Raw genomic sequence first — 57671 nt, forward strand, 5'->3', positions numbered from 1 at the left:
CGCCGATCCCGACCGGTCGGCCGGCTCGCGCCACCGGCTGGCCGACCGGGTCTTGTTCGACCGGGACAGCGGACCGCTGGCCGCCGGTCCCGCCGGTTCGCCGAACGGCCGCTACACCCGCCGCAGGCTGCGTACCCCGGCCCCGCACGGCACCCACCAGCTGACCCTGACCATCGCCTCCGAGTCCGACGGCCCCAGCTGGGTCCGGCTGGAGGCCGAGCACCAGTCCGCCCCGGGCGTCCGCACTCCCGGCCGGGTGCCGGTGCCCGAACTCGTCGCCACCCTGCTGCCGCTGCTGGACGCCTCGGACGGCGACGCCGAGGTCCGCCTGCTGCCGCGGATCATCACCGCCGCCGAGGTCGACACCGTCATCGACGAGCTCTGCGACCCCGCGCGCCGGCTGCCCATCGTGGTCGCCAGCGTGCCCGCCGACCTCAGTCCGCAGGTCTGGTCCACCCAGGTGCTGGACCCGCTGCTGCGCAACGTCGCCGGCCTGGCCGTCGGCTATGTGCTCGCGCCGGAGGCCCGGGTGCTCTTCAACACAGCCCTGGAGTTCCACACCGTCTACGGCGGTGCCGTCCGCACCTACCTGCCCGAAGTCGACCCGGCCTCCCGGCGGGACGCGGGCCGGCATCTGGTGCTGCCCCGGCACCGGATCGAGAGCGAACCGCGCCGGGCCGCCGCCCTGCTGGCCCGCGAGCCGCGTCGGCTGGCAGATCTCGCCCCGCTGCCCGGGCCGCTCGCCCGGGTGCCGGCGCCGCAGGTCCGGCTCGTCGAGCCGTGCCCGTCGCAGTCCCCGTTGGACGAACTGGCCGGCGAACTGGCCGAGTCGCGGAAGGCCGGCGCGGACGAGCTGCAACGCGTCCGGATCAGTCTGCACCGGTCCCGCCGCCGTGAGTTCCACCTGCGCACCGAGAACGAGGTGCAGAGCAACGCCCTGCGCCGGGTCAGCGGCCAGTTGCGGGCGCTGAACAGCAGGCTCTGCCCGCCCGGCCAGTCGGCCCCGGATCCGGCCGAGCTGGAGGAGGGCCTCTGCGGTCCGACCAGTTTCACCGAACTGCTGGGACGGATCGGCGAGTTCCCCCTGCTGACCTTCACCGGCGACGCGAAGGAGACGCTGGCCCTGGACGCCTCGACGGCCGGCTCCGGCTGGGTCCGGCTCACCTGGGACGGGCTGACCGCGCTGCAGGAGTACGCCTCAGTCGCCGTACACGGCGCGGCCGGCGGGGACTTCAAGCAGTGGTGCGAGCACGCTCCGGTCGGCGGCAGCCACTTCCCGCCGCGCAAGGCGGTCCGCGGCGAGTCGCAGACGGTCTGCAGCCACGGCAAGATGCGGCGCGAGCGGATGTTCGCCGTGCCGGCCGGGGTGGATCCGAGCGGCCGGGCCTTCATGGGCGCCCACCTGCGGATCGGCGGAGGCCGCACGGCGCCCCGGCTGCACTACCTGGACGACTGCTCGGGCAGCGGCCGGATCTACGTCGGCTACATCGGCCTGCACCTCACCAACACCCTGACCAACTGACCGCGCGTCAGCGCCCTGACGCCCCAGTGCTCGTCCGCGGTCGCTCGGGCCCCAACCGGTCCACCGGTAAACCCCCACCGGAGCGGTCGGACGGTGGACAATGCAGAGAGCCTGTGTCCGGTCCCGCAGCGGATCGGACGCAGGCTCCGGGAGTCCGGTACCGCACCGACTCGGAGCGGGCCCGGGCTCTCCACAGGGGTGCGCCCGCCACGGCGAGCGCGCCCGGCCACCGCAAGCCGGCCACCGCCGAGGTGCCGGACGAGCATGGGGGACCGACCGCCGATGCAGGATTCGACCGAGCGCCAGCCTGTTGACGAGCGGGGCTTCGGTGCCCGCACGGGTTTTCTGGCCTCGATGTTCCCTGGGGCGGCGGTCTTCACCGACCCGCGGGGTCAGGCCGGCGACCCGTTCGACGCCGAGCAGCCCGCGGCGGCGGGGACGGACGGCCTGGACCCGGCGGTCGCCGAGCACGGTCGGGCGGCCGAGCTGACCCACCGGCGGACGGCCGCCGTCCGGGCCGAGCAGGACCGGCTCGTCGACCTGCTGAGCCGGCTCGCGCTGCCGGTCAGCGCGATGGACTTCGAGAGCCAGCTTCGCACCTACGAGCCCCGGCCCTACCCGGCCGGTCCGCCCGACCCGGCCACCGACCGCGAGCCGAGCTGGGCCGACTTCGCCCCCGCCGAGTTGGCCGTGACGGACCCGGAGGCCGCCGCCCCCAGCCGCCTGCTGGACTCCGGCTTCCAGCGTGAACTGGCCAAGGCCCGGCTGGCCCACCAGCGCGCGCTGCGCGAGTGGCGCGCCGACCGGGCGAACGCCGCCGATCCGGCCGAGGCCGCCTCCCGACTCGCCCACGAGCAGGCCGAACAGGCCCGGGCGCGGGCCGTCCAGGAGTACAACGACAGCCTGGAGGAGTGCCGGCGGGCCTACCGCCAGGTCGAGCCGGCCGCCGTCGAGTCACTGCTGGAGCGGGCGCTGGCCGCCGCCGAGGCCGCCACCCCCGACCTGCCGGTCGCCTGCCGGGCGGTCTTCCGCCCGCTGACCAGGACGGCCGTGCTCGACCTCGACCTGCCGCCGCTGGACCTGGTGCCCTCGCTGGAGGGCTACCGGCTGACCCCCGACGGCGAGATCGCCCCCGTCCCGCGCGCGCCGGGCGATCGGGCGGCCGACTACCTCCGGCTGGTCTCCCGCCTGGCGCTGCGAGCCCTCCAGGCGGCCGACGCGGTGGACACCGACGGCATCCTGGCCGGGGTGGTGCTCAACGGCTGGCTGCGCGAACCGGACGCCCGCTGCCTGCTCAGCGTCGACGCCGACCGCGACGCGCTGGCCAGGACCAGGTTCGTCGTCGACCCCGACACCGCCGTGGACGAGGCGGAGCCGGGCGTGTACGCCGACGCCGAGCAGGACGAGGCGCTGCTGCGGCTGCGCGAGCTGAGCGCCGCCGTCAGCCCCGACCCGTACGCCCGGGTCGGCGTGCACCCGTGCGCCACGGCGGGCGCGGCGGTGCCGTCCGTGGCCGACCTGTCGCCGACCGAGTTCGCGGGGCTGGTGCGCGAGCTGTTCACCCGCGGCGGGCTGGCCGACTGGAGCGTCCTGCTGCGCGGACCGTCCGGCCTGGTGGCGACCGGCAGCGGCGCTTCGGACAGCGCACTGCCGGGACGCTGGGTGGTCTGCGCCTCCCGGCGGCCCGGGCCGGTGGGGGAGGCGGAGGTGCGCACCCTGGCGGAGGCGGTGGCCGAGGAGTCGGCCGGTCACGGGCTCTGGCTGACCGCCGGGGAGTTCACCGAAGAGGCGCTGGACCTGGTCGCCACCGGGGAGTTCCGGCGGATCCACCTGGCCGACGGCGCGGGCTTCCGCTCGTTGGCCGAGACGCACCTCGGCCTGCCGCTCTCGGTCGGCACGGAGTAGCCCGGCGCGCCCCGAGCGGGCTCGGCGGGCGGACGGTGGGCGACGGCGTCAAGCTGGACCGAGGGCAGCGGCCCGCCATCCCGGATACCGTCCGAGCGGCGCCGAGCCGAGCACGGGAATGTCGGGAGCATCCGGATGACCGCGATACTCGTCGCCGTCGGGGCCTTTCTGATGACGCTGATCGGCGGCTACGTCGCCCAGCGCACCGGTGACCGGCGTCATCTGGTGCTCGGCTTCGCGGCCGGGCTGATGCTCGGGGTCGTCGCCTTCGACCTGCTGCCCGAGGCCCTGGAGCACGCCCCCGAGAAGCTGCACGGCGTGGCCCAGGCGCTGCTGATGTTCGCGGCCGGCTTCCTGACCCTGCACTGCGTCGAGCGCTCGGTGGCGATCCACCGGGCGCACGAGGGCGAGTACGCCACGCACACCCACGCCCACGGCCACGCGCACGAGGGCCGGTCGGAGGGGATCGGGCTGACCGCGGCCGGGGCCATGGTCGGCCACAGCCTGATGGACGGCTTCGCGATCGGCGCGGCCTTCCAGGCCGGCGGCACGGTCGGGACGGTGGTGGCGATCGCGGTGGTCGCGCACGACTTCGCGGACGGCTTCAACACGTACACCGTGACCCGGCTCTACGGGAACAACCGGCGCCGGGCGCTGACCCTGCTGGGCGCCGACGCGCTGGCTCCGGTGACGGGCGCCGCGATCACCCTGTTCTTCACCATCCCGGAGCGGGTGCTGGGCCTCTACCTGGGTTTCTTCGCCGGCTTCCTGCTCTACCTGGCCACCTCGGACATCCTGCCGGAGGCGCACAGCCCGCATCCGTCGCGCTCGACGTTGCTCTGCACACTGGTCGGCGTCGCGTTCATGTGGCTGGTGATCGGCTTGGCCGCCTGATCAGTGGCCGGCGGGCTCGGCGGGACACCCTGCGGCTTCGCGCAGCGGCCAGCGGCGCCGCATCGCCGCCAGGGCGGCGGTGATCGCCGGACGCCGGGAGGCCTGGGTGCGCCACAGCGCGAAGACCCGCCGGGAGGGCTCGGGCAGTACGGGCCGGGCGACCACGCCGGGCGGCAGCAGGCCGCGCCCCAGTCTCGGCACCAGGCCGACCCCCAGACCGGCGGCGATCAGCGCGGTCTGGGTCGCGAACTCGCCGACCTGGTAGAGCACATCGGGCTCCTCGCCGGCCTCCCGCATGGTCCGCACCAGCCAGTCATGGCAGATGTTGCCCGGCGGCACGCTGATCCAGCGCTGCCCGCAGAGCCGGTCGACCGGCACCACCGCGAGGGCGGCCAACGGGTGCTCCACGCGCAGCAGCAGGTCGACCGGGTCGCCGCCGAGGTCGAGCCGGGAGAGCCCCTCCGGCACCGGCAGCGGGACGGTCGGCCAGTCCTGGACCAGCGCGAGATCCACCTCGCCCCGGGCGACCAGCTCCACCGCGAGGTAGGGGTCGCTCTCCAGCAGCCGGACGTCCAGCTCCGGGCAGTCGGCCCGCAGATCCGCCAGCACCCCGGGCAGCAGGCCGCGCGCGCCGGTGGCGAACGAGGCCACCAGCAGCCGTCCGACCGCCTGGCCGCGCTGTTCCTCCAGGGTCACCTCGGCCTGTTCGACCAGGGCCAGGACGCGCTGCGCGGTGACGGCCAGCTCGCGCGCCGCGTCCGTCAGCACCACGCCCCGGCCCTGACGCTCCAGCAGGACCGTGCGGGTCTCCCGCTCCAGCTTGGAGATCTGCTGGGAGATCGCCGAGGAGGTGAAGCCGAGCGAGGCCGCGGCCCTGCCGACCGAGCCGTGCACCGCCACCGCGTGCAGGGCGCGCAGCCGTCCGAGATCCATCATGGGAGAAGTATCCGCCATTGGTTAGCAGTGCTGAAGGGCAGTCGTCAGGATTCTTCGCTGGTGCTGAAGAGTGGGCCTCGGCGATGCTCGGTACATGCCCGTCCAGTCCGCGCCGCCAGGCGTTTCCTCCGCTGTCCTGCCCGCCTCCCTGCTGCCGCGTCACATCGCCCTGGCCGTGCTGGTCGCCGCCGTCTGGGGACTGAACTTCGTGCTGATCGACGTCGGCCTCAAGGACTTCCCGCCGCTGCTCTTCTGCGCCCTGCGGTTCGCCGTGGTGGCCGTGCCCGCGGTCTTCTTCGTCGGGTCGCCCGGGGTGGCCTGGCGCTGGATCCTGGCCGTCGGCGTGGTCCTCGGCGTGGTGAAGTTCGGCCTGCTGTTCCTGGGGATGCACGCGGGGATGCCGGCCGGGCTCTCCTCGCTCGTGCTGCAGAGCCAGGCGGTCTTCACCGCGCTCTTCGCCGCCGGGATGCTGCGCGAGCGCCCCTCGCCGCGCCGGATCGCCGGTCTGCTGATCGCCTCGGCGGGCATCGTCCTGGCGGCCGTCGACTACGGGACGGTCGGTCCGGCGCGGGCCTTCGCCCTGGTCGTCGCCGCCGCGGTGGCCTGGGGGCTGTCCAACGTGCTGACCCGCCGGGCGGCGCCGCCCGACATGCTGCGCTGGATGGTCTGGGTCAGTGCCGTCCCGCCGCTGCCGCTGCTCGCGCTGTCGCTGCTGGTCGAGGGGCCGCGCGCGGACGTGCACGCGCTGACCTCGATCACGCTGACCGGGCTGGGCGCGATCGCCTACGTCGGACTGCTCTCCACCCTGTTCGGCTTCGCCGCCTGGGGCTTCCTGCTGCGCAGCTACGACGCGAGCGTGGTGGCGCCGTACTCGCTGCTGGTGCCGGTCTTCGGGATGTCCGCGTCCTGGCTGCTGCTCGGCGAGGCGATCAGTCCGGTGTCCGGGTGCGCGGCGCTGCTGGTGATCGCCGGGATCGGGCTCAGTGCGCTGCGGCCGGGGGCGCTTCGGCTGCCGGGCTGGTCCGGCAGGCGCGTGACGACGGGTTCGGGTGAGCCGCTTCCACGTCCCTGAGCACCCGCAGCATCACGGCCAGGTCGGCCGGGTCGGCGGCGCTGAAGTAGTCCTCGGCGACCTCCTGGCGGACCTGGGCGAGCCGCTCCATGGCCCCCCGGCCGTCGGCGGTGAGGACCAGCCCGACGGCGCGGCGGTCGGCCGGGTCGGGGACCCGCTCGACCAGTCCGACCTGCTCCAGGGCGTCCACCACGGTGGTGGCCGAGCGGGGCGCGATGTGCAGCCGCTCGGCGAGCTCGCTCAGCCGGATGGCCCGTCCCGGGGTCCCGTGCGCGTGCGCGTGGGCGAGGACGCGCAGTGCGCGGCCCTGGGCGGGCGTGATCCCGTACGGCTCCAGGCGGTCCATGGTCCGTCGGCGGATGCGCTTCATCGCCCGGGTCAGCGCGTCGGCGAGCTCGGCCGCGCCGTCCGCCGGACCGTCGTCGGCGTGGTCGGCGGCCGGGTCGACAGCGGGGTCGATCGGGCCGGCGGTGCGGCCGGCGGCCTGGTCGGTGGACGGGCTGGTCATGCGGGGACTCCTCGAAGGGGGACTGAGGTCAGGGTAGCCGTCCGGGAAGTAGGGATCCAGGCACATGTTGAGCTAAGCTCAGAATCTGGGACGGAGACGTGTGGCCATCCGGCTCGCGGCACCGTCGTGCCGTCCGCCGCCCCGCGCACGCCCGGTCCCCACCATCCGCTTCCGCACCTTGGAGAACCCATGTCGCGCTCCGAAGCCCGCGTCGCCACCGACCGCCCCGCCCGCTACGCCAAGCAGTTGGCCGCCCACCTCGGCCGCAAGGTGACCGCCCACTGGGACGCCGAGACCGGGCGCGGCGAGGTCGTCCTCGCGGCCGGCTCGGCAACGCTGGTCGCCGAACCCGATGCCCTGCTCCTCGCCGTCGAGGGCGAGAGCGGGAACCTGGCCGCCCTGGAGGACGTGATCGGCCGCCACCTGGTGCGGTTCGGCGGCAAGGACGAGCTGGTCGTGGAGTGGCGGCGGGACAACGGCGAGGCCGGGACGGTCTACCGCAACGAGACCGAGACCGAGACCGGGGCCGCTCCGGCCGGTGAGGCCGGGCCCTCAGCGGGCTGAGGGCAGCAGGCGGGTCAGGGCCCGTCGACTGGCCCAGATCACCAGGCCGGACAGGCACCATCCCGCCAGCACGTCCAGGAACCAGTGGTAGTCGCACCAGATCAGGCCGAGGCCCACGCCGAGGCCGAGCACGGCGGTCGCCACGGACAGGACCCGCCGCGCCGTGGCCCGCAGCGTCCGGCCGACCAGCAGGGCGCCCGCGCCGTACGCGATGCACGCCGTCGAGGTGTGCCCGGACGGGTACCAGCCCCACTGTCCGGGAACGAGCGGCAGGCCGAGCGGACCGGGCCGGGCGAAGTACGCCTTCGCCGGCACCACCAGCAGCGGAATCAGCAGTGCGGTGAGGGCGGCCGTCGGCAGGGGGAGCCACCAGCGCCTGGGCGCCGGGGCCGGGCCGGTGCGGCGCAGCCGCCAGGCGGCCAGGACTCCGGCGCAGAGCAGCACCGGAACGGCGACCACGCCGTCGCCGAGGTCGGAGCAGAACTGGGCGAGCCGGTTCAGTGCCGCGCTGTCCGCGGCGTGCCGGGCGTGCGTCACGGCGTCGCGGATCGTGTGATCGACCGTCAGCAGCGGTCCGGTGACGGCGACTTGCCAGGAGACCACGGCCAGCACCAGGAGCAGCACCACCGGCGTCGCCGGGGAGGCCAGGATAGAGGAGGGCCGCCCCGGGGCGGGGGGGAGTGCCCCGGGGCGGCCTGGGTGATCGCCGCTCCGCGCGCCCCGGGGGGTGTGGGTCGGGCGGTCGGTCGATCGGTCCTGTGGGAGCGCCACCGTGGGCGGCGCCTGGTTGTCCTCGATGGTGTCCTCGCTGTCGCCCGCCGTGGCCCTGAGGGCGTCCGGCGGATGAGGCCTGCTGTCCAGCTGTTTTCGACAGTACGTCAAGACGACTTGGCCGTAGCCAAGTTCCCAGGGTTTCGCACAGCATCTTCACGAGATTCGGCGCAACCTCCACGCCTTCTCGATCGTCTGTGCGCCCCGCGTCGACCTCCGGTGTCGGTACGCAGAACGCCCGTGCCGTTCAGGGCACGGGCGTTCTGCGGTACTGCCACCGGAGGACGGGCCGCCGGACGGGCTGTCAGATACCGGCGAAGGCGTTCTCGATGATGTCCAGGCCCTCGACGAGCAGGTGCTCCGGCATCACCAGCGGCGGCAGGAAGCGCAGCACGTTGCCGTAGGTGCCGGCGGTCAGCACGACCAGGCCCTCGGCGTGGCAGGCCTTCGCCACCGCGGCGGTGACCTCCGGGTTCGGCTCCTTGCCGCCCGGCTTGACCAGCTCGATCGCGATCATCGCGCCGCGGCCGCGGACCTCGCCGATCTCGAAGCGGTCCGAGCCGGCGAACTTCTCCTGCATGCCGCGCAGGCGGCCGAGCATGACCTCGCCGATGTGCTGGGCCTTGGCGTTGAGGTCCAACTCCTTCATCGTCTCGATCGAGCCCAGCGCGGCGGCGCAGGCCACCGGGTTGCCGCCGTAGGTGCCACCCAGGCCACCGGCCGGAGCGGAGTCCATGATCTCGGCGCGGCCGGTCACCGCGGCCAGCGGCAGACCGCCGGCGATGCCCTTGGCGGTGGTGATCAGGTCCGGGACGATGCCCTCGTCGTCACAGGCGAACCACTGGCCGGTCCGGCAGAAGCCGGTCTGGATCTCGTCCGCGACGAAGACGATCCCGTTCGCCTTGGCGTACTCGACGATGGCCGGCAGGAAGCCCTTGGCCGGCTCGATGAAGCCGCCCTCGCCCTGGATCGGCTCGATGATGATCGCGGCGACGTTGTCCGCGCCGATCTGCTTGTTGATGATGTCGATCGCCTGCGCGGCCGCCTCGGCGGCGCAGTTCTCGGCACCGGTCAGCCAGCGGTAGGGGTAGGCGACCGGGACGCGGTAGATCTCCGGCGCGAACGGGCCGAAGCCCTGCTTGTACGGCACGTTCTTCGCCGTCAGGCCCATGGTGAGGTTGGTGCGGCCGTGGTAGCCGTGGTCGAAGACCACCACGGCGGTGCGCTTGGTGTAGGAACGGGCGATCTTGACGGCGTTCTCCACCGCCTCGGCACCCGAGTTGAAGAGCGCGGTGCGCTTCTCGTGGTCACCCGGCGTCAGCTCGTTGAGCTGCTCGGCCACGGCGACGTAGCCCTCGTACGGGGTCACCATGAAGCAGGTGTGGGTGAAGGCGGCGAGCTGGTCGGTGGCCTTGGCGACCACGGCCGGCGCGCTGTTGCCGACGTTGGTCACGGCGATGCCGGAGCCGAAGTCGATCAGCGTGTTGCCGTCCACGTCCTCCAGCACGCCGCCGCCGGCGCGCGCGACGTAGACGGGCAGCGTGGTGCCGACCCCGGCCGCGACCGCACCCAGCTTGCGGGCCTGCAGCTCCTGAGACTTCGGGCCGGGGATCGCGGTGACCAGACGGCGCTCCTGCGGGAGCTGCGGTGCGGCGCTCATGTGGGTTCTCCAGACGGACGTTTCGACTCTGTCATCGCAGGCTACGGCGGGCGCCGCAACGACGGCATGCGCCACTGGGGAGCACTGCGCCGTCCGACTTGTCCTGCCCGGCCACTGGCCCTGTGCGGTTGCGGCTCACCGACAGGCCCGGTCCGCTCCACTACATTGAGCGCGGGCGTGTCGTCCGCCGGGCGGCATGGGTAGGGGAACTGCCGGGCGCGACGGGGCAAGGGAGCGGGACCGCAATGGGACTGGACGGCACACAGGAGCACCGCACCGACCTCGCCACCCGGCCCCTACCGCAGCCGCAACAGCCGCAACAGCAGCACCGCGGCGGCCTCCCCGCCGACCTTCCCCACCAGCCCACCCGCCACACCCGCCCACCCCTGGCCACCTGGGCCACCGACCCCCGGCCCCCGGCGGGCCCGGGGATCTACCGCTACGGGTACCGCGAAGCGGACCCGGAGCGGGCGGAGGCTGCGGCGGTGGGGGTGCGGGGGCTGCTGGTCCGGGCGGCGCTGAACCTGGTGGTGGGTGCGGTGGTGTACCTGTACGGGCAGGTATTTCTGATGTACCTGGTGAAACTCACCATCTGGCCGCCTCACCCTTCGGAATTCCAGTTCGCCTTGGCCATCTACGGAATCAAGCTGGTGGCGGCAGCGGTGAGCATCGCCGTATTCGGCCGGATGGGGCGCTGGCTGGAGGTCTATCGCCGCTACCTGGCCCCGGCTCTGGCCCGGCTCGGTGCGGTGGTCCGCGAGCACGCTGTCACCGACGAGCTGTCTGAGCAGCCGACTGCCTCCGACGGCGGCAGCGCCTCGTCCGTCACCGCTGACCCCTGGGAGTTTCTGCGGGAGGCGGGGCTTGGGGAGGCGCTCGGGGCCGTGGAGCGGGATGTGCGGGGTGGGGTGGTGACGGATGTCGACTATGTGCGGATCCGTCGGGTGTGGCAGGAGGTGCTGGGGGAGCCGGGGTTGGCGGGGGCGTTCGGGGAGCAGGTGGCGTCGCGGGGGGCGGCGGCGTGTGCGCATCCGTCGGAGGCGCGGGATCTGCCGGTGCGGGGGGCGGAGCACGATCTGCTGCTGGGGCAGGTGCGGCTCGGGACGGCGCAGGATGTGCTCAAGAATCCGTTCGCCTACCGGGGGGCCGGGTTCGCGCTCGACCCGCAGGTGCTGGGGACCTCGCTGCTCGCGGTGGGGCCGGCCGGGACGGGGAAGACGGCGCGGTTGGCGCGGCCGGTGGCGGAGGCGCTCTGCCTGCAGGCGCTGGCCCGGACCGCGTGCGTGGTGGTGATCAGCGCGGACGGGGTCGATCTCGGGCCGGACGCCTCCTATGACGTGGTGATCGCGCCGGGTGATCCGTCCTCGGCGTACGGGCTGGACCTCTACGGTGCGGCGCACGCGCCCGACGAGGCGGCCGCCCGGCTCGCCGACGCGTTGCTGCCCGACGAGCTGGCGCTGCGCGCGGAGAGCGCCCGGATCGCGTTGCAGCAGGTGGTCGGGCCGTTCCACGCGGGGTACGGGCGCTATCCGTCCGTCCGGGAGCTGCGCGGGTTGCTGAGCGGGGAGCCGGAGGGCTGGGAGGAGCTGGTCAAGGCGTTGGGGGCGCGTGGGCGGCTGGCCGTGCACGAGCCCGATGTGCAGCACCGGCGGCGCCAGCACGGGCGGGCCGACGATCCGGGGGCGCTGCTCGCGGACCGGCTCGCGCTGCTGGACCGGCCGGCCTTCGCGGGGTGCTTCAGCCCGGCGGGGGAGGACGTCCGGCCGGCCTTCGCGATGCGCGCGCTGGAGCATCCGCTGCGGGTGCGGGTGAAGCTTCCCGAGCGCAGCCACCCGGAGGCGGCGCGGATGCTGTCCCGGCTGGTGGTGGGTCAGTTCGTGCAGGCCGCCGCGGCTCGCTCCGACCGGTCGCTCTTCGCGGGCCTGGTGGTGGACGACGCGTCGGCCGCGTTGGACGCCGCGACGGTGCAGGCGCTGGGCCGGATGCGCGGCGCCAACGCGGGCGCGGTGCTGTTGCTGCGCAGCCTGGTGGACGTGCCGGAGGCGCTGCGGGTGCCGTTGTTCGGCGCGGTCGGATGCCGGATCGCGTTCCCGGGCATCGCGCCCTGGGACGGCAGGCTGTTCTCCGAGGTCTGGGGCACCATGCTGGTCCCCGACCAGACGGTGACGCTGACGCCGGACACCTCCGGCGGCGTGGTGCGCAAGGCGGCCCGGCTCACCCGTAAGGCGCTGGCGGGGACGCCGGCGCAGACCGCGAGCGTCTCCACCCGGGAGGTCGAGCGGGAGCGCTGGTCCCCGTCCGAGCTGGCGCACACCCTGCCGACCGGGCATGCGGTGGTGTCGCTGATGACGGTCGCCGGGGAGCCGGTGCCGCCGCTGCTGGTGGACCTGCGGAGCTGAGGCGCCCGCTCGATGCGATCGCACGGTATCGATTAGCTACGCTGCGGTGGATTCGGCGGCACGGCTTGTCCGCAGCGTCCATAATGGGAGGGATCCTCCCGAGAGCGACGCTCCCCGCCGCCCGGTGGCAACGAGGCCGCCGGGTCGTCCCACCGAAGGTGCCATGCCCCCCACACTCGCCGCAGTCGTGCGCAATTCCTCGCTCCATCTGACGGTCCTGGCCGGCGCGGACCACCTGGAGCGACCGGTCCGCTGGGTGCACACCAGCGAACTGGACGACCCCACGCCCTTCCTCGAAGGCGGCGAGCTGCTGCTCACCACCGGCATCAAGCTGGGCCGGAGCGCGAAGAACCTCCAGGCGTACGTTCATCGCTTGGCGGATGCCGGCGTGGTGGGTCTGGGGCTGGGCGTCGGGCTCTCGCACGCCGAGGTCCCGCAGCCGCTGGTGGACGCCGCCGCGCAGCGCGGCCTGCCGCTGCTCAGGGTGCCGGAGCCGACGCCGTTCATCGCGATCAGCAAGGTCGTCTCGGCGGCGCTGGCGGCCGAGCAGTACGAGGCGGTGACCACCAGCTTCGAGGCGCAGGAGGAGCTGACCCGGGCCGCGCTCGGGCAGAACGGCACCGCTGCCGTGGTCCGCAAGCTGGCCGCCCGGCTCGGCGGCTGGGCCGCGCTGTACGACAGTTCCGGCGCGCTCTCGGTGGTAGCCCCGGACTGGGCCGCGCGCCGGGCCGCCCGGCTGGCGTCCGAGGTGGACCGGCTGCGCCGTCGGCCGGCTCCGGCCAGTGCCGCCCTGCAGGGGCGTTCGCCGGGGTTCGACACCGCCGACGAGGACTTCGTGGTGGTGCAGTCGCTGGGCGCCGACCGCCGGGCGCGCGGCTTCCTCGCGGTCGGTACCGAGGACCGGATCACCCCGACCGAGCGCTACGTCCTGAACGCCGCGGTCGCGCTGCTCACGCTGACCCTGGAGCGGTCGCGCGAGCTGCGCCACGCCGAGGAGCGGATGGGCGCGGCGCTGCTGCGGCTGGTGCTGGCCGGCCAGGTGGCGACGGCACGTCAGGTCGCCACCGGACTCTTCGGCGGACTGCCGGAGGGCACCATCCGGGTCCTGGTGGCCGGCCCCGCGACGGGCGGCGGGGACCGGGCTGACAAGAGCGACAAGGGTGACAAGGTCGGCGAGCGGAACGACCAGGACGCCCTGCTGCACGACCTGACCGAGCTGGCGGAGCGGGCCGAGCAGGCCGGCGGCCGGGGCGGCGAGAAGCTGTTGGTGGCGCGCGAGAGCGTGGCCAAGGAGGGCCGCGACGGCAAGGACGGCAAGGACGGCAAGGAGAAGGACGGCAAGGACGGCGCCGCCCCGGTCGAGCGGCTGGTGCTGCTCGCGGTGGACGGCGGCGCGGTGCACCGGGCCTGCCTGGGCGCGGTCGAGGAGCACGAGGGCCTGGCCCTCGGCATCTCCGCCCCGGCGCCGATCGACGAGGCCGGCGCCGCGTTCGCCCAGGCCGAACGGGCCCTGGCCGTGGCGCTGCGCGGCGGTCGCCGCTCGGTGGGCCACGAGGAGGTCGGCGCGGGCTCGCTGCTGCCGCTGCTGGGCGAGGACGCCGTGACGGCCTTCGCCGAGGGCCTGCTGCGTCCGCTGCGCGACCACGACCGGACCGCCCGCGGCGACCTGGTCGCCTCGCTGCGCGCCTGGCTCTCCCGGCACGGCCAGTGGGACGCGGCCGCCGCCGATCTCGGCGTGCACCGGCACACCCTGCGCTACCGGATGCGCCGGGTCGAGGAGCTGCTCGGCCGTTCGCTGGACGACACCGACGTCCGGATGGAACTCTGGCTCGCCCTGCGCTCGGGTGAGGACTAGGCCGAGGTGGAGTGTCCAGGGGTCGCCGCGCTACGGACCGGACAACCCCGTGGGGCGGCCGCGCGACCTACCGTGGTGACAGGCCCCACAGCGGTGGAGCAGTGACGACGAGGAGAGGGCCGGTACGACCGTGACCACCACCACGACCCATGCATTCTGGCTGGCCGGCCGCCAGGAGACCGGCGACAGCACCTTCGAGGTCCACCACCCGTGGGACCACAGCCTGGTCGGCACGGTCAGCGTGCCCACCGACGCGCAGGTCGACGAGGCCGTCGAGGCCGCCGTCGCCGCCGCGCCGGTCTTCGCCGCGACCCCCGCGCACGTGCGGGCCACCGCGCTGGACCACGTGTCCCGCCGGCTCGCCGAGCGTTCCGAGGAGATCGCCCAGCTGATCACCGCGGAGAACGGTAAGCCGATCAAGTGGGCGCGTGGCGAGGTCGGCCGGGCCGTGTCGGTCTTCCGCTGGGCGGCCGAGGAGGCCCGCCGCACCAACGGCGAGACCATGCGGCTGGACACCGACCCGGGCGGCACGGGCCGTTTCGCCGTGGTGCGCCGCTTCCCGCGCGGAGTGGTGCTCGGCATCGCCCCGTTCAACTTCCCGCTCAACCTGGTGGCCCACAAGGTCGCCCCGGCGATCGCCGTCGGCGCCCCGATCATCCTCAAGCCGGCTCCGGCCACCCCGCTGTCTGCGCTGGTGCTCGGCGAGATCCTGGCCGAGACCGAGCTGCCGGCCGGTTCCTGGAGCGTGCTCCCGGTGGCCAACGAGAAGATGCCGGCCCTGGTCCAGGACAGCCGCCTGCCGGTGATCTCGTTCACCGGTTCGGACAAGGTCGGCTACCAGATCATGGACTCGGTGCCGCGCAAGCACGTCACCCTGGAGCTCGGCGGCAACGCCGCTGCCGTGGTGCTCGCGGACTACTCCTCGGACGCCGACCTCGAGTGGGCCGCCACCCGGATCGCCACCTTCGCCAACTACCAGGCCGGCCAGTCCTGCATCTCGGTGCAGCGGGTGATCGCCGACGCGAGCGTCTACGACGCGCTGGTCGAGAAGGTGGTCGCCAAGGTCCGTGCCCAGGTGACCGGCAACCCGAACGACGACGCGACGGACGTCGGCCCGCTGGTCGACGAGAACGCCGCCAAGCGCGTCGAGTCCTGGGTGGACGACGCGGTCGCCAAGGGCGCCAAGGTGCTCACCGGCGGTACCCGCGAGGGCGCCGCGTACGCCCCGACCGTGCTGGCCGAGCTGCCCGCCGACGCCGTGCTCGCCACCGCCGAGGTCTTCGGCCCGGTGCTGTCGCTGCACCGCGTGGAGAGCACCGACGAGGCGTTCGCCGCCGTCAACGACTCCAACTACGGCCTGCAGGCCGGTGTCTTCACGCACGACGTGCAGGCCGCCTTCCGGGCCCACCGGGAGCTGCAGGTCGGCGGCGTGATCATCGGTGACGCGCCGTCCTACCGCGCCGACCAGATGCCGTACGGCGGCGTCAAGGACTCCGGCGTGGGCCGCGAGGGCGTGAAGTACGCGATGGACGACTTCACCTTCGAGCGCGTCCTGGTGCTGACCGGTCTGGACCTCTGACCGGGCCATAGCACCCCCGCACCATCGGCGCACCGTCCTTCCCGGGGCGGTGCGCCGCCGCGCGTACGGCAGGCCACAATGGGACCCATGAACTCGCTCGCCCACCCGCAGCTGCGCTTCACCCCGGTCGTCGACGACCCGTCAGGTCCCAGGGAACTGGTGATCCTCGGCTCCACCGGCTCGATCGGCACCCAGGCCATCGACATCGTGCTGCGCAACCCGCAGCGCTTCCGGGTGGTGGCCCTCTCCGCGGCCGGCGGGCAGGTCGAGCTGCTCGCCGAGCAGGCCTTCCAGCTGGGCGTGCACACCGTCGCGGTGGCCCGCCCGGAGGCCGAGCCCGCGCTGCGTGCCGCGCTGGCCGAGCGGGCCGCCGGCCGCCCGTTGCCGACCGTGCTGTCCGGCCCGGACGCCGCCACCGAGCTGGCCGGTCTGCCCTGCCACTCCGTGCTGAACGGCATCACCGGCTCGATCGGCCTGGCGCCCACGCTGGCCGCGTTGCGGGCCGGCCGGGTGCTGGTGCTGGCCAACAAGGAGTCACTGATCGTCGGCGGCCCGCTGGTCAAGGCGGTCGCCAGGCCCGGCCAGATCGTCCCGGTGGACTCCGAGCACGCCGCGCTCTTCCAGGCGCTGAGCAGCGGGACCCCGCGCGAGGTGCGTCGGCTGGTGGTGACCGCCAGCGGCGGTCCGTTCCGCGGCCGGACCCGCGATCAGCTGGCCGCCGTCACCCCCAAGGACGCGCTGGCCCACCCGACCTGGGCGATGGGCCCGGTGGTGACGATCAACTCGGCCACCCTGGTCAACAAGGGCCTGGAGGTCATCGAGGCCCATCTGCTCTACGACATCCCGTTCGAGCGGATCGACGTGGTGGTCCACCCGCAGTCGGTCGTCCACTCGATGGTGGAGTACACGGACGGTTCGACGCTCGCCCAGGCCAGCCCGCCCGACATGCGGATGCCGATCGCGCTCGGCCTGGGCTGGCCGGACCGGGTACCGGACGCCGCGCCCGGCTGTGACTGGACCAAGGCCACCAGCTGGGAGTTCTTCCCGTTGGACGACGAGGCGTTCCCGGCCGTCGGGCTCGCCCGCGAGGTGGGTACGCTCGGCGGCACGGCACCGGCCGTCTTCAACGCCGCCAACGAGGAGTGCGTGGACGCGTTCCTCAAGGGGCGTCTGGCCTTCACGGCGATCGTGGACACGGTCGCCAAGGTGGTCGCCGAGCACGGGACCCCCGTGGCGGGAACTTCTCTGACCGTCGAGGACGTCCTGGATGCGGAGGGCTGGGCCCGTGCCCGGGCCCGCGAGCTCGCGGCGGGCTGATGGTCGCCGGTGTCCGGGTGCATGATGGCGAGTGGAGCGGCATGACGGAGGACCAGCAGTGACTGCAGTGATGACGGTGCTCGGCATCGGGGTCTTTATCGTCGGGCTCTTGTTCTCGATCGCGTGGCACGAGCTCGGCCACCTGTCGACGGCCAAGCTCTTCGGCATCCGGGTGCCGCAGTACATGGTCGGCTTCGGCCCGACCCTCTGGTCGCGCAAGAAGGGCGACACCGAGTACGGCTTCAAGGCCATCCCGCTGGGCGGTTACATCCGCATGATCGGGATGTTCCCGCCGGGCGCCGACGGGCGGATCACCAAGCGCAGCAGCTCGCCGTGGCGCTCGATGATCGAGGACGCCCGGGAGGCCTCCTACGAGGAGCTCCAGCCCGGTGACGAGGACCGGCTGTTCTACACCCGCAGGCCGTGGAAGCGCGTCATCGTGATGTTCGCCGGGCCGTTCATGAACCTGATCCTGGCGTTCCTGCTCTTCCTCGTCACCATGATGGGCTTCGGCGTGCAGCAGTCGCTGCCGACCGTCCGCACGGTCTCCCAGTGCGTCGTCCCGGCCAGCCAGGCCAGCGACACCTGCAAACCCGACGCGCCCGCCTCCCCGGCCGCCGCGGCCGGCCTGAAGCCGGGGGACACCTTCGTCTCCTTCGGCGGCGAACGGATCCACGACTACCAGCAGCTCCAGGAGGACATCCGCAGGTCCGCCGGGCAGACCGTGCCCATCGTGGTCCAGCGCGACGGTCAGCAGGTGGCGCTCTCGGCGACCATCCGGACCAACGTCCTCGCCAAGGTCGACGCCAACGGCGACCCGGTCCAGGGCCAGACCGTGACCGCCGGATTCCTCGGCATCTCGCCGACCAGCGGCGTGGTCCGGCTGGGCTTCGACGCCAGCGTGAGCCGGATGAGCGACATGGCGCGCACCGGCGTCGGCTCGCTGGTGGCGCTGCCCGGCAAGATCCCCGCACTGTGGGACTCGGTCTTCGAGGGCACCCCGCGCACCGCGGACTCCCCGATCGGGATGGTCGGCGCGGCCCGGGTGGGTGGCGAGGTGGCGGCCCTGCACCTGCCGGCCTCGCAGCGGATCGCCTTCCTGGTCAATCTGCTGGCCGGTGTCAACCTCTCGCTCTTCCTGTTCAACATGCTCCCGCTGCTCCCGCTGGACGGCGGCCACGTGGCCGGCGCGCTCTGGGAGTCGGTCCGCCGCCGGGCCGCCAAGCTGTTCCAGCGTCCCGACCCGGGACCCTTCGACGTCGCCAAGCTGATGCCGGTGGCGTACGTGGTGGCGACCATCTTCATCGGCTTCACGCTGTTGGTGCTGGTGGCCGATGTGATCAACCCCGTCAAGATCAGCTAAGACCGCCCACCATGTGCCGGTCGGTCTGAAGCGACCGGCCAGGGCGCGTGTGCTCGCGCTCTCCCGGGTGCCGTACCGTTGACGCCGGGTGCGCCGCCAGTCGCGCACCCGGCTGGACCACCACCTCAACCCCGGGGAACCCTGCGCACATGACCGCGATCTCGCTCGGTATTCCGTCCCTGCCGCTCAAGCCGCTTGCCACTCGTCGGGTCTCCCGGCAGATCATGGTCGGGAACGTTCCGGTCGGTGGTGACGCGCCGGTGTCGGTGCAGTCGATGACCACGACGGTGACGGCCGACATCAACGCGACGCTGCAGCAGATCGCGCAGCTGACGGCGTCGGGCTGCCAGATCGTGCGGGTGGCGGTGCCGACCCAGGACGACGCGGACGCGCTGCCGGTGATCGCGCGGAAGTCGGGTATCCCGGTGATCGCCGACATCCACTTCCAGCCGAAGTACGTGTTCGCCGCGATCGACGCCGGTTGTGCGGCGGTTCGGGTGAACCCGGGCAACATCAAGCAGTTCGACGACAAGGTCGGCGAGATCGCGAAGGCCGCGAAGGGCGCGGGCGTCCCGATCCGGATCGGTGTGAACGCGGGGTCGTTGGACCGGCGGCTGCTGGAGAAGTACGGGCGGGCCACTCCCGAGGCGCTGGTGGAGTCCGCGCTGTGGGAGTGCTCGTTGTTCGAGGAGCACGACTTCCGGGACATCAAGATCTCGGTGAAGCACAACGACCCGGTCGTGATGATCAACGCCTACCGGCAGCTGGCGGCGGCCTGTGACTACCCGCTGCACCTGGGCGTGACCGAGGCGGGTCCGGCGTTCCAGGGCACGATCAAGTCGGCGGTGGCGTTCGGTGCGCTGCTGGCCGAGGGCATCGGGGACACGATCCGGGTGTCGCTGTCGGCCCCTCCGGTGGAGGAGATCAAGGTCGGTATCCAGATCCTGGAGTCGTTGAACCTGCGTCAGCGGGGCCTGGAGATCGTGTCGTGCCCGTCCTGCGGCCGCGCGCAGGTGGATGTGTACAAGCTGGCGGAGGAGGTCACCGCGGGCCTGGAGGGCATGGAGGTGCCGCTGCGGGTGGCGGTGATGGGCTGCGTGGTGAACGGTCCGGGTGAGGCGCGGGAGGCCGACCTGGGCGTGGCGTCGGGCAACGGCAAGGGTCAGATCTTCGTGAAGGGCGAGGTGATCAAGACGGTTCCGGAGTCGAAGATCGTCGAGACCCTGATCGAGGAGGCGCTCAAGCTCGCCGAGCAGATGCAGGCCGACGGCGTGGAGTCCGGCGCCCCGACCGTGATCGCCGCCGACTGACGCGGCTCGCGCAGTCGGACCGGCAGGGGGGTCGTCCGCAGGCGGAGGACCCCCCTGCCGTTTGCCGCTCGTGGCAGCGGAGTAGGGTGCCGCGAAGCCGTTGAATGAGGTGCTGTGCTCGATCGAGGTGTGATGCTCCCCAGCTCGCTGCAGGCCGCGCGGGCGAAAGGGGGCCCCGCCGGCCGGAGGCTGGGGGAGGCCACCCGAGTCCTGGACGGCCCGGATCTCGCGGACACCCTGGAGGTGCTGCGCCGGGACCCGGTCGTCAACGCGTTCGTCGCCACCCGGGTCGAGGCGGTCGGGCTCGACCCCTGGCGGCTCGGCGGTGAGATGTGGGGCTGGTGCGACGAGGACGGCCGGCTGGAGTCGCTCTGCTACGCGGGCGCCAACCTGGTCCCGATCAACGCCGGCCCCGAGGCGGTCCGGGCCTTCGCCGAACGGGCCCGCAGGCAGGGGCGGCGCTGCTCCTCGATCGTCGGTCCGGCCGAGTCGACGGCCGCCCTCTGGTCGCTGCTGGAGCGCAGCTGGGGACCGGCCCGCGAGGTCCGCGCCCACCAGCCGCTGCTGGCCACCAGCGAACCGTCCGCCGAGGTGGCACCCGACCCGCTGGTCCGCCGGGTCCGCAAGGACGAGATCGACTTGCTGATGCCGGCCTGCGTGGCGATGTTCACCGAGGAGGTCGGGGTCTCCCCGCTGGCCGGTGACGGCGGGCTGCTCTACCAGGCCAGGGTCGCCGAACTCGTGGGCGGCGGACGCTCGTTCGCCCATATCTCGGAGCAGGGCGAGGTGATCTTCAAGGCCGAGATAGGCGCGGTCACCCAGGGCGCCTGCCAGATCCAGGGGGTCTGGGTCGCCCCCGCCCACCGCGGCCGCCGGCTCTCCGAGACCGGCATGGCGGCGGTGCTGGAGATCGCGCTGCGCGAGGTCGCCCCGGTGGTCAGCCTGTATGTCAACGACTACAACCTGCCGGCCAGGGCCGCCTACCACCGGGTGGGTTTCCGGGAGATCGGCGCGTTCATGTCGGTACTCTTCTGAGGTTCGGGAGCACCGGCGCCGACCCTGCGTCAGCTCCGGGCCGGCCCGGTGAACTCGGCGCACTCGACGCGCTCGACGCACGCGACGAAGGAGTAACGTCCCCGGCATGGAGCAGTTGTCCGAGGTGACCATCGAGCCGATCGACCTGGCCGCATGGGCGCCGTACGCGCTGGAGGTGCAGTCGGCCGCCTTCGGGCTCTCGCCGGAGGAGATTGCGGTCCGGCTGCAGATCGTGGGCCGGCACGCCCAGCAGCCTGGGGTGCTGGCGCTGGGGGCGCTCTGCGGCGGCCGGCTGGTCGGCTTCGGCTACGGCATGCCCAACCTGCGCGAGCACTGGTGGAGCACCGTCATCCAGCCCTACCTGGAGGCGCGCGGCTACGGCGACTGGCTGGACGGCGTCTTCGCCGTCACCGAGCTGCACGTGCTGCCGCAGTACCAGGGCTGTGGTCTGGGCAGCGCGCTGATCCGGAGCCTGTGCGAGAACTCGGGCAAGCACCGCAGCATCCTGTCGGCGATCGACGCCGAGACCCCGGCCCGCCGGCTCTACCGCTCGCTCGGCTACCGGGACCTGGCCCGCGCGGTGCACTTCCCGAACACCGACCGCCCGTACGCGGTGATGGGCGCCCGGCTCCCGCTGCTGGACCGCTGGAGCTAGTGCCGCGTCCTTAGACCGACCGGCAAATGGTGGGTGGAGGAAGAAGGGGGTCTCCCCGGCCGAAGGCTGGGGGAGGGTCGAGGGCCGAGTCTGGGCGGTGCCGACGAGGGAGCAGCAGCGGAGCTGCGGTGACTGAGGAGAAGCCGTCAGGGGGCACCTCCCGGCCGAAGGCTGGGGGAGAGAGCCATCGGGCCGCGACGCCGCCCACCATTTGCCGGTCGGTCTTAGAGCCAGCCGGCGAACTCCAGGGCGAGTTCGGCCTCCTGGGTGTCGCCGGCCTCCAGGTGGGCCAGGCCGGCCGCGACGGTGCGCAGGAGTGTCCAGCCGCGCAGCCGGTCGTGGTCCACGTCGACGGCGTCGGCCAGCAGGTGCAGGCGGCGGCGGGCTGCGCCGCGCGGCCCGGGCGATCCGGCCAGCGTGTCCTTGCGGTCCTGGGCCAGCCAGGCCAGGTCGTAGGCGCGTTCGCCGACCAGCGGCCGGGGGTCGATGGCCAGCCAGGGGGCCCGGTCGGCGGCCATCACGTTGCCGTGGTGGAAGTCGCCGTGCAGGAGGTACTGCTCCGGCTCGGAGGCCAGCAGACCGGCCGCCGTCTCCAGTGCCTCGTCGACCAGCGCCTGCGCCTCCACCCGCTCCGCCAGCGGCCGACGGCGCCTCAGTTCGGCGCCGAGGCCGCCCACCCGCTCGGCCACCGAGTCGAACGGGTGGCCCTCGCCGGGCGCGGTCCAGAGCCGTTGCAGCAGGCCGGCCGCCTCCAGCATCGCCTTCGCCTCGGCCAGCGAGCGCAGCGGGATGTCACCGTGCAGCCGCTCCAGCAGCAGCATGCCGTCGTCGGGTTCGGCGGCCAGCAGCAGGACCGCGCCGCGGCCGGCCCAGTGGGTGAGCGCGGCGTGCTCCTGGGCGGTCTCGGGGGTGATCAGGCCGGCCTTGAGCACGGCCGGCGCGCCGTCGTCGCGGCGGACGTAGCCGATCAGACTGAGCCGGCCGCCCGGCTCGAAGACCCGCTCCAGGGTGAGCTCCCAGCGGGTGAGTTGCTCGGAGAACCGGGCGGGCAGCCGGGCCAGCCAGGCCGCGGCGTGCTCGTCCCCCCGGCTCAGCACGCTCTCCCGCAGCCGGTCCGGGATGCTGAACTGCCCTGGTGCTGCCGACATGCTGGCCTTCCGGTCGCTGCTTGGCCCCGCGCGCTACCCGTCCATTGTCGGCCATCACCGGGCGCGGCCGGGCAGGACGCGCTGGTCAGAGAGTGGGTGGCGGCGCCGCGCGCCGGCGCTCAGGAGGTGGGCTTGGCCGAGCCGCTGACGGTGGCGCTCGCGCCGTCGGTCGTCGGTGCGGGCATCCCCGGCAGCGCGCTGGAGGGGGCGCCCCAGTGGTTGGCCTGGAGCACGCACTCGCGCAGCGCGGTGGCCGCGGCGCCGCGCAGTTCTCCGGTGGTGCCGGCCACCAGGTCGCCGTAAACGGCGGTCAGCCGGGTCTCCAGGTATCCGGCGAGCTTCACGGCGGCGGCGGCATCCGGGACGGCGAACGGCAGTTGGTAGCCGGGGGCCGCGGCGGCGGGCGTCGCGCCGCCGGCGCCGAGGATCCGGTGCCAGGCGTCGCGGCGGGCCTGGTGGGCGGCGTAGACGGCGCGGGCGTCGTCCCGCTTGGGGCCCGCCGGGGTGCGGGCGCCGATGACGCCGTAGCCGTAGACCGCGGCGTGCTCGGCGGCCAGCGCGGCCTGCAGCGCGGTGACGGCCGAGGTGGGCAGCGGGGCCGACGAGGCGCTCGGTGCGGTGGTCGGTGCGGTGGCCGCTCGGCTGCTCGGTGCGGGGCTGCTCGCCGACGCGGAGGCCGACCGGGAGGCGGCGGTGGCTGGGGCCGCGGCCGGGGCGGGGACGGCCAGCGGGGTCGGGTCGCCGAGCAGCAGGGCGTGCAGCGCGCCGGCGGCCGCGACCGAGGCCAGCAACCGGGCCAGCGCGGGGGAGGCCGCGTCCAGATCGGCCAGCCTGGCCTGCGCGGTGGTCCGTTCGGCGGTGGCGAGGGCGGCCGCGGTCGGCACGGCCGGCGGGACGGGGACCGCGCCGGTGACGCCGGGGGAGGGCTGCGCGGAGTGCGAGGAGGCCGCGGCGGTCGGCAGCCCGACGGCCAGCGCCGCCTGCTGCTGTACGAGCTCCGCGCGCAGCGGCTTCAGGCGTCCGTCGGTGGCGCCGGCACCCGCCAGCAGTGCGTCGTACTGGCCGAGCAGGGCCTCGCCGGCGGCGGCCGCGCGGGCCCGGATCGGCAGATCCGGGTCGGCCTTGTGCGCGCCGTGTCCCGAGCCGTCGGAGCCGCCCGAACTGGAGCAGGCGGCCAGCAGCCCGGCCACGGCCATGGTCCCGACGGTCAGGAGGGCCCGCCGGCTGGGGGACTGCATCGACGCGCTCCCGCTGGGTCGTGCGGGTGCCACCGGTGCCCCCGCTTCCGTGATGGTGTCGGGACAGACGGTGAAAGTATTGTGTCCGCCCCGCTGGGACCGTACCGCCCGGTGATCGGCGGGCCGACGGCGGGGCGGTCGTGCGGCGCTGCGCTCCGTCCGGAATCGGCGGTTTGGGGGTTGACCCGATAGGCTTTGGGCCGAGTTACGAACTTCTGACAACAGCAGACGCGGCCGAGGAGTCACCCGGATGAGCACCACCCCCACCGATCGGTTGCGTGTCCTGTTGGAGCCGCTGGCCGTGCAGGCGGGTCTGGACCTTGAGGACGTCAAGGTGAGCCAGGCCGGCAGCCGCCGCCAGGTACAGATCGACGTGGACGCCGACGGCGGTGTGGATCTCGATGCCATCGCCGAGTTCAGCCGCGCCGTCGGTCAGGCGATGGACGAGTCCGATGTGATGGGCGACTCGGCGTACGTGCTGGAGGTCGGCTCCCCGGGCGTGGACCGCCCGCTCACCGAGCCCCGCCACTGGCGCCGTAACGTCGGCCGCCTGGTCGTCGCCACCCTCGCCGACGGCAGCGAGATCACCGCCCGCGTGCTGGAGACCGACGAGGACGGCGCGCTGGTCGAGGTGCAGCCCGTCAAGGGGCGCGGCCGGGCCAAGGAACGCAGGCTGGCCTTTGCGGAGGTCGCCAAGGCGCGGATCCAGGTCGAGTTCAACCGCAAGGACGACGAGAAGCTGCTCGCCGACGACGCGGACCCGACCGACGAGGCCGACGACGAGATCGACGACGACGAGTTCGACGAGAACGACGGCGACGCCCACGACGACAGCAACGACGACAAGCTTTAAGAAAGAAAGAGGAGGCGTAGCCGTGGACATCGACATGAGTGCCCTGCGTGGGCTGGTGACCGAGAAGAACATCCCGTTCGACCTGCTGGTCGAGTCGATCGAGTCGGCGCTCCTCATCGCGTACCACCGGACCGAGGGCTCACGCCGCCGTGCCCGGGTCGAGCTGGACCGCAAGACCGGTCACGTGACCGTGTGGGCGCTGGAGGACGCGAGCGAGCTGGACGAGGGCGTCGAGCCCAAGGAGTTCGACGACACCCCGGGCGGCTTCGGCCGGATCGCGGCCAGCACCGCCAAGCAGGTGATCCTGCAGCGGCTGCGCGACGCCGCCGACGACCAGACCTTCGGCGAGTACGCGGGCAAGGAGGGCGACATCGTCACCGGTGTCGTCCAGCAGGGCAACGACCCGAAGAACGTGCTGGTGGACATCGGCAAGCTGGAGGCCATCCTGCCCCCGCAGGAGCAGGTCCCCGGTGAGGACTACAAGCACGGCACCCGGATCCGCAGCTACGTGGTGGCCGTCCGTCGCGGTGTCCGCGGCGCTTCGGTGACCCTCTCGCGGACCCACCCCAACCTGGTGCGCAAGCTGTTCGCGCTGGAGGTCCCGGAGATCGCCGACGGCAGCGTCGAGATCGCCGCGATCGCCCGCGAGGCCGGCCACCGCACCAAGATCGCGGTGTTCTCCCGCCGGGCCGGCCTGAACGCCAAGGGCGCCTGCATCGGCCCGATGGGCGGCCGGGTGCGCAACGTGATGGCCGAGCTGCACGGCGAGAAGATCGACATCGTCGACTGGTCGGAGGACCCGGCCGAGATGGTGGCCAGTGCGCTGTCCCCCGCCCGGGTGACGAAGGTCGAGATCGTCGACTTCGCGCAGCGCTCCGCACGAGTGATCGTGCCCGACTACCAGCTGTCGCTGGCGATCGGCAAGGAAGGGCAGAACGCCCGCCTGGCCGCCCGCCTGACCGGATGGCGGATCGACATCCGTCCGGACACCGAGACCACCGACGAGGGTGCTGCGGACCGTCGGCGCGGGGAATCCACGACTGATTAGTCGTGTTGTCATCTCGTAGTCGCGGCCCCGTTCCGATCGGCGGGGCCGCGGTCACACCCTGCGGAGGGGTAGACTTGAAGGTGTCCGGCCGGACGCATGTCCGCGCATGCCCAGAACGCACCTGCGTGGGCTGCCGCAAGCGAGCGGCCAAAGACGAGCTGTTGCGTGTCACGACGACCGAGGGCACCTGTGTCCCCGATCCTCGGGGCGTGCTGCCTGGGCGAGGCGCACATCTGCACCTCGACCTGGCCTGTTTCGACCTGGCGGTTCGCCGTCGGGCGTTTTCCAGGGCCTTTCGGCTCCAGGGAGTGCTCGACACGGAGGCTCTGCGTGCATACGTCGAGTCCCGGACCGCCGGCGCCCCGGCCTCCTGAGGAGCGATCCTCGGTCGGCCCGGAGGGCACCATCCCCGCCGTGAGCGGGGGAGAACCACCCGTAAATGAACTCGGCGCGCGCACCACGATGTCGCACGCCACCAGTCAGGTACCTCGCGAGTTGGAAGTAGGTCGAGATTGCGATGAGCACTCGATGAGTACGCGATGAGTACGCGATGGGTTCGCCCATGAAGTAGCGACGGTCCGGCGGACGATCACCCCGGACTTTTAGACAGGAGTGAAGTGGCTAAGGTCCGGGTATACGAACTCGCCAAGGAGCTTGGTTTGGAGAGCAAGGCCGTGATGGCCAAGCTCACCGAGCTGGGTGAGTTCGTCCGTTCGGCGTCCTCGACAATCGAGGCGCCGGTCGTACGCAAGTTGACTGACGCGCTGGGAGTGGCCCCTACGGGTGGTTCCGCTGCCAAGCCTGGCCCGCGCAAGCCCGCGGCGCCCCAGCCCGCCGGCACCGCCGGTGCGGCCGCACCCAAGCCGGGTGCCCCCACCCCGGGTCCGCGCCCCGCCGCGACCCCGGGTCCCCGTCCGACCCCGGCTGCTGCGGCTCCCGCCGCTCCGGCCGCGCCCGTCGCGCCGACCGAGGCGCCGCGTCCGGCCGCCGCTGCTCCGGGCCCGCGCCCGGCAGCGCGTCCCGCCGCCCCGGCTCCGGCTGCTCCGGCGGCCGAGTTCTCCTCGCCGACCCCGGTGGTCGGCGAAACCCCCGCCGCGCGTCCCGCTGCCGCGGCGCCGCGTCCGGCGGCTGCCGCCCCGGCGCCCAGCGCCGGTGCCGGTGCCCGTCCGGGCCCGCGTCCGGCCGGCCCGCGTCCGGGCAACAACCCCTTCACCTCGGGCAGCGCGACCGGAATGGCGCGCCCCGGCGACCGTCGTCCGGCCGCTCCGGGTGCCGGTGGCGCTCCGCGTCCCGGTGCTCCGGGTGCCGAGCGTGGTGCCGCCCGTCCGGGTGGCGAGCGTGGACCCCGTCCTGACGGTGTCGCAGGTGGCCGTCCCGGTGCCGAGCGCGGTGCCGCCCGTCCGGGTGGCGACCGTGGCCCGCGTCCCGACGGTGCCGGTGCGCGTCCGGGTGCCGACCGTGGCGCCCCGCGTCCCGGTGGTGCCGACCGTGGCCCGCGTCCCGCAGGCGCCCCCGGCGCCGAGCGCGGTGCGCGTCCCGCCGGTGCTCCGCGTCCCGACGGCATGCCCCGTCCGGCCGGTCCCCGTCCCGGTGGCCCGAGCCCGTCCGGCATGCCGCGCCCGAACCCGGGCATGATGCCGCAGCGTCCGGCTCCCGGCCCCGGCGGCCGTGGCCCGGGTGGCCCCGGTGCCCGTCCCGGCGGTCCCGGTGCCCGTCCCGGTGGTCCGGGTGGTGCCGGTGGCGGCGCCCGTCCCGGCTTCGCCGGTCGTGCGGCCGGTCCGGGCTCGCGTCCGGCCGGTGGCGGCGGCTTCGGCGGTCCGCGTCCCGGTGGCGCTCCCGGTGGCGGCGGTGGCTTCGGCCCGCGTCCCGGTGGCTTCGGCGGTCGTCCCGGCGGCCCCGGTGCCCGTGGTGGCACGCAGGGTGCCTTCGGTCGTGGCCCGGGCGGTCGCCCGGCCCGTGCCCGTAAGTCGAAGCGCGCGCGTCGCCAGGAGTACGAGGCCATGCAGGCCCCGTCCGTCGGCGGTGTGATGCTGCCCCGTGGCAACGGTGCCGCCGTGCGCCTGCCCCGTGGCGCGTCGCTGATGGACTTCGCCGAGAAGATCAACGCCAACCCGGCCGCGCTCGTCTCGGTGATGTTCAACCTCGGCGAGATGGTCACCGCGACCCAGTCGGTCTCGGACGACACGCTCCAGATGCTGGCCGGCGAGATGGGCTTCGCGCTCGAGATCGTCAGCCGCGACGACGAGGACCGCGAGCTGCTCGAGTCGTTCGACATCGACTTCGGTGCCGACGAGGGCGACGAGGACATGCTGGAGGCCCGTCCTCCGGTCGTCACCGTCATGGGTCACGTCGACCACGGTAAGACCCGACTGCTCGACGCCATCCGCAAGACCAACGTGGTGGCCGGTGAGGCGGGTGGCATCACCCAGCACATCGGTGCCTACCAGGTCTCGGCGGAGGTCAACGGCGAAGAGCGCCGCATCACCTTCCTCGACACCCCGGGTCACGAGGCGTTCTCCGCCATGCGTGCCCGTGGTGCCAAGTCCACCGACATCGCGATCCTGGTGGTCGCGGCCAACGACGGTGTCATGCCGCAGACGGTCGAGGCGTTGAACCACGCCAAGGCCGCCGGTGTGCCGATCGTGGTCGCGGTCAACAAGATCGACGTCGAGGGCGCCGACCCGACGAAGGTCCGCGGTCAGCTGACCGAGTTCGGTCTCGTGGCGGAGGAGTACGGCGGCGACACCATGTTCGTCGACATCTCCGCGCGCCAGGGCCTCAACATCGAGCAGCTGCTGGAGGCGGTCGTCCTGACCGCCGACGCTTCGCTCGACCTGCGGGCCAACCCGGAGCAGGACGCGCAGGGCATCGCGATCGAAGCCCACCTGGACAAGGGTCGCGGCGCCATGGCGACCGTCCTGGTCCAGCGCGGAACGCTGCGCGTCGGTGACTCGATCGCCGTCGGTGACGCCCACGGCCGCGTCCGCGCCATGCTGGACGAGAACGGTCAGAACGTCGCCGAGGCGGGCCCGTCCCGTCCGGTCCTGCTGCTCGGTCTCACCTCGGTGCCCCGCGCCGGCGACAGCTTCATCGTCGTCGACGACGACCGCACCGCGCGTCAGATCGCCGAGAAGCGCTCGGCCCGTGACCGCAACGCCATGTTCGCCAAGCGTCCGATGCGGATCTCCCTGGAGAACCTGGACCAGGCGATCGCGGCCGGCGGCATCCAGCAGCTCAACCTCATCATCAAGGGTGACGTTTCCGGTTCGGTGGAAGCCCTTGAGGACGCGCTCGTCAAGCTCGACGTGGGCGACGAGGTCGAGCTCCGGATCCTGCACCGCGGTGTGGGTGCCATCACCGAGTCCGACGTGGACCTGGCGATGGGCTCGGACGCCATCATCATCGGCTTCAACGTGCGCGCCGAAGGCCGCGCCCGTACGGCGGCCGACAAGGAAGGCGTGGATGTCCGGTACTACTCGGTCATCTACCAGGCGATCGAGGAGATCGAGGCAGCGCTCAAGGGCCTGCTCAAGCCCGAGTACGAGGAGGTGCGCCTCGGCTCCGCGGAGATCCGCGAGGTGTTCCGCAGCTCCAAGTTCGGCAACATCGCGGGTGTCATCGTCCGCGAGGGTCTGCTGCGCCGCAACGCCAAGGCCCGCCTCATCCGCGACGGCAAGCTCATCACGGAGAACCTCACCATCGAGGGTCTGCGCCGTTTCAAGGACGACGCGACCGAGGTCCGCGAGGGCTTCGAGGCCGGTGTGACCCTGGGGTCGTTCAACGACATCAAGGTCGACGACGTCATCGAGACGTTCGAGATGCGCGAGAAGCCGCGGGCGTAACGCCGGCAGCTCATCAAGCCCGGGGTCGGTCTACGGGGAAATTCCCGTCGACCGGCCCCGGTCTCGCTGTGTAGGGTCGGCGTCATCGGCCCCCTTTCGAGGGGCGTGCTGCGAGGCCTTCAGGTCGGCGTGACCTGTCATACATGTTCGTAGGAACACTCACCTTCGACCTGCTGCTGGGCGATGTGCATTCGCTCAAGGAGAAGCGTTCGATCGTGCGGCCCATCGTGGCCGAGCTGCAGCGCAAGTACAGCGTGTGCGCAGCGGAAGTCGGGAACCAGGATCTGCACCGCCGGGCCGAGATCGGCCTGGCGGTGGTGTCCGGCGACGCCGGGTACGTCACCGAGATCCTGGACAGCTGTGAGCGGTTGGTCGCCGGCCGCCCCGAGGTGCAGTTGCTCTCCGCGAGGAGGCGGTACCACGGCGACGACGATGAATGAGAGCGGCCGTGACGATGGCACGTCGCCACCGTCACACCGACGAGGACCGAGAGCGCCCACAAGGCTGGGCGCGGGCCGGTATTTTGGGGCGTGGGCCCCGATGGGTGAGCAGTCGACCCGGATACCGGACCCACAGCACGAGGAGGCAACGTGACCGACGCAGCAAGGGCGCGCAAGCTCGCCGACCGGATCCAGGTGATCGTCGCCCAGACTCTGGAGCGGCGGATCAAGGACCCGCGGCTGGGCTTCGTGACCATCACCGACACCAAGGTCACCGGCGACCTGCAGAACGCCACCGTCTTCTACACGGTCTTCGGTGACGACGCCGAGCGGGAGGCGACCGCCGCGGCGCTGGAGAGCGCCAAGGGCGTGCTCCGTTCCGAGGTCGGCAAGCAGACCGGGGTGCGGTTCACTCCCACCCTGACCTTCATCGCCGACGCGCTGCCGGACAACGCCCGTCAGATCGACGATCTGCTGGACCAGGTCCGGCTCTCCGACGCGGCGGTTCGCACCGCCGCGGCCGGCGCGACGTACGCAGGCGACGCGGACCCGTACAAGGTTCCGAGCTCCGAGCGTTCCATCGACGAAACCGATGAGGACGAGTAGTGACGGCGGGTGAGCCGGCGGCAGCCGGTTCGGCGAGGGCGTCCTCCACCAGCACGGTGGAGGACGCCCTCGCGGTGCTTCCGGCTCCTCGCACGGAGTCACCGGCCGGATTCGAGCGGGAGTGGCGCTGGCTGCTGGCGGCCATCGGGCGCACCGCCTCGATCGATCTGGTCTGCCACATCAGCCCGGACGGCGACGCGCTCGGCTCGGCGCTGGCCGCCGGGATCGCGCTGCGCGGGCTCGGGCACGAGGTGCGGGTCTCCTTCGGCGACGACCCGCAGGTGATCCCCGAATCGCTCTCCTTCCTGCCCGGCCAGGAGCTGATCGTGCCGGCCTCGGCCGTGCCCGACGCCCCCGAGCTGGTGATCTGCTTCGACGTCGCCTCCGAGGGGCGGCTCGGGCTGCTGCACGCGAAGGCCTTCGCGGCGAAGGCGCTGATGGTCATCGACCACCACGCCTCCAACCCCGGCTTCGGCCGCCACACGATCATCGATCCGAGCGCACCGGCCACCGCCGTGCTGGTCGACGAGCTGCTGCGGCGCCTGCGCGTGCCGCTCGACCAGGCGATCGCCACCTGCCTCTACACCGGTATCGCCACCGACACCGGTTCGTTCAAGTACGCCGCCACCACCCCCGCCACCCACGAGCTGGCCGGGCGGCTGCTGGCCACCGGGATCCGGCACGACCTGATCTCCCGCCAGCTCTGGGACACCTCCTCGTTCGGTTTCCTCAAGGTGCTCGCCGCCGCGCTGGACCGCGCGGTGTACGAGCCGCAGGCGGTCGGCGGGCGGGGCCTGGTGTGGACCTGGGTGCCGTACCAGGACCTGGTGCTGTTCGGGGTCACGATCGAGGAGATCGAGGGCCTGATCGACATCCTGCGCCGCCCGGCCGAGGCCGAGGTCGCGCTGGTGCTCAAGCAGGAGCCCGACGGCACCCTGCGCGGCTCCTGCCGCTCCAAGGGCGCGGTCGACGTGGCCGCCGCCTGCGCCGCGCTGGGCGGGGGCGGACACGTCTACGCGGCCGGGTTCTCGCTGCGCGAGCCCGTGCCGGCCGCAGTGGCCCGGTTCCGTTCCGCGCTCGGCTGAGACCGCCCGCCGACGGCCGGCCGGTCCAGATCATCCACCTGTAGAGAAAGAACCCATGAAGCGCAAAGGCACTGGCCCCGACGGCCTCGTCATCGTCGACAAGCCGGAGGGCATCACCTCGCACGGGGTGGTGGCCAAGATGCGGTGGCTGGCCGGGACCAGGAAGGTCGGCCACGCCGGCACGCTGGACCCGATGGCGACCGGCGTCCTGATCATCGGCGTCGAGCGGGCCACCCGGCTGCTCGGGCACCTGATGCTCACCGCCAAGACGTACGAGGCGACCATCCGGCTCGGCCAGACCACGGTCACCGACGACCGGGAGGGCGAGGTCACCGCCTCGGTCCCGGCGGACGCGGTGACCCGGGAGGCGATCGACGCCGGGATCGCGCTGCTGACGGGCGAGATCATGCAGGTGCCGTCCAAGGTCAGCGCCATCAAGATCGACGGGAAGCGGTCCTACACCCGGGTGCGGGAGGGCGAGGACTTCGAGATCCCGGCCCGGCCGACCACGGTGCACTCGTTCGCCGTGCACGCCCAGCGGGCCGCGGTGGCCGAGGACGGCACGCCGGTGGTGGACCTGGACGTCACCGTGGAGTGCTCCTCCGGGACCTACATCCGGGCACTGGCCCGCGACCTGGGCGCCGGTCTGGGCGTGGGCGGACACCTGACGGCGCTGCGGCGCACCCGGGTCGGTCCGTACGGCGTGGAGTCGGCGCGCACCCTGGAGCAGCTGGAGGAGAAGTTCGACGTGCTGCCGATCGGCGAGGCCGCCACGGCCGCCTTCCCGCGCTGGGACATCGGCGAGGACGACGCCCGGCTGCTCTCCACCGGGGCGCGGCTGACGGCTCCCGGGCTCGGGGTGGAGGGGCCGATCGCCGTGTTCGGGCCGGACGGCACCTTCCTCGCGCTGGTGGAGGAGAAGGACGGCCGGGCCGTGCCGATGGCGGTGTTCGTCGGCTGATCCTCGTCGGCTGATCCGATGATCACGGCGTGCCGTGGGTGGATTTTCACCCGGACGGACGAGCGCGCGAGGTGAACCCCGGTGGTGAACGGTGCGGCCGGGGTCGCTCGGGCCGCACCGTGGGCAGGCTCCCCGCAGCGGGCACGGCGGCGGGGAGGCAGCGCTCATGGCGGGTATCGACCAACATCCGCGGGCCACGTTTCCGCAGGCTCCGGGCCTGCTGAGGATCCGGGACCTGGACGGGCGGCCACTGGGCTACGGCGTGCCGGCCGACCTCCAGGGCACTGTGCTGACCGCACACGAGGTGGTGGCCGGCCGGCCGGGCGTGCTGCTGGAGAGCGCGACGGGCGAGTGCCGCGAGGCCGGCCCGGCCGCGCTGACCGAACTGCCCGGCTGCGGGCTGGCGTTGGTCGACGGTGGTGGGACCGGCGGGGTGCCGTGGGCGCTCGGCCCGTACGAGGGGGCCGGGGCGGTCCTGCTGACCCGGCCGGACGATCAGCCGGCGCAGCTGGACGCCGCCGTGCTGGGCCTGGGCACCGCGTTGGGGAGTGGGCCGGGGGCGGCCCGGCTGCTGGAGGCGGTGCTGCTGGTCGACCTGCCCTCCGCTCGGCCCGAGCAGGCCGGGCTGCCGGTGCTGGACGCGCGCAGCGGCGCGGTGCTCGGCCTGCTGGCGCCGGGCCTGCGCGGGGTGCCGCCCGGCGTGCTCGCGGCCCTTCCCGTGTGGCCGGTGGACCGGACGACGGCGGACGGCCCGCTGGCCGAACTGCTGGAGCGCAACGCGCTGGCGGCCCCCGGCTACGGTCCGGCGCTCAACATCGCCGGGGTGCTGGAGCTGTGCTCGCGCCAGCTGGCCGCGGCCAGTGCCGGTCCGGGGCGGATCGTCCAGCTGGCGGCCGACCGGGTGGAGCGGCCGGACGGGCTGGCCGGCGAGGAGCCGCAGCTGCCGCTCACCGTGCTGGCCGGGGAGCCCGGCAGCGGGCGGAGCTCCGAGCTGGCGGCGCTCGCGGTGCGCCGGTCGGGCGGGAGCCGGCCGCTGCCCACGCTCTGGCTGCGCGGGGCGGACCTGCGGGCCGGCGACCGCACTCCGGAACAGGCGGTGGATCGCGCGCTCGGCGCCACGCACCGGGTCCGCGCGCTGGCCCGGGTCGCGGCGGCGGCCGGGCGGCCGCTGCTGGTCGTCCTGGACGGCCCGGAGGAGGCCGCCACCGCGCTGGACGGGGCATGGCTGCGGGAGACCGTCCAGTGGCTGCGGGAGGCCGGGGTACGGCTGCTGCTGGCCTGCCGCCCGGAGAGCTGGGAGCAGTACGCGCCGGGTGTCGAGCCGGGCGCCGTCCAGCTGCACCGGCTCGGGCCGCTGCGGGACGGGACGGCGGCGTCCGTCGCCGAGCGCTACGCCGTGCCGTGCCCGGCGGGCGAGGCGGACCCGCTGGCGCTGCGGCTGGCCGGGGAGCTGATCGCGGCGGGCGTGCGGCAGCCGACCGCCAGTCGGTCGGAGCTCTACGCGGGCGCGCTGGACCTGTGCTGCCTGCGGATCGCCCAGCGGATCGCGGACGGCCCGGGCGACCCGGCGCACCCCCGGCGGCCGTCCGCGCACCGCCGGGGCGCGCCGCTGCCCTGCGCGCGGTCCTCGGCCGGGCAGGTGCGGCGGCTGGCGGCCGCGGTGGCGGGCCGGGTGCACGAGGCGGCCCGCCGGATGCTCGGGCCGGGGCAGGGCGGGCTCGGGCCGACCGCGTTCGCCGAGCTCTTCCCGCCGGGCGCCGGCTGGGCGCAGGCGGTGCTCGCGGAGGGTCTCTTCGTGGTCGCGGGCGGCGGCTACCGGCTGGCGCACGAGGAGTTGGCCGACTGGTTGCAGGGGCTGCACCTGGACCTGGACGCGGCGCTGCGCCTGCTGCTGGCCGAGGACGGGCAGTCGCAGGCGGCGCGGGCGGTGCCCAGGCACCGGGCCGGGGCCGTCGCGCTGGCGCTGCGGACGCTGGCGGAGAGCCGGGGAGCGGCCGCGCTGGACGGCCCGTCGGAGCGGATCTGGCGGGCGCTGGACGACGCGACCGGCGGTGCCCGGGGCGAGGGCGGCGACGAGGAGGACGGCGCGCTCTGGTGGGCCTCCCGGCTGCTGGCGGCGGTGCTGCGGGCCGGGCCGGATCCGGCGGTCCACCGGGAGTTGCTGGAACGGCTCGCCGAGCGGATCGCCGAGCGGGCCGCGCCGCTCGGCGGCTTCGCCCGGTTGCGGGAGGGGCAGCCCGGCGGGCTGGGCCGGTTCGGACCGGCGTTCTGGGCCGGGCTGCCGCTGGAGCTACCCGATCGGCTGGACCTGCTGCGCCGGCTGGTCCGCGCGGACGGCCCCGAGCAGGGCTTCCTCGCGCTGGCGGCCGAGCAGCTGCGGGCCGACCCGCGGGCGGCGCTGCCGCTGTTCTGCCGCTGGTTCGCCGACGGCCGGGGCCTGCCCGGGCGCTCCGGGGCGAGTGTCGCGGATCTCACACAGGAACTCCTCTACGCCCACCGCGCGCTGGCCATCGACGAGTTGACGGAGGAGCTGGTGGCCGCGGCGCACCCGCGGGCGGACGCGCTGCTGAGCGTCCTCGCGGTCGAGGAGCCGTCCGCGCTCTGCCGCGCGGTGGATCGCTGGAGCCACGACCCGCGCCCCGAACGACACGTGGCCGCCGCCGTGCACGCGGTGCGCGCCGCGCCCTACGCGAGCGGCGTCGGGGGGCTGCTGCTGCGCCACGCGGCCACCGCGCTGCTGGCCCGGGAGGACGAACCGGGCCTGCACGGCGCGGCGCTGGCGCTGCTGGTGCGCGATCCGCGGACCCGCGCCCGGCACCTGCCGGCCGCGCTGGCGGCGTACCGGGCGGACGATTCGTTCGTCACGGCGGAGGCGCTCGGGCCGGCTCTGGCGACCGATCGGGCGGAGGTCCTGGCGGCCTTCGAAGCGCGGCTCGCAGCTCCGGGGAGCGGGGTCGCGCAGGTGCTGCGGGTGTTGGCGGAGGCGGGCGCGCCGGATGGGCGGGGCGGCGGTCCGGCCGGGCTGCCGGATCCGGGCACCCGGCTGGCCGGACGGCTGCTGCGCGAGCGCCCCGAGCGGGCCGGGCTGGTCGCCGAGTACCTGGCCCACCGGCTGGCCCGTGGCACCGCCGTCCAGGGGGATCTGACGGCGCTGCTCGGCCCGCGTCCGGCGGACCGGCCGGCGGCGGTGCGGCGGGCGTTCGCGCTGGTGCTGGTCGCACCGGCGGCGGGGGAGCCGCTGCGCGAGGAGTTCCTGGACCGGCTGCTCGCCACCGAGCCGGATCCGGCGGTGCTGGAGCCCGTCCTGGAGCGGCTCGCGCTGGCGGGCTCCGCGCACCGCCCCGAGCGGGCCCGTGCGGTGGTCCGCCGGATCGCCGACGCCTGGGAGCGTGCGGCGGCCTCCGGCGCCGACGGTCCGTCCGGGGCCGACCGGCTGGACGCCGCGCTGGTGCGCTGCGCGGGTCGGACGGCCGGTTTCGCGCGGCTGCTCGCGGAGTGGCCGGCCGAGGCGCTGCCCCCGGCCGGCGGCCCGTTGCTGGCCCGGATGCGGGAGTTGGCGGCCCAGGGCAGGGACCCGCAGTACGCCGCCGCGGAGGCCGAACGGGACCCCGTACGGAGGACGGTCGCGTCGCCATCGCTCACAGCGGGTGTTCCGGTGCCGGAGCGCGGACCGGCGCATGGCACGCTATAGGGGTTCGAGTTCGAGCGTTTGAGCACCTGACAAAGGTGCTTCGGGGCGTAATCGCCATGGAGAAGGAGCGGTCAGGGTGCAGCGCTGGCGTGGCCTGGAGGAGATTCCCGGCGACTGGGGACGTAGCGTCGTCACCATCGGATCCTTCGACGGAGTGCACCTGGGACATCAACTGATCATCAGTCGTGCGGTGCAGCGCGCCCGCGAGCTGGACGCGAAGGCCGTCCTGGTGACCTTCGACCCGCACCCCAGCGAGGTGGTCCGCCCGGGCAGCCACCCGCCGCTGCTGGCACCGCAGCCGCGTAGGGCCGAGCTGGTGGCGACCTTGGGCGTCGACGCGGTGCTGGTGCTGCCGTTCACGCTGGCCTTCTCGCAGGAGTCGCCGCAGTTCTTCGTCCAGCAGGTGCTGGTGGACGCGCTGCGGGCCCGGCTGGTGATCGAGGGCCCCAACTTCCGCTTCGGCCACAAGGCCGCGGGCGACGTCGCGCTGCTGGCCGAGCTCGGCCGGCAGGCCGACTTCGAGGTCGAGGTGGTGGACCTCCAGGTGCGCGGCGAGGTGGGCGGCGGCGAGCCGTTCTCCTCCAGCCTGGCCCGGCGGCTGGTGGCGGCCGGCGACGTGAGCGGCGCGGCGGAGGTGCTGGGCCGGCCGCACCAGGTGGAGGGCGTCGTGGTGCGCGGCGCGCAGCGCGGCCGGGAGCTCGGCTTCCCGACCGCCAACGTGGACACCGTGCCGCACAGCGCCGTCCCGGCCGACGGCGTGTACGCGGGCTGGCTGACCGCGGACGGCGAGCGGATGCCCGCCGCGATCTCGGTCGGCACCAACCCGACCTTCGACGGCACCGCCCGCACCGTCGAGGCGTACGCCATCGACCGGGTGGGCCTGGACCTCTACGGGATGCACGTCGCGGTCGACTTCCTCGCCTACCTGCGCGGGATGGAGAAGTTCGACTCGATCGAGGCGCTGCTCGACCGGATGGCGGTCGACGTCAAGCAGGCCAGGGAGCTCACCGCGGCCGGCTGAGAGCGAGCGCCGTACAGGCCCTAGCGGGAAGGGCCCGCCCGGAACACCTCCGGGCGGGCCCTTCCCGCTGTCTCACTGCTGCCGTTGCGGGGGCGGCGGCGGGTAGCCGTACCCGGGCGGCGGGCCGGCCGGGTCGGGCTGCTGCGGCTGCTGCCACTCCTGCGGCGGACCGGCCTGCGGCGGGCCGGGCTGCTGCGGACCAGGCTGCGGACCGGGCGCCGCCTGCGGGTAGCCGTAGCCGCCGGGCTGACCGGGCTGCCCCGGGGGCTGGCCGTACGGGGACGGCGGCGGGGTCTGGCCGGGCGGCGGGGACCACGGCCGGCCCTGCTCCGGCGCCGGGGGCGGCGCACCCCACGGCTGGCCCGGCGCCTGCGGCTGGTTGTACTGCGGCTGGCCGTTCCACTGCTGCGGCGGCTGCTGCTGGTGCGGCTGCTGCCAGCTCGCGTTGGCCGCCGCGGCCTGCTGCGCCCGCAGGATGTCCTCGCCGACCAGGGTGGCCAGTTCGAAGTACGAGTCGCGCACCTTGGGCCGCATCATCTCCAGGTTGACCTCGGCGCCTGCCGACAGGCTCTCGTCGAACGGCACCACGATGACGCCGCGGCAGCGGGTCTCGAAGTGCGCGACGATGTCCTCGATCCGGATCATCTTGCTGGTCTCGCGGACCCCGGAGACCACCGTGATGCTGCGCTGCACGAGGTCCGCGTAGCCGTGCGCGGAGAGCCAGTCCAGCGTGGTGCTGGCGCTGCTCGCGCCGTCCACGCTGGGGGTGGCGACGATGATCAGCTGGTCGGCGAGGTCCAGGACCCCGCGCATCGCGCTGTAGAGCAGGCCGGTGCCCGAGTCGGTCAGGATGATCGGGTACTGGCGGCCGAGCACCTCGATGACCTGGCGGTAGTCCGAGTCGTTGAAGGTGGTGGAGACCGCCGGGTCGACGTCGTTCGCCAGGATCTCCAGGCCGGAGTTGAGGTCCTGCGAGGTGAACTGACGGATGTCCATGTAGCTGCGCAGGTGCGGGATGGCCGTCACCAGGTCGCGGATGGTCGCGCCGGTCTGCCGCTTGACGCGGCGGCCGAGCGTGCCGGCGTCCGGGTTGGCGTCGATCGCGATCACCTTGTCCTGGCGCTGGCTGGCCAGCGTGGCGCCGAGCGCGGTGGTGGTCGTGGTCTTGCCGACGCCGCCCTTCAGGCTGATCACGGCGATCCGGTAGCAGCTCATCACCGGGGTGCGGATGATCTCCAACCGCCGCTCGCGCTCGGCCTGGGCGGCCTTGCCGCCGAACTTGATGCGCGGGCTCTGGCGTTGCTGCTTCGGCTGGTTGCGCAGCAGCCGGTCGGAGGAGAGCTCGACGGCGGCGGTGTAGCCGAGCGGCGCGCCGTGCGCCATCGGCTGCTGGCCGGGGCCACCGTGCTGCTGGAAGGCGGCCGGGGGCTGCGGGACGCCCTGCTGCTGGTAGCCGGCCGGCGGCGGGTAGCCCTGCTGCTGGTTCGGCGGACCGGGCTGGTGGCCCTGCGGCGGGCCGGCCTGCTGGGCGCCCGGCTGCGGCCAGCCGCCCTGCCGGGGGTCGACGGGGTGCGCCTGCGGCGGGACCGCGGCGGCCTGGCCCTGCGGGGGCTGCTGGCCCCAGGGGGCGCCGGGGCCGGCCTGCGGGTGCTGCTGCTGGTGCTGGGCGGCCTGGGCGGCGTCGGGCCCGGCCGGCGGCTGGTACTGCTGCGGCGCCGCGGGGGCGTACGGCGCGGGGTAGGGCTGCGCCTGCTGGGGCTGGGCCTGCTGCGGCGCCTGCGCGGCCTGTGGCGGGACCTGCTGGGGCGGCTGCTCGGTCCCGGGCCACGGCGACCCGCCGGGGTGTCCCTGCGGGTTCTGCTGCTGCGGCGGGACGGCGGCCGGGGGCTGCTCGGCGGTCGGGGCGGCGGGGCGGCTCGGCTCGGGCTGAGGGGGCGTGAGCTGAGGCGCGGCGGCCTGCGGGGCAGCGGCCTGGGGCGCCGGCTGCGGATCGGGCTGCGGGGCGGGGGCGGGCGCGGGGACGGCAGCGGGCACCGGCGCCGGAGCGGCGGCGGGTGCGGCGGCGGGCGCCGGGGCGGGTACGGCCGCAGGCGCGGGCGTGGCCGCGGGCGCTGGGACAGCCGGTGCCGCGGCGGCCGCCGGCTCGGTCCCGGCAGGCGGGGGCACCGGCGCAGGGGCCTCGGCCTTGGCCGGCTCGCCCTGGGTGTACCAGGACGGGGGAGTGTAGTCGGGGGCGTCGGACCAGTCGTCGTCGTCCTCTGCCGCGTTGTCGCCGACGTAGACGCCGTCCCGATCGCTGCTCAACTTGGGCTCCCTCGTGTTCGCCGCCGCTGTTCGCGGTGCCGTACGCACAAGACTAGGACGTCACGCAAGGTCCGTTGAAGCCGGAGGGCCGATCCGTCCGACCGCCGGACCGGCCCGGCGACCTCCCGTACGCGGTCCGTACGCGGTCCGTACGCGGTCGGTCCGCAGCCGGTACCCGGTCAGTGCGCGGCGTACATGCCGTCGCGCAGCGCGGCGGTGTCGGCGGCCAGCTTCGCGAGGTCGTCCGCGCTGGGCCCGCCCGGGGTCGTGCTGATCAGCGTGACGGTGCCGATGGTGCTGCGGTTGGCCCAGCTGCACCAGCCCACCGTGTCGGCGCCGCTGATGCTCACTCCGGTGCAGCGGATCGGCACGTCACCGGTGTTGTGGCCCTTGGCGGGATAGTCCCGCATCGGGCCGAGCTGCTGGGCGCCGACCACCTTGATGTTGGCGACCGCCTCGGCCATCCGCGCGGCGGGATCGGCGATGTCGCCGTATGCCGCGAAGACCTGGTAGCCGGGCGGGGTGTTCCGGGTGCCGTCCGGGCTGTAGGTGGTGTCCAGCCGGACGAGGCCGAGGAACTGCTTGTTGCGCCCGGTCGACTGGGTCTCTGCATCGGTGCCGGGCCGGTCGTCCGCCGTCGCCGGCACCATCTGCAGTTGCTGGCCGCGGACGGTCTCGGTGGCCGGCGGGACGAGCCGGTGCATCGTGACCGGCGGGTTGATCTGCCGGTTGATGCTGGGCCAGGCGAGCACCGTGATCAGCCCGAGTGACAGCACGATGATCGGGATCGAGATCCTGACCACCCGCCAGTTGACCGCCCCGAACCGGGACGACGCCTGCGGCGCGGGAGGCTCGGCCGTCGGCTGGTACTGCTGCGGCGGTGCGGGGGCGTACGGCGGCGCCTGCCGCGCCCACGCCTCGGTCTCCTGCTGCGGCGGATAGGGCGCCTGCTGCTGCGGCGGCCAGCCCTGGCCGGGGTTCTGCTGGTAGTTGTTCATGATGGTCGCCTCCCGGCGTTCTCAGTCCATCCGCCGCGGGCCGCCGAGCAGTTGGCCCTCTGCGGCACCGGGTTCGAGCCGGATGAACTGCCTGCGGATCCGGGTGGCCCAGAGGGTGAAGTTGTCACTCAGGGTCGGCAGCCCGGCGATGTCCTGGCTGCCGAGCGAGAGTACCCGCCCGATCAACTCGGCCTCGGACGGGGCGACCCGCTGCACGCCGACCAGGTCGGCGGCGTTCAGCACCCGGGCCGCGTTGGGGCCCAGGTGCGGAAGCAGCGTCAGGGTGCTCTGCCAGGGGCTGGCCGACAGGCGGCTGCGCGGCGGCTTGGCGCCGAGGTCGCGCACCACCAGGACCGGCGCCGAGACCGAGGCGCCCTGCGGTCCGATCCGCCCGAACGGATGGACCGTCATGCACGGCTGACCGCCGCCGGCGGCCTGCGCCAGTGGTGCCCAGTGCTGCGGGCGGGCGGTCTCCACCGCGATCCGGGCGCCGGTCGCGGCGGCCCGCAGCGCGATGATCTGCGCCGTCCACAGCCCGCCGACGAGCACGACGTCGTACGCGGTGGGCCGGAACAGGCCCAGCACGGCGGGCTGGCGCTGCTGGTCCTCGCCGATCAGCACGCCGTCGTCGCCGACCGGGAAGGAGAGCGCGCCGAGGTCCTCGGCGGTCAGCACGTGCTGCTCGCGGCGCGGTCCGCGCAGGCCGAAGCCGGCCCGGATCCGGGCCACCGCGCGGATGCGCTCGTTCCCGTCCGAGGGGGTCTGGGTGGGGTAGGTCTGGTACGCCATCAGGAAGTCCCTCCCAGGGGCAGCGTGGTGAGCACGCCGGGCGCCTGCTCCAGGTCCAGCCGGGCCAGGCCCAGGCCGGTGCTCTGGGCACGCTGCTCCAGCTGCCGGCCGACCTCGCCGACCTCGCTCTCGCTGCGGCCCACCACCCGGACGTGCCCGGTGATCGCCACCGAGCCGCCGGTGCCCGGGCGGGCGGTCAGGCTGAAGGTGCTGGCCAGGGCGGGTGTGCCGGTGACCAGGTTGACCAGGTCCGGGGCCGAGATCCGGCCCGGGGCGCCGCCGGGGCGGCCGAGCTGCGGCCAGCGGGAGATCCAGTAGGTCGAGTGCCAGCGGTCGTCGATGCGCCAGAACCGGCTGCTCTCCTGGGTCCGGCGGCCGGCTCCGCCGCCGCCACCGCTGCCCTGCCGGCCCGTGGTGGCCAGCGGGTTGGCGCAGGTGGCGATGGAGAGCGCGGCGATCAGCTCGCGCTCGTCCAGCACGGTGGCGGTGAAGCCGGCCCCGTTCAGCCGTCCGGCCAGCTGGTCGGTGACCCGCTGCAGGGCCTTGCGCGCGCCGTCCTCGCCGCCGCCGCGGGCCAGCACGGCGGTGCCGGCCCGCTCGGGGTCGAGCTTGAGCGCGACCCAGGTGAGCCGCAGCGCGGGGGTGGAGAGGCCGTCGGACAGCTCCTGGTAGGCGCGGGTGGCCAGCGCCTGCTCCGGCAGGTGCGGTGCGGGGGCGGGCTGGGTGTGCTGGACCAGCTGGATCGACTCCAGGGCGATGTCGTCCACCCGCAGCGCGGAGCAGAGCACCTCCAGCGGGAGCGGCAGCGCGGTGCGGGTCGGCCGCAGCGGCTGGTCCTTCGCCTGCACCAGCAGCAGCGAGGTCAGGAAGGTGCCGTCGCCGATCATGCCGGTCTCCCGGCGGATCGGGCGGCCGGCGCCGATGTCGGTCTCGGTGGCGTGGGTGCAGGTGCGCAGCGCGGGCTCCAGCTCCAGCACCGGGGCCAGGCCGGGGTCGGTGCCGGGCGGCGGCACGTAGCCCTGCGCCTCCCGGCGGCGGGCCCGGACGGCCGCGCGGATCCGCAGCGCCTGCGGCAGGGTGCGTCCGCGCACCGGGACCACGGCGAGCACCAGCAGCACCACGGCGGGCACCGCGAACACCCCGGCCAGCGTCCTGCTGACGGTCCATCCGACCGCGACCAGGGCGACCGCGACCTCGATCATCACGAGCTGCTGGAGCAGCAGCCGACTGCCGAGCAGCCCGGGCCGTGGGTGCACCCGGACCGGGACCGCGGCGGCTCCCGCCACCTCCGGCGACGGGACGGGCGCAGGCGCCGCGGCGCGTCGGCCGCCGCCGCCGTCCGGGTTTCCTCGCCTGCCGTGCCCGTTCTTACGTCGCCTTGCGGCGGTCTGGCTTGGCATCCCCCGTGCGACCTCTCTGATCAGCTGTCACGGCCCGGCTGGCCGGTTGGTGAACGGTACCCGTACCGTACTCACCGTCTGCCGCATCGTAGAGGGTTGGACCCGTAGCGCACCTTCCGGGTGGCAGACTCGCAACCGCGATCGACCGCTTCACCGCAGCAGCCGTAACAGGGGAGACGACGAGCATGGCAGCACGCCGGGACGAGCTGAACGCGTACACCTTCGCGCGCAAGCGCACCGTGGGCGCCTTCCTGCAGCCGGGCGGAGGCGGCAACGACGAGGACGCCCCGAGGCCGATCCGGGCCGTGGTGCCCTCGCTCGTGCTGGCCGCGGTGATCGTGGCCGGGTTCGGCGTCTGGGGCATGATCAAGCCCAGCGCCCCGCAGGGCTGGGACAGCGGCAGCAACATCATCCTGGGCAAGGACTCGACGACCCGCTACGTCATCCTGCCCGGCCCCGAGGGCACCAAGGTGCTGCACCCGGTGCTGAACATGGCCTCCGCGAAGCTCGTGCTGCCGGTCGACTCCAAGGTCGTCCTGGTCGCCGACTCGGTGCTGGACGACTACAAGGTGCACGGGCCGACCATCGGCATCCCGTACGCGCCGGACAAGCTGCCGAGCGCGGACGACGCGGGCAAGACGAAGAAGTGGTCGGTCTGCGACCGCCCGGGCGCCGACGCCGCGCACCCCAACCAGGCCGTCTTCGTGGCCGCCGGCGCCGACGCCACGGTACTCGCGGCACCGAACAAGGTGCTCTCCGGCGCCCAGTCGCTCTACGTCCAGGCGATCGACCAGAACGGCGTCGAGGGCACCCGCTACCTGATCGACCCACAGGGCCGCAAGCACGAGGTCGGGTCGGCCGGGATGAGCGACGTCGATCTGCGGGCGCTGCGCTCGGGGCTGTTCGGCAACGCGCAGCCCGAGCGGGTCACCGACCAGTGGCTGAACACCCTGTCCAAGGGCACCGCGATCACCTTCCCCGACGTGCCCGGGCTGACCCAGGGCAAGACCCCGTCCAGTGTCCAACTCTCTGACCCCGCCGAGCGGTTCGTCGGTCGGCTGGTCTCCTTCGGGGACTCCGACTACGTGGTCGGCAGCACCCGGCTCTACCAGGTGTCGGCGTTTCAGGCCGCCTTGATGAGCCAGCGGCCGCTGCTCCAGAACACCTACGACGGCAAGAGCCCGACGATCGACCCGATCACCCCGTCCGACAACGCCAACTACAGCCAGCAGCAGGCCGCCAGCGGCCCGCTCGCCGCCGCCCCGGACTGGCCGCAGGCCAAGCCCGCGGCCGCCCCGGCCAACGCCGGCAGTGCGCAGAGCGGGCGGCAGGTGGTGTGCAGCACCTTCGACGGGATGAACGGCAACGCCGTCCAGCAGAGCGTCTGGGCCGACAGCAACTTCCCCGCCTCGTTCACCATCGGCTCGGCCAGTGCCCACGTCAGCCCGGGCCACGGCCTGTTCTACCGGGCCATGGACGCGTCCAGCGACGGCTCCGGCAGCGACTTCCTGATCACCGAGACCGGGCTGCGCTACTCCGTTCCCGCCACCAGTGAGGGCACCGACGCCACCGCGAGCAGCGCGCCCAGCCCGAGTCCCTCGGCCGGAGCCGCCCAGCCGCAGATCAACGAGGCGCAGGCCAGGCTCGGTTACAAGGACACCGTGCCGGCCCTGGTTCCCAAGGCCTGGTCGGACCTGGTCCCGGCCGGTCCGGCGCTGAACACCAAGACCGCCACGCAGGCCCAGAACTCCTGACGATCCGTCAGAAGCCGGGCCTGCCCGACGTCCGGGTCTGTCAGGGTCTGGTAACCAAATGCGTCCCGGTGTTGGGCCTGTCGCACTCGGCGACTACAGTGCTGGGCAGGCATCACACCGTGATGCGGTCGGGTGGGTTGGAAGACATCGCCTCCTGACAGGGTCTGTCTCATGGGGGACGGTGGAATATGGCTGGTCAGTTCACGACGACCGCTGAGGAGATGCGCGCCTTTTCAGGCAAGATCACCGAGGTGAACTCGCAGATCCAGGGGGAGCTCACCAAGCTCAACTCCCTGGTCGAGTCGATCACCGCGGGGTGGCAGGGTGCGGCTGCGACGGCCTACCACCAGCTGCAGCAGCGCTGGAACGAGGACGCGACCGCGCTCAACAAGGTGCTGGACGAGATCAAGCAGGCGATCGACGCCACCACCAAGCAGTACTCCGCCACCGAAGAGGACCAGCGCTCCTCGCTCAGCGGCGTCTCCGGCGCCTGATCGCGCCGGTTTCCGCAGCGTAGACCGCACCGGGCGTCCCGGTTTCGGGGAGCCCGGTCAACCCCTCTTCCTCGCAAGGAGTCATCATGGCCGCCGACGGTCACATCCTCGTCAACTTCGGCACCATCGAGAACGCGGGCACCGAGGTCCGCACCACGGCCAACACGATCCAGCAGCAGCTGGACGACCTGAAGGCCGGCGTCACCCGCATCGCCAGCAGCTGGACCGGCGCGGCGCAGGAGGGCTACCAGGCCCGCCAGGCCGTCTGGGACGCGAAGGCCGCTGACCTGCACACCACGCTGAACCAGATCGCGACGGCGCTGGACAACGCTCACCAGAGCTACACCCAGACCGAGACGTCGAACACCAACATCTGGGCCAACGGCGCCTGAGAGCCCGGGCCCGGCACCCGCGTCTCGGCGCGGGTGCCGGTACGGGCTCGGCGCGCCGCCCCGGTCAGGGGCGGCGCGCGAGCACGACATGGGGCGGGCGTCCGGAACCGGGCGCCCGCCTCCGGTGCGTAGAACCACGCAGGACGCAGTCGAGGGGGAACAGGTGTCGTCGAGGTCGTACCGCAGGGGTGCCGCCGTGCTGGCCGCGCTGGGGGTGCTGGCCGGCCCGGCCGTCGCCCCGGCCTACGCGGCCGATCCGCCCGGCGTGCACTGGTCCCCGCTGGGCATCGCCGCCACCGGCGACTGCGTCTTCCCGTCCCCCGACGTCGCGGCCACCCCGTGGTCCCTGCAACGGGTGCTGCTCGACCAGCTCTGGCAGGGCGGCACGGTCACCGGCAAGGGCGTCCTGGTCGCGGTGATCGACACCGGAGTCGACAACCGCAACCCGCAACTCGCCGCCCCGAACAAGGTGCAGGACGGCGGCTCGCTGCTGGTGGACAAGTCCAACAACAACCAGCCGGTGCCCGGTGGCAGCATGACCGACACGGTCGGCCACGGCACCAAGGTGGCCGGCATCATCGCCGCCGCCAAGCGCGACGGCGTCGGGTTCGTGGGCCTTGCCCCCGACGCCGACATCCTGTCGATCCGGCAGAACGACGACACCGGCGACGGCGACGTCAACACCCTGATCCAGGCGATCAACACGGCGGTCCAGCGCCACGCCCAGGTCATCAACATCTCGCAGGACGTCCGGGGGACCGACCCCAGCGGGTCCTTCGCGGGCATCGACCAGCTGCGCCAGGCGGTCCAGGCCGCCGAGGCGGCGAACGTCGTCGTCGTGGCCTCCTCCGGCAACGACGGCAACGACGGCCCGACCTACCCCGCCGCCTTCCCCACCGTGCTCGCGGTCGGCGCCTCCGACCGCAACAACGAGCGGGCCTCCTTCTCGCAGTACGGCGGCTTCGTCGGGGTGGCGGCGCCGGGCGTCGACATGCTCTCCACCGTGCCCGTCGGCGGCCAGTGCGTCGACAACGGCACCAGCTTCTCCGCCCCGTACGTCGCGGGCGTCGCGGCGCTGCTGCGCGGTGCGCACCCCGACTGGACGGCGCAGCAGATCCGCACCCGGATCGAGCAGACCGCGCAGCGCACCGACCGCGGCCGCAACGACTACATCGGCTGGGGGGTGGTCGACCCGGTCAAGGCCGTCACCGACACCTCCCCGCCCGCCGCCCAGCCCGTCGCGGACGCCCCCGTCCAGCTGGCCAACGCGCCGATCCTGCCCCAGCCGCTCGGCCTCGGCGAGACCCAGGCCGACCGCGACCGCCGCACCGCCACCTACGTGCTGGCCACCGCCGGCCTGCTGGTCGCGCTGCTCGGCGGCGGTTCGGTGGTGCTGCGCGACTTCCGCCGCCGCGGTGGGCGCCCGGTCTGACCGCAGCAGCAAGGCCGAGGGCCCGGACACCATGGGGGTGTGTCCGGGCCCTCGGCCTTGCTGCTGGGGCGGGATCAGGCCTCGCCGTCCTCCGGGACGGTGATCACCCAGTGGGTGTCCTGGCGGGGGCGCAGGTAGAAGGCCCAGTACAGGGTGGCGGCGGCGGTGATCGCGCCGGTCCAGATCAGGGCCGTGTGGTCCAGCTGGGTCAGCGTGTAGCCGAGGGCCACGATCAGCAGCACCGGCAGGACCGGCCAGAGCGGCTGGCGCCAGGCCGGGGCGTCCTTGTGGTGGGCCCGGCGGGAGAGCAGCGCGGCGACGGCGACCAGCATGTAGAGCGCGGCGACCGCGACACCGGTGATGTTGGTCAGCAGGGTGCCGGGGACGAAGCAGAGCGCCGCGCCGGGCAGGCCGACCGCGAGGGTCGCCACCCACGGCGCGTTGAACTTGTTGAGCGTGCCGAAGGCCTTGTTGACGGGCGCGGGCCAGGCCTTGTCGCGGCCGGAGGCGAAGAGCACCCGGGAGTTCTGGATGACCATCACGATGCCGGCGTTGATGATGGCCAGCGCGATGCACAGGCTGATGAAGGTGCCGAGCGCGGAGTCGCTCCAGCCGGCCACCATGCCGGAGATGTCGCCGCCGGTCAGCGTCGCCAGGTCGGGGGCGCCCAGGGTGATGGCGACGACGGGCACCATGATGACCACGGCGGACAGGCCCAGGGTCCAGAGCACCGTACGGGCGACGTTGCGGCGCGGGTTCTCCAGCTCCTCGGAGAGGTAGATCGCGGTGCTGAAGCCCTGGGTGACGAAGAGCGCGGTGCCCATCGCGGCGAGGATCGCGCCCAGGCCGACCGGGCTGGTGACCCCGTGGGCGTCGGCGGTCACGCCGTGGATGAGCGAGCCCAGGCCGCGCTGGCTGTGCGCGAAGCCGAGCACCGAGACGACGCCGGCCGCGATCACCTCCAGGACCAGGAAGATGCCGGTGATCCAGGCGTTGGCCCGCAGGTCGAGCAGGCCCGCGACGGTGGCGGCGAGCATCACGGCGCCGCCGGCGACCGCCGGGCTGAGGTTCACGATCGGGGCGAGGTAGGCGGCCGTGCCGATCGCGATCACCGAGGGCACGATCATCACGACGATCATCGACTGGATGAAGACCAGCCAGCCGGCGAAGCGGCCCGCCAGCGTGCCGACCATGGCGTACTCGCCACCGGCGCTGGGGATCAGGGTGCCGAGCTCGGAGTAGCAGAAGGCCACCGCGACGCAGATGATCGCGCCGATCCCGATGGTCAGCGCGGTGGCCGTGCCCAGGCTGTTGAAGAGCGTCGGTACCAGGACGAAGAGCGAGGAGGCCGGCGTCACGCAGGAGAGCGTGAGCAGCGTGCCGCCCACGACACCCAGCGAGCGCTTGAGCTGCCGCGGGGAGTCGACGGTACTGACCGTCACCGCCGGGGCGGGGGCGGGTGGGCGAAGCGTGTCGGTCATGGGGGCTTCCGATCGGCTCGACGCGGCGACGCGCGGTTCCTGTGCGGTGCTGGGGTGGGGGAGCGGTATCGCCTCCGGAGGGGGTTGCCTGCGTCTTTGGTGCTCGCTCCCAGGCCGCCATGGAACCTGGTGCGTATTGATTGCGTCAATGCCGGAAATGCTTCGGAATCCGTTGCGTGAACGCCCGTGAACTTCGGATCCGATGATCACTTACCGTCGTGACGATTGATGTCCGACTTGTTAACTTTGGCCAACGAGACTTGAATCCAAGGTGAACTTCGCATAGAGCGTTTGATTCGAAGGCTTGATGTGCCGATGATCACTTCTGTCCAGGCGTCATCTGCGGCCCCAGCTACCCCGGCCGCACCGCGTCGCGGCGACGACATCCGCAGCACGGGCCCGAGAAAAAGTCCATAACATTCCGGTCCGGTCCAGCCCCTGGACGCGAAGGGCCGGCCGCGAAGGCTTCGCGGCCGGCCCGTGCTCACTGTCCGTAGCGGCTACCCGACCGGCAGCCAACCGGTCTGGACCATCTGTCCGCTGGTGATCCGGCGCGAGACGAAGACACCGCGGCCCGGCGGCAGCGCCTGCGGCTTGACCGTGCCGAGCAGTGCGCCCTCGTCCCGGTTGCCGGAGAGCATGACGCCCTGCCCGCCCAGCTCCTTCATCCGCTGCATCACCGGCTCGAACATCGAGCGGCCGGCGCCGCCGGCGCTGCGCGCGATGATCACCCGCAGGCCGATGTCCCGTGCGAACGGCAGGAACTCGGCCAGCGGCGCCATCGGGTTGCCGGAGGAGGTGGCCACCAGCTCGTAGTCGTCCACGATCACGAACATGTCCTTGCCGGAGTACCAGCTGCGGTTGCGCAGCTGGTCGGCGGTGACGTCCGGGCCGGGCAGCCGGCGGGCGCAGGCGCCACGCAGCATGTCGACGATCGAGGCCATCGCCGGCTGTGCCGCCGCGTACTCCACCAGGTACTCCGGCGGGACGGCGCCCAGCAGTGCGCGCCGGTAGTCGCCGACCACGATGCCGGCCTGGTCGGAGGTGTAGCGCTCGGTGATCTGCTTGATCAGCATCCGCAGCATGGCGGACTTCCCCGACTCGCTCTCGCCGAAGACGATGAAGAGCGGGTCGGTCTCGAAGTTGACGAAGACCGGCGCCATCTCGACCTCGTCGATGCCGAACGCGACACCGCGCTCGGGCAGTTCGAAGCCCTTGGGCAGCGTGTGGCCGTCCAGCACCCGGGGCAGCATCCGCACCTGCGGGGCGCGCGGGCCGGTCCAGGCGGCGCCGACCGTCTCGACCAGCGAGGCGACGCCGGCCGCCAGGTCGTCCTTGGACGAGGAGCCGTCCAGCCGCGGCAGGCCGGCCAGGAAGTGCAGCTTGGCGGCGGTCAGGCCACGGCCGGGCGCGCCGGCCGGCACGTTCTGGGCGACCTTGCGGTCGATCTCCGACTCCATCGGATCGCCCAGGCGCAGCTCGGTGCGGTTCTGCAACAGGTCCTTGAGGGCCGGGCGGACCTCGGCGTAGCGCGAGGCGGTCAGCACCAGGTGGACGCCGTAGCCGAGGCCGCGCTGGGCGATGTCGGCGACCACCGGCTCCAGCGCCTCGAACTCCTGGCGGAAGGTCAGCCAGCCGTCGATCACCAGGAAGACGTCGCCGAACTGCTCGTCCGGCAGCTGTCCGGCCGCCCGGCGGGTGCGGTAGGTGGTGATCGAGTCGATCCCGGTGGCCCGGAACAGCTCCTCGCGCCGGTTGAGGACGCCGTGCACCTCGCTGATCATCCGGCGGACCTTGTCGGTGTCCAGCCGCCCGGCGACGCCGCCCACGTGCGGCAGCTCCTGGATGCTCTGGAAGCCGCCGCCGCCGAAGTCCAGCAGGTAGAACTGGGTCTCCACCGGGGTGTGGGTGACCGAGAAGCCGGCCACCATGGTGCGGATCATGGTCGACTTGCCGGACTGCGGACCGCCGATCACCAGGCCGTGGCCGGCCGCGCCGGAGAAGTCCTGGTAGAGCACGTCGCGGCGCTGTTCGCGCGGCCGGTCGACGATGCCGACCGGCACCACCAGGCGGCCCAGCGCGCCGAACTCCGGCGAGGTCAGGCCGCGTTCGGGGGTGGCCTGGAGCGGCGGGACCAGCTGGTCCAGGCTCGGCGCCTCGTCCAGCGGCGCCAGCCACACCTGGTGCGCCGCCGGGCCCTGGCCGACCATCCGCTGCACGATCACGTCGAGCACGGTGTCCACCAGCGCGTCGTCCAACTGCTCGGGCTCGGGCTCGACCTCCTGCGCCGGCAGCTCGGTCACCGGTACCTCGGCCGCGGTGAAGAGCACCGGCAGCGCGTGCGAGACCCGTCCGCTGGAGCGCCGCTGGCCGGGCGCGCGGTACGGGCCCGAGACGTACGCAGCCTTGAAGCGGTCCATCACGTCGGTGCCGAACTTCAGGTAGCCGACGCCGGGCACCGGCGGCAGGTGGTAGGCGTCCGGCACGCCGATCGCCGCCCGGGACTCGGCCGCAGAGAAGGTGCGCAGGCCGATCCGGTAGGAGAGGAAGGTGTCCAGGCCCCGCAGCTTGCCCTCCTCCAGGCGCTGCGAGGCCAGCAGCAGGTGCACCCCGAGCGAGCGGCCGATCCGGCCGATCTGGATGAACATGTCGATGAAGTCTGGCTTGGCGGTGAGCAGTTCGGAGAACTCGTCGATGATCAGGACGAGCGAGGGCATCGGGTCCAGCGCGGCGCCGGCCGCCCGGGCCCGCTCGTACTCGTTGAGGTTGGCGTAGTTGCCGGCCGAACGCAGCAGCTCCTGGCGGCGGTTCAGCTCTCCCTCGATCGCGTCGCGCATCCGGTCGACGAGGGTGAGCTCGCCCTCCAGGTTGGTGATCACCGCGGAGGTGTGCGGCATGTCCGCCATGCCGGCGAAGGTGGCGCCGCCCTTGAAGTCGGCGAGGACGAAGTTGAGGTTCTCCGAGGAGTGCGTCATGGCCAGGCCCAGCACCAGGGTGCGCAGCAGCTCGGACTTGCCGGAGCCGGTGGCGCCGACGCACAGGCCGTGCGGGCCCATGCCCTCCAGCGCGGCTTCCTTGATGTCCAGGTTCACCAGCTCGCCGTTGGCGCCGACGCCGATCGGCACCCGGAGCTTCTCGTGCTGGGCGCGCGGGCGCCAGGTGCGGCTGACGTCGACCGAGCCGGCGTCACCGACGCCCATCAGGTCGGTGAAGTCCAGGTTGGACAGCAGCGGCTCGTCGTCGCCGCCGGCCGAGATCCGGTAGGGCGCCAGCTGGCGGGCCAGCGCTTCGGACTGCCAGACCGACAGGGTGTCGGGGGCGCCGCTGTACGAGGCGCCGGAGGCCGACTGCAGCACCAGTTCGTCGCTGCTGAGGTTGATCACCAGGTGGCCGGTCGGCTCGTCGATGTCGCCGGGGACCACCTCGATCACGGTCACCCCGTGCACACCGTCCGGACCGGCCAGGATCGAGTCCTGCGGGACCGAGGCGTTGTCCATGATGACCACCAGATGCGGCTGGTCGGGAGTGGGGATCGCGTCGCGCGAGAAGCGCTGGCGGCCCGACAACTCGTCCTCCAGGAGCACTTCCAGCTCGCCGAGGCCGGGCGCGATTAGCCGGCGCGAACCGGCGCCGTCGTTCTCCTTGCGGTGCTGGGTGTGCGGCAGCCACTTGGCCCACTCCCACTCGTCCAGCGCGCCGGGGGCGGCCGCGACGGCCACCATCAGGTCGTCGGGGGAGTGCAGGGTGGTCAGTTGGGCGATCATCGCCCGGACGTTGCCGTAGACGGTGTCCGGGTCGCCGCAGACGGTGATGTGGTAGAAGGCGCGCAACGAGACCGCGAGCGGGAGGTCCTGCAGGGTGCCGTGCGCCTTCAGGAAGTTGGCCATCGCGTCGGCGGCCAGCGGTTCCAGCTCGTCCATCGGCGCGGTCTGCGGCGCCACCAGCGGCGTGGCCAGCTGCTGCGGGCCGCGTCCCAGCCGGATCTGCGCGAAGTCCGGATCGCTCGGACGGCGTTCCCACAGCCGGCGGCCCTCGGCGACGATCGACCAGAGCTGGTCCGGCTCCGGGTGCAGGTACAGCTGCGCGCCGCGTTGGCGCTCGGCGGTCCGGCGGACCTGGCGGCGCATCTGCTGGAGGTACTTGAGGTAGTCGCGCCGCTCGTCCGCGACACCCCCGTTGCCGCCCTTGCGGGCCCGCACGATCTGGGCCACGCCCATGCCGGCGGTCGAGGCGACCATCATCATGCCCATGATCTTCATCATCGGCGCGGAGCCCGGCATGAAGAAGAACGCCGCCGAGCCGCCCATGCCGAGCAGCGGCAGCAGGCTCATCATCCAGTCGTCGCCGCCCCCACGGGCCAGCTCGGGCGGGGTGACCAGTTCCACCGGCTCGTCCGGGACCACCGGCGGGTAGGCCCGGGCCGGGCGCTTGACGGTAACGACACTCACGACATCTGCCCTCACGCGCCTCGACAGGTCCCGGAGGGGGCGCCCCTGTGACTGCTCTGCCCCCAGCGCGGACGGCGGCTGACACGCGGGCGAGTCCCTGCGGCCCCCGTGCGCCATGCGCAGGGGCCGATCCTACCGAGCCCGCGCCACCCCGTGGTGCGGGGTACCCGGGCACGGGGGTACGCCTGGGCGGTAGGGTGACGCCGCGCCAACTCTGGCCCGGATCGTGTCAGTTCCCGGACCGGCCGGGGCGCGGATGCCAGCAGGAAATCAGCAGGGGGAGCAGTCGGTGAGTGTGAACACAACGACCGGGTTCGTCCGGGTCACCGTCGTGGCACCGGACAGCCGGATCGATGTCGCTCTGCCGGAGGACGTGCCGCTCGCGGACGTCTATCCCGAGGTGCTGCGACTCTCCGGACAGACCCAGGCGGACGGTGCGCCGACCGGCTTCCACCTGGTCCGCCGGGACGGCACGGTGCTCGACAGCGGGCTGCCGCTGGCCGCTCAACAGGTGCGCGACGGCGACCTGTTGAGCCTGCGCCCGTTCGCCGAGTCGCTGCCCCCGGCGGTCTACGACGACGTCGCGGACGCGATCGCCAGCGCGGTCGAGGCCGATCGCCGGTTCTGGAGCCCGGACCTGATGCGGTCCTTCGGCCTGGTCGGCGCGGGCCTGCTGATCGTGCTGCTCGGCTTCGCGCTCTGGTTCGCCGACCTGCGCCACGACATGCACGGCCTGCCCGGCGTGTTCAGCGGGGTCACCGCCGTGCTGCTGGTCGCCTTCGCCGGCGTCCGGGCGCGGGTGTACGACGACCACGGCGCCGCGTTGGTGCTCGGCATCGGCGCGTTGCCGCACGCCCTGATCGCGGGCACCGGCGTCCTCGCCGTCGACCACCTGGGCGACGGTCCCGGCCGGCTGCAGTTCCTGGTCGGCTGCGTCTCGATGCTGGTGGTCTCGGTGCTGCTGGTGGGCCTGCTGCCGGAGAAGGACTCGGTCTTCGTGGCCTCGGCCTTCCTTGCCGCCGCCGGCACGCTCGCCACCTTCGCCGCGGTGCTGCTCCCGACCACCCCGGCCAACCACATCGCGGCGGTCGCGGGCGTGGTGGCGGTCGCCGCGATCGGCTTCCTGCCCAGCCTCTCCGCGCGCTTCGCCCGGCTCCCGGTGGGCTTCAGCGCCCCGGGCCAGGCCCGCACCCGCGGCTCCCGGTCGCTGGACGAGGGCTCCCGGGCCGAGGCCGTGCAGTATGAGCGGATCGCGCACCAGGCCCGGCGCGGCCACGAGGTGCTGGTCGGCCTGGTCGGCGGCGCGGCCGCGGTGATCGTCGGGGCCTGCACCGTGCTGGGCTTCACCAACGCGATGTTCCCGCAGCTGCTGGCCCTGACGCTGGGCGTCTCGACGATGCTGCGGGCCCGGCTGTTCCGCTACACCGCGCAGGTCTTCAGCCTGACCGTCGCGGGCCTGCTCGGCCTGTCCCTGCTGATCCTCGGCCTGTCGCTGCACACCCCGCTCTTCATCCTCAAGGCCACCAGCACCACCGCCGTCGACCTGCGCACGATCTGGCTCGGCGGCTCGGTCGCGCTGGGCGCGGTGCTGCTGATCGCCATCGCCCTGGTGGTGCCCAGGCTCGGGGTCTCGCCCTTCTGGGGGCGCATCCTGGACATGGTGGACAGCCTGATGCTGATGTCGTTGGTCCCGCTGACGCTGGCGGTGCTGGACGTCTACGCCCTGGTCCGTGGCACCACGAGCTGACCTGCGCACTGGTAGGGTGGCTGCAGAACCGTGGCTGTGCCGTGTCCTGACACGCGTGCCGCGGTCGATGTACGACACCGAGTTCTCATTGATCCTGTGCCGTAGACCAGGATCGCTCGGTAACCCCTGAAGGAGTTGCAGTGGCTCTCGCCGCCGACGTCAAGAAGCAGATCTTTGCCGAGTTCGGCCAGAAGGAGGGCGACACCGGCTCCCCCGAGGTCCAGGTCGCCATGCTTTCCCGCCGCATCTCGGACCTGACCGAGCACCTCAAGATGCACAAGCACGACCACCACAGCCGTCGTGGCCTGCTGATCCTCGTCGGTCAGCGTCGTCGCCTGCTGCAGTACCTGGCCAAGAAGGACATCCAGCGCTTCCGTACGCTGGTCGACCGTCTCGGCATCCGTCGTGGTGCCGCCGGCGGCGCCCGCTAAGACCGCCGCCTGGGGCGGCTCCCCACCGGGGAGCCGCCCCTCGCGCGTATCGCGCCCGACCGTGCGGTGGACCGAACACCGCGTCCGGGCGTCCGGCAGGACAGCAGTACGCAGGAGTGAAAACCACGGCCGCCTCCCGAGGTGGCCGAGGATTGCACCGTAGGGTTGTGGGCATGCCGGTGATGGCGCAGTAAGCAGCGCCGCCCGAGCAGCAGTGCCAGACCCCCAGCGGGCCGCAGGCTTCAAACGGAAGCCGCCCGCATCCAGGAGAGCGTCCAGTGCGGACCGCCGACCGGGCTCGGCAGCCGAGAGGCGCCGGTCCTCGGTAGTGGCCGCCGGGAGTCCCAGCAAGAGCGGACGACCCGGGGGCTTCGATCGAAGACCGGCCCGGCAGGCCAGGGCCAACGGCAGGCATGCGCGGGGGCGCTCTCCCGGAAAACGTACGAAAGAGGAGATCTTCCAGGTGGAAGAGAACGTGTTCTACGCCGAGGCCGTGATCGACAACGGTTCCTTCGGCACCCGTACCATCCGCTTCGAGACCGGCCGTCTGGCCCGTCAGGCCGCCGGTTCGGCCGTGGCCTACCTGGATGACGACACCATGGTGCTGTCGGCCACCAGCGCCTCCAAGCAGCCGAAGGAGCACTTCGACTTCTTCCCGCTGACGGTGGACGTCGAGGAGCGGATGTACGCCGCGGGCCGGATCCCCGGCTCGTTCTTCCGTCGTGAGGGCCGTCCCTCCGAGGACGCCATCCTGACCTGCCGGCTGATCGACCGCCCGCTGCGCCCGTCCTTCGTCAAGGGCCTGCGCAACGAGATCCAGGTCGTCGTCACCGTCATGGCGCTCAACCCCGACCACCTGTACGACGTGGTGGCCATCAACGCGGCCTCCGCCTCCACCCAGCTGGCCGGCCTGCCCTTCACCGGCCCGATCGGCGGCGTCCGCGTCGCGCTGATCCGCGGCCAGTGGGTTGCCTTCCCGACCCACAGCGAGCTCGAGGACGCCGTCTTCGACATGGTCGTCGCCGGCCGCGCGCTGCCCGACGGTGACGTCGCGATCATGATGGTGGAGGCCGAGGCCACCACCAAGACGATCCAGCTGGTCGCCGAGGGCGCCGAGGCTCCCTCCGAGGAGGTCGTCGCCGCCGGCCTGGAGGCCGCCAAGCCGTTCATCAAGGTCCTGTGCGCCGCGCAGACCAAGCTGGCCGCCCAGGCCGCCAAGCCGACCGGCACCTTCCCGGTCTTCCTGGAGTACCAGGACGACGTGCTGACCGCACTGACCGCCGCCGTCAAGGACGAGCTGTCCAAGGCGCTGACGATCGCCGGCAAGCAGGACCGCCAGAACGAGCTGGACCGCGTCAAGGCGCTGGCCGGCGAGAAGCTGCTCCCGGCGTTCGAGGGCCGCGAGAAGGAGATCAGCGCCGCCTACAACGCGCTGACCAAGAAGATCGTGCGCGAGCGCGTCATCAAGGACAAGGTCCGCATCGACGGCCGCGGCGTGACGGACATCCGTACGCTGGCCGCCGAGGTCGAGGCCATCCCGCGCGTGCACGGCTCGGCCCTGTTCGAGCGTGGCGAGACCCAGATCCTGGGCGTCACCACCCTCAACATGCTCCGCATGGAGCAGCAGCTCGACACGCTCTCCCCGGAGACGCGTCGCCGCTACATGCACAACTACAACTTCCCGCCGTACTCGGTCGGCGAGACCGGCCGCGTGGGTTCGCCCAAGCGCCGCGAGATCGGCCACGGCGCGCTGGCCGAGCGGGCGATCCTGCCCGTGCTGCCGACCCGCGAGGAGTTCCCCTACGCGATCCGCCAGGTCTCCGAGGCGCTGGGCTCCAACGGCTCCACCTCGATGGGCTCGGTCTGCGCCTCGACCATGTCGCTGCTGAACGCCGGTGTGCCGCTGAAGGCCGCCGTCGCCGGTATCGCCATGGGCCTCATCTCGCAGGAGATCGACGGTGAGACGCACTACGTCGCGCTGACCGACATCCTGGGTGCCGAGGACGCGTACGGCGACATGGACTTCAAGGTCGCCGGTACCCGCAACTTCATCACCGCCCTTCAGCTGGACACCAAGCTGACCGGCATCCCGGCCTCCGTCCTGGCCGCCGCGCTCAAGCAGGCCAAGGACGCCCGTCTGCACATCCTCGATGTGATGAACGAGGCCATCGACGCGCCCGACGAGATGTCGCCGAACGCGCCGCGCATCATCACCATCAAGATCCCGGTGGACAAGATCGGCGAGGTCATCGGCCCGAAGGGCAAGATGATCAACCAGATCCAGGAGGACACCGGCGCGGACATCACCATCGAGGACGACGGCACCATCTACATCGGTGCGGTCGACGGTCCCTCGGCGGAGGCTGCCCGTACGACGATCAACCAGATCGCCAACCCGACCATGCCGGAGGTCGGCGAGCGCTACCTGGGCACCGTGGTGAAGACCACGACGTTCGGCGCGTTCGTTTCGCTCATGCCGGGCAAGGACGGCCTGCTGCACATCTCGCAGATCCGCAAGCTCGCCGGTGGCAAGCGCGTGGAGAACGTCGAGGACGTGCTGGCCGTCGGTGCCAAGGTCCAGGTCGAGATCGCCGAGATCGACCCGCGCGGCAAGCTGTCGCTGATCCCGGTCGTCGAGGGCGAAGAGGGCGAAGAGGCCGCATCCGAGTGATGCGTCCCTAGCTCCACCCGCGGCCCGTACGTTCCGGACTCGGAGCGTACGG

General features: G+C 73.1%; 42 protein-coding genes. 30 read left to right on the plus strand and 12 right to left on the minus strand.

Annotation, left to right across the window (positions count from 1 at the left end):
• The 3 genes from BS80_RS41640 to BS80_RS05495 form a co-directional block, all read left to right on the plus strand.
• The coding region (locus BS80_RS41640) for a hypothetical protein (RefSeq protein WP_051966120.1) at positions 1-1522 on the plus strand (1522 nt) is incomplete at its 5' end.
• 282 nt (positions 1523-1804) lie between these two features.
• A complete protein-coding gene (locus BS80_RS43440; RefSeq protein WP_035794004.1) occupies positions 1805-3427 on the plus strand; it encodes a restriction endonuclease in 1623 nt (540 codons plus the stop codon).
• A 135-nt stretch (positions 3428-3562) separates the two neighbouring features.
• A complete protein-coding gene (locus tag BS80_RS05495) occupies positions 3563-4321 on the plus strand; it encodes a ZIP family metal transporter (RefSeq protein ID WP_035794006.1) in 759 nt (252 codons plus the stop codon).
• On the opposite strand, the gene BS80_RS05500 is transcribed toward BS80_RS05495, so the two are convergent.
• The gene (locus BS80_RS05500) at positions 4322-5257 is read right to left on the minus strand and encodes a LysR family transcriptional regulator (RefSeq protein WP_035794009.1); all 936 of its coding nucleotides are present in this window, start codon (positions 5255-5257) and stop codon (positions 4322-4324) included.
• A 148-nt stretch (positions 5258-5405) separates the two neighbouring features.
• Here BS80_RS05500 and BS80_RS05505 point away from each other — a divergent pair, with 148 nt between their 5' ends.
• On the plus strand, positions 5406-6329 hold the full coding sequence (locus BS80_RS05505) for an EamA family transporter (RefSeq protein ID WP_035794631.1): 924 nt from the start codon (positions 5406-5408) through the stop codon (positions 6327-6329).
• Here the strand turns inward: BS80_RS05505 and BS80_RS39025 are convergent.
• Entirely contained in the window at positions 6238-6837 is a 600-nt protein-coding gene (locus BS80_RS39025; RefSeq protein ID WP_157535945.1) for a MarR family winged helix-turn-helix transcriptional regulator, read from the minus strand. The genes BS80_RS05505 and BS80_RS39025 overlap by 92 nt on opposite strands.
• Positions 6838-7026: 189 nt before the next feature.
• On the opposite strand from BS80_RS39025, the gene BS80_RS05515 reads away from it, so the two are divergent.
• Complete coding sequence (locus tag BS80_RS05515) at positions 7027-7401, plus strand: DUF2218 domain-containing protein (RefSeq protein ID WP_051966122.1); 375 nt, start codon at positions 7027-7029, stop codon at positions 7399-7401.
• Here BS80_RS05515 and BS80_RS05520 read toward each other — a convergent pair.
• Positions 7390-8028, minus strand: a complete 639-nt coding sequence (locus BS80_RS05520) for a phosphatase PAP2 family protein (RefSeq protein WP_051966125.1) — start codon at positions 8026-8028, stop codon at positions 7390-7392. The two genes, BS80_RS05515 and BS80_RS05520, sit on opposite strands and share 12 nt — an antisense overlap.
• 448 nt (positions 8029-8476) lie before the next feature.
• Positions 8477-9832: a 4-aminobutyrate--2-oxoglutarate transaminase gene (gene gabT / locus BS80_RS05525; RefSeq protein ID WP_035794015.1), complete on the minus strand. Its 1356-nt coding sequence runs from the start codon at positions 9830-9832 to the stop codon at positions 8477-8479.
• 245 nt (positions 9833-10077) lie between these two features.
• Between gabT and BS80_RS05530 the strand changes: the two genes are divergently transcribed.
• From BS80_RS05530 to BS80_RS05565, 8 genes are all read left to right on the plus strand, one after another.
• On the plus strand, positions 10078-12231 hold the full coding sequence (locus BS80_RS05530; RefSeq protein ID WP_035794018.1) for a hypothetical protein: 2154 nt from the start codon (positions 10078-10080) through the stop codon (positions 12229-12231).
• A 163-nt stretch (positions 12232-12394) separates the two neighbouring features.
• Positions 12395-14086, plus strand: a complete 1692-nt coding sequence (locus tag BS80_RS05535) for a PucR family transcriptional regulator (RefSeq protein WP_035794022.1) — start codon at positions 12395-12397, stop codon at positions 14084-14086.
• A 130-nt stretch (positions 14087-14216) separates the two neighbouring features.
• On the plus strand, positions 14217-15665 hold the full coding sequence (locus tag BS80_RS05540) for an aldehyde dehydrogenase family protein (protein WP_035794025.1): 1449 nt from the start codon (positions 14217-14219) through the stop codon (positions 15663-15665).
• 87 nt (positions 15666-15752) lie between these two features.
• Positions 15753-16982, plus strand: a complete 1230-nt coding sequence (gene dxr, locus BS80_RS05545) for a 1-deoxy-D-xylulose-5-phosphate reductoisomerase (RefSeq protein ID WP_035794028.1) — start codon at positions 15753-15755, stop codon at positions 16980-16982.
• Positions 16983-17052: 70 nt separating this feature from the next.
• A complete protein-coding gene (locus BS80_RS05550) occupies positions 17053-18345 on the plus strand; it encodes a M50 family metallopeptidase (protein WP_198045461.1) in 1293 nt (430 codons plus the stop codon).
• Positions 18346-18494: 149 nt separating this feature from the next.
• Complete coding sequence (ispG, locus tag BS80_RS05555; RefSeq protein WP_035794037.1) at positions 18495-19655, plus strand: flavodoxin-dependent (E)-4-hydroxy-3-methylbut-2-enyl-diphosphate synthase; 1161 nt, start codon at positions 18495-18497, stop codon at positions 19653-19655.
• A 114-nt stretch (positions 19656-19769) separates the two neighbouring features.
• Positions 19770-20690: a GNAT family N-acetyltransferase gene (locus BS80_RS05560; RefSeq protein WP_232246371.1), complete on the plus strand. Its 921-nt coding sequence runs from the start codon at positions 19770-19772 to the stop codon at positions 20688-20690.
• Positions 20691-20796: 106 nt separating this feature from the next.
• A complete protein-coding gene (locus BS80_RS05565) occupies positions 20797-21345 on the plus strand; it encodes a GNAT family N-acetyltransferase (RefSeq protein ID WP_035794040.1) in 549 nt (182 codons plus the stop codon).
• Between the two features lie 224 nt (positions 21346-21569).
• Here BS80_RS05565 and BS80_RS05570 read toward each other — a convergent pair whose 3' ends face one another.
• Together BS80_RS05570 and BS80_RS42485 are read right to left on the minus strand one after the other, a co-directional pair.
• Positions 21570-22493: an aminoglycoside phosphotransferase family protein gene (locus BS80_RS05570; RefSeq protein ID WP_035794045.1), complete on the minus strand. Its 924-nt coding sequence runs from the start codon at positions 22491-22493 to the stop codon at positions 21570-21572.
• A 119-nt stretch (positions 22494-22612) separates the two neighbouring features.
• Positions 22613-23731 (minus strand): ferritin-like domain-containing protein, encoded by a 1119-nt coding sequence (locus BS80_RS42485; RefSeq protein WP_232246372.1) that lies wholly within the window; start codon positions 23729-23731, stop codon positions 22613-22615.
• A gap of 250 nt (positions 23732-23981) precedes the next feature.
• Here BS80_RS42485 and rimP point away from each other — a divergent pair, with 250 nt between their 5' ends.
• From rimP to BS80_RS05630, 10 genes are all read left to right on the plus strand, one after another.
• Positions 23982-24584 carry a ribosome maturation factor RimP gene (gene rimP, locus BS80_RS05580; RefSeq protein WP_035794046.1) on the plus strand — a complete coding sequence of 201 codons (603 nt, stop codon included), beginning with the start codon at positions 23982-23984 and terminating at the stop codon, positions 24582-24584.
• 22 nt (positions 24585-24606) lie between these two features.
• Positions 24607-25632 (plus strand): transcription termination factor NusA, encoded by a 1026-nt coding sequence (gene nusA / locus BS80_RS05585; protein ID WP_035794047.1) that lies wholly within the window; start codon positions 24607-24609, stop codon positions 25630-25632.
• Positions 25633-25712: 80 nt separating this feature from the next.
• Positions 25713-26006, plus strand: a complete 294-nt coding sequence (locus tag BS80_RS39035) for a YlxR family protein (protein ID WP_083974376.1) — start codon at positions 25713-25715, stop codon at positions 26004-26006.
• Positions 26007-26249: 243 nt separating this feature from the next.
• Positions 26250-29474, plus strand: a complete 3225-nt coding sequence (infB, locus tag BS80_RS39040) for a translation initiation factor IF-2 (protein WP_083974285.1) — start codon at positions 26250-26252, stop codon at positions 29472-29474.
• Positions 29475-29617: 143 nt separating this feature from the next.
• Positions 29618-29914, plus strand: coding sequence for a DUF503 domain-containing protein (locus BS80_RS05605; protein ID WP_035794051.1), 297 nt, complete (start codon positions 29618-29620; stop codon positions 29912-29914).
• Between the two features lie 150 nt (positions 29915-30064).
• Complete coding sequence (gene rbfA, locus BS80_RS05610; protein WP_035794052.1) at positions 30065-30520, plus strand: 30S ribosome-binding factor RbfA; 456 nt, start codon at positions 30065-30067, stop codon at positions 30518-30520.
• Positions 30520-31605 carry a DHH family phosphoesterase gene (locus tag BS80_RS05615; protein ID WP_051966126.1) on the plus strand — a complete coding sequence of 362 codons (1086 nt, stop codon included), beginning with the start codon at positions 30520-30522 and terminating at the stop codon, positions 31603-31605. Before rbfA ends, BS80_RS05615 begins: the two co-directional genes overlap by 1 nt.
• A 55-nt stretch (positions 31606-31660) precedes the next feature.
• The gene (truB, locus tag BS80_RS05620; protein WP_035794053.1) at positions 31661-32566 is read left to right on the plus strand and encodes a tRNA pseudouridine(55) synthase TruB; all 906 of its coding nucleotides are present in this window, start codon (positions 31661-31663) and stop codon (positions 32564-32566) included.
• Between the two features lie 166 nt (positions 32567-32732).
• Positions 32733-36257: a hypothetical protein gene (locus BS80_RS05625; RefSeq protein WP_051966128.1), complete on the plus strand. Its 3525-nt coding sequence runs from the start codon at positions 32733-32735 to the stop codon at positions 36255-36257.
• 76 nt (positions 36258-36333) lie between these two features.
• Positions 36334-37278, plus strand: a complete 945-nt coding sequence (locus BS80_RS05630) for a bifunctional riboflavin kinase/FAD synthetase (RefSeq protein ID WP_035794054.1) — start codon at positions 36334-36336, stop codon at positions 37276-37278.
• A 72-nt stretch (positions 37279-37350) separates the two neighbouring features.
• Here BS80_RS05630 and BS80_RS05635 read toward each other — a convergent pair whose 3' ends face one another.
• The 4 genes from BS80_RS05635 to eccE all read right to left on the minus strand — a co-directional run bounded on the left by BS80_RS05635 (position 37351) and on the right by eccE (position 42769).
• Positions 37351-39582 carry a MinD/ParA family ATP-binding protein gene (locus BS80_RS05635; protein WP_063771906.1) on the minus strand — a complete coding sequence of 744 codons (2232 nt, stop codon included), beginning with the start codon at positions 39580-39582 and terminating at the stop codon, positions 37351-37353.
• 179 nt (positions 39583-39761) lie between these two features.
• Entirely contained in the window at positions 39762-40580 is an 819-nt protein-coding gene (locus tag BS80_RS05640; RefSeq protein WP_035794055.1) for a hypothetical protein, read from the minus strand.
• 21 nt (positions 40581-40601) lie between these two features.
• Entirely contained in the window at positions 40602-41369 is a 768-nt protein-coding gene (locus tag BS80_RS05645; RefSeq protein ID WP_198045450.1) for a hypothetical protein, read from the minus strand.
• Positions 41369-42769: a type VII secretion protein EccE gene (eccE, locus tag BS80_RS05650; protein WP_035794056.1), complete on the minus strand. Its 1401-nt coding sequence runs from the start codon at positions 42767-42769 to the stop codon at positions 41369-41371. Before eccE ends, BS80_RS05645 begins: the two co-directional genes overlap by 1 nt.
• A gap of 185 nt (positions 42770-42954) precedes the next feature.
• Here eccE and eccB point away from each other — a divergent pair, with 185 nt between their 5' ends.
• The 4 genes from eccB to mycP all read left to right on the plus strand — a co-directional run bounded on the left by eccB (position 42955) and on the right by mycP (position 46841).
• Positions 42955-44523 carry a type VII secretion protein EccB gene (eccB, locus tag BS80_RS05655; protein ID WP_035794057.1) on the plus strand — a complete coding sequence of 523 codons (1569 nt, stop codon included), beginning with the start codon at positions 42955-42957 and terminating at the stop codon, positions 44521-44523.
• 188 nt (positions 44524-44711) lie between these two features.
• Positions 44712-45017 carry a WXG100 family type VII secretion target gene (locus tag BS80_RS05660; protein ID WP_035794058.1) on the plus strand — a complete coding sequence of 102 codons (306 nt, stop codon included), beginning with the start codon at positions 44712-44714 and terminating at the stop codon, positions 45015-45017.
• Positions 45018-45103: 86 nt separating this feature from the next.
• Positions 45104-45409: a WXG100 family type VII secretion target gene (locus BS80_RS05665; RefSeq protein ID WP_035794059.1), complete on the plus strand. Its 306-nt coding sequence runs from the start codon at positions 45104-45106 to the stop codon at positions 45407-45409.
• A gap of 163 nt (positions 45410-45572) precedes the next feature.
• On the plus strand, positions 45573-46841 hold the full coding sequence (mycP, locus tag BS80_RS05670; RefSeq protein WP_035794060.1) for a type VII secretion-associated serine protease mycosin: 1269 nt from the start codon (positions 45573-45575) through the stop codon (positions 46839-46841).
• Between the two features lie 74 nt (positions 46842-46915).
• Here the strand turns inward: mycP and BS80_RS05675 are convergent, their stop codons facing one another.
• Together BS80_RS05675 and BS80_RS05680 are read right to left on the minus strand one after the other, a co-directional pair.
• Positions 46916-48322 (minus strand): APC family permease, encoded by a 1407-nt coding sequence (locus BS80_RS05675; protein WP_035794061.1) that lies wholly within the window; start codon positions 48320-48322, stop codon positions 46916-46918.
• Positions 48323-48822: 500 nt separating this feature from the next.
• Positions 48823-52770: a type VII secretion protein EccC gene (locus BS80_RS05680; protein WP_035794062.1), complete on the minus strand. Its 3948-nt coding sequence runs from the start codon at positions 52768-52770 to the stop codon at positions 48823-48825.
• 289 nt (positions 52771-53059) lie between these two features.
• On the opposite strand from BS80_RS05680, the gene eccD reads away from it, so the two are divergent.
• The 3 genes from eccD to BS80_RS05695 all read left to right on the plus strand — a co-directional run bounded on the left by eccD (position 53060) and on the right by BS80_RS05695 (position 57619).
• On the plus strand, positions 53060-54517 hold the full coding sequence (gene eccD / locus BS80_RS05685) for a type VII secretion integral membrane protein EccD (protein WP_035794063.1): 1458 nt from the start codon (positions 53060-53062) through the stop codon (positions 54515-54517).
• Positions 54518-54657: 140 nt separating this feature from the next.
• On the plus strand, positions 54658-54948 hold the full coding sequence (gene rpsO, locus BS80_RS05690; protein ID WP_035794064.1) for a 30S ribosomal protein S15: 291 nt from the start codon (positions 54658-54660) through the stop codon (positions 54946-54948).
• 463 nt (positions 54949-55411) lie between these two features.
• Complete coding sequence (locus tag BS80_RS05695) at positions 55412-57619, plus strand: polyribonucleotide nucleotidyltransferase (protein WP_035794065.1); 2208 nt, start codon at positions 55412-55414, stop codon at positions 57617-57619.
• Positions 57620-57671 lie beyond the last annotated feature (52 nt).

The organism is Kitasatospora mediocidica KCTC 9733 (assembly GCF_000744225.1).
Classification (GTDB): domain Bacteria; phylum Actinomycetota; class Actinomycetes; order Streptomycetales; family Streptomycetaceae; genus Kitasatospora; species Kitasatospora mediocidica.

Coding starts and splice junctions, on each gene's coding strand:
- BS80_RS43440 (WP_035794004.1), top strand. CDS start 1,805: ATGCAGGATTCGACCGAGCGCCAGCCTGTTGACGAGCGGGGCTTCGGT.
- BS80_RS05495 (WP_035794006.1), top strand. CDS start 3,563: ATGACCGCGATACTCGTCGCCGTCGGGGCCTTTCTGATGACGCTGATC.
- BS80_RS05500 (WP_035794009.1), bottom strand. CDS start 5,257: ATGATGGATCTCGGACGGCTGCGCGCCCTGCACGCGGTGGCGGTGCAC.
- BS80_RS39025 (WP_157535945.1), bottom strand. CDS start 6,837: ATGACCAGCCCGTCCACCGACCAGGCCGCCGGCCGCACCGCCGGCCCG.
- BS80_RS05515 (WP_051966122.1), top strand. CDS start 7,027: ATGTCGCGCTCCGAAGCCCGCGTCGCCACCGACCGCCCCGCCCGCTAC.
- gabT (WP_035794015.1), bottom strand. CDS start 9,832: ATGAGCGCCGCACCGCAGCTCCCGCAGGAGCGCCGTCTGGTCACCGCG.
- BS80_RS05530 (WP_035794018.1), top strand. CDS start 10,078: ATGGGACTGGACGGCACACAGGAGCACCGCACCGACCTCGCCACCCGG.
- BS80_RS05535 (WP_035794022.1), top strand. CDS start 12,395: ATGCCCCCCACACTCGCCGCAGTCGTGCGCAATTCCTCGCTCCATCTG.
- dxr (WP_035794028.1), top strand. CDS start 15,753: ATGAACTCGCTCGCCCACCCGCAGCTGCGCTTCACCCCGGTCGTCGAC.
- BS80_RS05550 (WP_198045461.1), top strand. CDS start 17,053: ATGACGGTGCTCGGCATCGGGGTCTTTATCGTCGGGCTCTTGTTCTCG.
- ispG (WP_035794037.1), top strand. CDS start 18,495: ATGACCGCGATCTCGCTCGGTATTCCGTCCCTGCCGCTCAAGCCGCTT.
- BS80_RS05565 (WP_035794040.1), top strand. CDS start 20,797: ATGGAGCAGTTGTCCGAGGTGACCATCGAGCCGATCGACCTGGCCGCA.
- BS80_RS05570 (WP_035794045.1), bottom strand. CDS start 22,493: ATGTCGGCAGCACCAGGGCAGTTCAGCATCCCGGACCGGCTGCGGGAG.
- BS80_RS42485 (WP_232246372.1), bottom strand. CDS start 23,731: ATGCAGTCCCCCAGCCGGCGGGCCCTCCTGACCGTCGGGACCATGGCC.
- rimP (WP_035794046.1), top strand. CDS start 23,982: ATGAGCACCACCCCCACCGATCGGTTGCGTGTCCTGTTGGAGCCGCTG.
- BS80_RS05605 (WP_035794051.1), top strand. CDS start 29,618: ATGTTCGTAGGAACACTCACCTTCGACCTGCTGCTGGGCGATGTGCAT.
- truB (WP_035794053.1), top strand. CDS start 31,661: ATGAAGCGCAAAGGCACTGGCCCCGACGGCCTCGTCATCGTCGACAAG.
- BS80_RS05625 (WP_051966128.1), top strand. CDS start 32,733: ATGGCGGGTATCGACCAACATCCGCGGGCCACGTTTCCGCAGGCTCCG.
- BS80_RS05640 (WP_035794055.1), bottom strand. CDS start 40,580: ATGAACAACTACCAGCAGAACCCCGGCCAGGGCTGGCCGCCGCAGCAG.
- BS80_RS05645 (WP_198045450.1), bottom strand. CDS start 41,369: ATGGCGTACCAGACCTACCCCACCCAGACCCCCTCGGACGGGAACGAG.
- eccE (WP_035794056.1), bottom strand. CDS start 42,769: ATGCCAAGCCAGACCGCCGCAAGGCGACGTAAGAACGGGCACGGCAGG.
- eccB (WP_035794057.1), top strand. CDS start 42,955: ATGGCAGCACGCCGGGACGAGCTGAACGCGTACACCTTCGCGCGCAAG.
- BS80_RS05660 (WP_035794058.1), top strand. CDS start 44,712: ATGGCTGGTCAGTTCACGACGACCGCTGAGGAGATGCGCGCCTTTTCA.
- BS80_RS05665 (WP_035794059.1), top strand. CDS start 45,104: ATGGCCGCCGACGGTCACATCCTCGTCAACTTCGGCACCATCGAGAAC.
- BS80_RS05675 (WP_035794061.1), bottom strand. CDS start 48,322: ATGACCGACACGCTTCGCCCACCCGCCCCCGCCCCGGCGGTGACGGTC.